Origin of the sequence: Vibrio sp. ABG19 (assembly GCF_029962385.1) — a bacterium.
Lineage (GTDB): Bacteria > Pseudomonadota > Gammaproteobacteria > Enterobacterales > Vibrionaceae > Vibrio > Vibrio ostreae.
The window spans coordinates 2,994,184-3,051,854 of the sequence record NZ_CP071708.1 but is presented as its reverse complement, the minus strand read 5'-3'; the positions used below and the strand labels follow the sequence as shown (position 1 = coordinate 3,051,854).

Here is a 57,671-nt window from a genome sequence, read left to right as displayed (position 1 = left end):
TTTTGAACAAAAAGTCTACGCTCGTTAACGAATTTAAGTAAAAACTGGTTACAAAACAATCTTTGGGTAGATTTGAGATCAATGGTGTGTAAACTGTAAGTCAAGTGTTGTATCGGACAATAGTTATGACCACGAAATATATTTGATGTGTTTAATAGCAAATTGTGTCGTTGTTATGGTTATAGAGTTCAACAAGGATCTGTAGAAGAGAGGACAAATGACGAAGGGTATTGATAAATATAGTATCGACAGTACCGACTATACCGTGGGGCAGGATAACGTCCAGAAATGGGGTTTTGATGTTCACAATCCGGTATTCGGTATTAGTGCGGGTCTGATAGGTCTGTTTTTGTTGGCGACACTTTTAGTGGACGCAGACACGGCAAAAACAGCGTTAGACGGAATTAAGTGGCAGATTATCGGTTCCTTTGACTGGCTATTTATATGGTCTGGTAACATTTTTGTGATTTTCTGTCTGGTTTTGGTGGTATCTCCATACGGTAAGATTCGTCTGGGCGGAGAAGACGCTGTTGCCGATCACTCAATGATTTCGTGGCTGTCTATGTTGTTTGCTGCGGGTATGGGTATCGGTCTGATGTTCTGGAGTGTGGCTGAGCCGGTGGCGTATTTCACCGGTTGGTACGAGACTCCATTAGGTGTTGCTCCTAATTCTCCGGAGGCGGCGACGCTGGCTCTGGGCGCGACCATGTTCCACTGGGGGCTGCATCCTTGGGCTATTTACGGCGTTGTTGCGCTGTCACTGGCTTTCTTCTGTTACAACAAAGGTCTTCCGCTTTCTATCCGTTCTATTTTCTACCCGATTCTGGGCGATCGCGCCTGGGGCTGGGCAGGTCATATCGTCGATATCCTCGCGGTATTAGCAACGTTGTTTGGTCTGGCAACCTCGTTGGGACTCGGTGCTCAACAAGCGGCAAGCGGCATCCACCATGTATTTGGGGTTGAAGCGGGTATCGGTCTGCAGATTGTGGTGATTATTGGTGTGACTCTCTTGGCAACGGTGTCGGTTATGCGTGGCATTGATGGCGGTGTGAAAGTCATTTCAAACATCAACATGGTCGTCGCATTCCTGCTGCTTATTCTGGTTGCTCTGATTGGCTATGCGGTGACGTTCGGCTCGATTCCGACCACGTTTATGGCTTACGTTGAGAACATTATTCCGCTGAGTAATCCGGTAGGTCGTGAAGACGTTGCCTGGTTCCAGGGCTGGACTGTGTTCTACTGGGCATGGTGGATCTCATGGTCGCCATTCGTCGGTATGTTTATCGCACGTGTTTCCCGTGGCCGTACTATCCGTGAATTTATTGTCGCAGTGCTGCTGGTTCCGACTGCTGTAACCCTGGTCTGGATGTCAGTATTTGGTGGCCTGGCGATTGAACAAGTGGCTGACAAAATTGGTGAGTTGGGTGCTAACGGTCTGACCGACGTATCACTGGCGATGTTCCAGATGTTTGATGTACTGCCGTTTGGTACGCTACTGTCAATTATTGCTGTTGTGCTGGTTCTGGTGTTCTTCATTACCTCATCAGACTCAGGCTCTCTGGTTATCGACAGCATTACGGCGGGCGGTAAGATGGATGCTCCGGTACTGCAACGTATCTTCTGGGCGTTGATGGAAGGCGCGATTGCGATTGCTCTACTGTGGATTGGCGGCACGCAAGCGGTGCAGGCTCTGCAAGCAGGTGCGATCTCTACCGCGTTGCCGTTTACCTTTGTGCTGTTGTTGATGTGTGTCAGTTTGGTAATGGGCATGCGGACAGAACCGTTTAAACGTTAAATTCGTTTTGTGATAAAGCCGGCATTTCGCCGGCTTTTTTAGATCGTAAAAAGATGACGCATGTCACATTATTGGCGACCTGTTGGTCACCCCCTTAACTGGTCAAATAATATGCAATTATCTTTACATAACACGTGCAACCTTGTCATATTCCCGTTACTATCTGCGCCGTACTATTCAAACCCAACCTCTTATAAAGTAATCAGATGAAACTGACTCTTAAGCAAAAACTCATTGGAGCAAGCTTGTCAGCTGTGGTGGTCATGGCCGCCGTACTGACCTGGCTGTCTGCTGACAAATTAAGTCAACAAACTCACCGTGGCGTTCTTGATCGGGCTGAAGCGATTTCAATTGCCGCTTCAAAAGGTATTTCCGACTGGATCTCCATTCGTAAAGATATCACTTCGGCGTTCAACGATTATACCGAACAACAGGACATGGTTCCGTACCTGCAACAAGCACGTAATGCAGGTAGTTTCGACGACATCTTCTTTGGTACACCGAAAGGAGAAATGTTTCGTTCTCATCCAGAGCGTAACCGCGCCGACTATGATCCTCGTACCCGTCCTTGGTATAAAGATGCCTCAGCGGCTGGTAAACAGCTGATCACAACAGCGTATCAGGACGCGATTACTAATGCTTTACTTGTGACCATCGCTGAACCTGTGCGTCACAACGGCCAGTTTGCCGGTGTGGTTGGTTCTGATGTACTGATCGACCAACTAGTGAATGATGTTCTGGCTATTGACGCCGGTGAAAATGCTTTTGCTATGTTGATCGATACCCAAGATGGTACGTTCCTGGCTCACCCGGATAAAAAGCTGCTGCTAAAACCAGTCAACAGCGTTTCGAAAACATTCAACATGAATATGATCGAAAAAGCATCAGGCGAAAGCCGTCTGGTTGAACTTGAGCAGAATGGACGTGACTCACTGTTTTACTTCAGCAAAGTACCCAATACGCCATGGATTTTTGCGATTCAGATGGATCGTGATACTGAATTCGCGGCCGAAGATGAATTGCTGACCGGTCTGCTGATATCTGCCGTGATCGTGACCATCATTGTGGTACTGATTGTGTCATGGCTGGTGAGCTTCCTGTTCCAGGATCTGGGCCGCGTATCGCGTGCTCTGGCTGAAATTGCTTCTGGTGAAGGCGACCTGACTCAGCGTCTGGAACCGCGCAGTGACGATGAAGTGGGCCTGTTGGCCACTAACTTCAACGTGTTTGTCGGCAACATGCACACTATGATTCTCAAGTTAAGCCATGTATCACAATCTCTGTCTGAGCAGTCGAAAATGACCGCACAGCATGCAGAAGAGCGTAGTGCTCGTATCCGCATGCAGCAGGATGAAATCAACATGGTGGCGACGGCGATTAATGAGATGGCGGCGGCCACTCATGAGATTGCCCACAACTCAGAAAATACCGCTCGTCACTCAGAAGAGTCTGTAACGGCGTGCCGTGATGGTTCAAACCAGGTATCTCAGGCGCAGAACTCACTGAACTCTTTGGCGGATGAAGTTCGTCTCGCAACCAATGTTGTGACTGAACTGGAAGAGCACGGTAATCAGATCAGCACTATTTTGTCGACCATTCAGAACATTGCTGAGCAAACTAACCTGTTGGCTCTGAATGCCGCGATTGAAGCGGCACGTGCCGGTGAACAAGGTCGTGGTTTTGCGGTGGTTGCTGATGAAGTGCGTATTCTGAGTCAGCGTACCCACGCATCGACAGAAGAGATCCAAACCATGATCGAAACGCTGCAGTCTACGACTAAGAAAGCGGTGGGTATCATGAATGACAGCCGTATGCTGGCTGACACCAGTGTCGATGACTCGCATGCCGCGGCAGCCAGTCTGACACAGATCCAGCATGCTGTTGAAAGCATCAGTGATATGGCCACTCAGATTGCCTCAGCGGCGGAAGAGCAGGCATCAGTGACCTCGGAAATCACCCGAAATACTGAAGGCATCCGTGATGTGTCAAATGAACTGGCAGAAGAAGCACATGATGCTGCTGCTCAGGCAGCTGCGCTGTCTGACCTGTCAGGTGAGCTGGAGCAGGAAATTCGTCGCTTTAAGCTGTAATCACACCACAGAGATGTGACCCAAAAAAGGAGCCTGATGGCTCCTTTTTTATCGGTCCTGTTCTATTTATACCGCCGCCTGCGATACATTGACCTAATGATGCGGACGGTATGGCCTTTGCCAGAACGGGGAGCACAAGGCAGCTAAAACAGCTAAGTCATGCTAATTTGCGTTTAGAGCCAGAACTGACGCAGCGGTTGATCACCGGAAAAGTGGTGGGCAATTTGTGCCTGCAGCAGCTCAGCTGTAGCGATGGCATCGGTCAGCGCGTGGTGCGGCGTGTAGGCGGGCAGGTTGTAGCGCATACGCGATTGCCCTAATCGCACCGAGTCAGGCCGTTTACCCATGATTTTATTGACAATACCAGCGGTCTGCCGTTTCTGAATCTGGCTCTCAAGCTCCATAGTATCAATCACCGGAAACTCGATGCCTTCACCAATCCGGCGTTTCAGGGCGCGGTCAAGAAACTCGCGCTCAATCTTGTGGTAATGCACCACCAGGACGTGTCCGGCCAGCTCATTAAGCACTTCCTCAACAATTTCATTCAGATCCGGAGCATCCATGATATCGTTATGGGTGATGCCATGAATGACAATCGAGTTCTCATCGAGTTTTTGTCGCGGTCTGACCGTCCAGTGTTTAGCCCGGTTGAGATAGACCCGGTTGAGAGTAAACGGCACCAGCCCGATAGTAATGATTTCGTCTTTGTCGGCGTTAAGGCCGGTCGTCTCAAAATCCATTGCCACAAAGGTCATCTCACTCATCGGTGTGTCCGGGTTGGGTAACTCGGTCTGGTAGAACTGCTGTAACAGCGGATCTTTCACCACATTCTGTTTGGCTTTGTACTTATACTGCCAGTCGATACTGGGCGGCTGAAAAAGTTTTATCATGCTGCGACCTTACTTAATGCTGCTGCTGGCTTGGTAACGGTACTTGAGGAAGTTCTGGGCGTTACTCAGGATCTGGAAAGCATCTTTGAGGTTACGGCGTTCAAAATCAGACAGATGTTCCGGTTCGATATTGTTATCGGCGGCAATGTCATTCTCAACATCAATGGCCTGGTGACGGATACGTACCATGGAGATAAATTCCAGTGCATCACGCAGGTCCATACCGCGGCCTTTAGGCAGGATGCCAGCGTTAATAATATCATCCAGACGTTCAAACGAGTTCTTCGCTCGTGAGCCGACGGCCAGCGCATGCACGCGGATTAAATCGGCCAGCGGCGCAGTACCACGGCGTTTAAGGTTAATGGAGTTATTATGACGGCCATCTTTTTCCATCACGAAGCTCTTAAAGAAGCCGAGTGGCGGGGTACGGTTCAGCGCGTTGCGTGCCAAGCAGGCCAGAAAACGGTTGTTACGACGCGCACGGCGCACGATAAACCCGGTCAGCTGTTCTGCCCATTTCAGGCGACCATAAACGCCGTCCAGATCGAAGAAGATTGAGGCATTCAGCAGCGCTTTAGGATTCGGATTGTCGATCCAGTCAGCAAAGCAGTCTTCCCACTCACGACGGGTCATACGCCACATCGGGTTGGTGGCCATAATGTCGCCGGTGCAGTAGCTGTAGCCACATTCGGCCAGACCATCACAGACGAACTTGGAGAACTGGGCAAAATATTCACCGTGTTCAGCTTCGTTATAACTGTCATCCAGAATGATGGCGTTGTCCTGATCAGTGACGACTAACTGTTCATCACGACCCATTGACCCAAGGGCCAGGAAGCAATAGGGAATTGGGGCGGGGCCGAGATTTTCTTCAGCCAGTTCAATAATGCGCTGTTTGAAGCTGCGGCCGATCACCGACATTGCGGTACCGACCATGTGCGAGTTGGCATCTTCATTAACCAGACGCACAAAACTGTTCTTCACCTGTTTGGAAATCTGTGCCAGGTCCTCAATGCTGTTTTGCTGGAAGATGCTGCTGACCAGTAACAGTGAGTTTTGTGATTCATGACGAACGATGTCCGTGATATCCAGAATCCCGATGGGTTTACGACCTTTCAGGATCGGCAGATGGTGCACGTTGTATCGCAACATCATCAGCATGGCTTCATAGACGTAGGCGTTGTGATCAAGCGAGATGACATCTGATGTCATGACACTTTCTACCGGTTCAACGTATTTCACGCCCTCAGCCACAACTCTGCGACACAGGTCGCGGTCCGTCAGAATACCAATCAGGGGACGGCTGTCTTCCTCATCATCTTCAAGAATGTCCGGGTCGATGATCAGCATGGACGAGACGTTCTCTTCCGCCATTTTGACCGCGACGTCCTGGATGCTGGCGCCTTTATTCACATATGGGGCTTCGCGGGTAATGAGACGTTTGACTTTCACTGTGGTCAAGTCGTTCTGTTCCGCAGTACTGGAAACGGCCTGGCGTAAACGGGCATTATCCTGTACTTCGACAAAATCAGCGAACGTATCGTAGGATTCATACAGAGACTGAAATACGGCTTCAGGAATACAGTACACCAGAGTATCTTCAATCGCGGTAACCGGGAAACGCACTTTGTTGTTGGTCAGTAAGCCCATCTGACCAAACAGGCCGCCTTCTGTCAGACGGTTATACAGTTCCCCTTTACGACGGTACACTTCCACCACGCCACTACGGATCATATACAGTTCTTCGGTATGGTCGCCAAAGCGAATGATCGGAGTATCTTGTCGGTAATAAGTGATCTCGACGTTGTGTGCAATGTCTTCCAGCGTTTCTTCAGGTAAATCGCTGAACGGCGGATGTTGGCTGAGGAAGTTTTTTATTTCTAATAGTTCCGCTTCCATCTATGGCTCCTTGCGTGGTGACGTGTACGCTGGTTAAGGATATACAGCTCAGTGCTGTTGGAAAGTATTCATACTACACGAATTTTTCCGATAACACAGAAATGCACGCCAAAATAGCGGTCGGGTGATGGCTATCTGTGCGTTGCTGGTTACCTGCCTGATAAATCATGTCTTGAGCTGATGGTTATCATCCGGCTGTGTGACCTATCAATGCAATAAGCAAAAGGCGCTGATGTGATTTCAGTCTAGCTTAAGTGGCTGGGTATTCAGAACTATTTTCAATTTTCGAACGACTTGCCAGCTTCTCAACCATTCCTGGAGAGGTTCTTAACAATCTTCCCGGTTTAAACCAGTGACGTGCACAAAATGCGGGGGGAGGGAAAACAACAAAGCCGACATGGGGCCGGCTTTGTAAGACAGAGAAACGGATAACAGCGCGAGTTACAGAACCGCTTTGATGCCGTCACACAGAGGCTGCATGTTGGATTTGGTCATGCCGGCAACGCTGATACGGCCAGAACCTACGATGTAGATACCGAACTCGTCTTTCAGACGGGTCACTTGCTCTTTGCTCAGGCCAGAGAAAGAGAACATGCCGTTTTGACGCTCAATAAAGCTGAAGTCTGCAGTAACGCCTTTCTCTTTCAGTGTTGCAACGAAGAGTTCGCGCATTTCCTGAATACGTTCACGCATTTCTGCCACTTCTGCTTCCCATTCCTGACGCAGTTCTGCATTGTTCAGAATGTGAGTCACTACCGCTGCACCGTGAGCTGGTGGGTTTGAGTAGATAGAGCGGATGATCGCTTTAACCTGAGAAAATGCAGTGGTCGCCACTTCTTCTGATTCTGCCACCAGAGTGAAGGCACCGACACGCTCGTTGTACAGGCCGAAGTTTTTAGAGAATGAGCTCGCAACCAGGATCTCTTTATTGTACTTAGCAAAGGTACGCAGGCCGGCAGCATCGTCTTCCACACCTTTTGCAAAGCCTTGGTATGCAAAGTCAAACATTGGCAGCAGACCTTTGTCTGCAACCAGTTTAGCCAGGGTTTCCCACTCTTCAGCCGTTGGATCGATACCGGTTGGGTTGTGGCAACATCCGTGCAGCAGCACGACATCGCCGGCAGAAGCTTGCTCAAGGTCTGCGACCATGGCCGCAAAGTCTTTATCTTTCGCTTCTGCGTTGTAGTATGAATAAGCAGCAGTTTCCAGACCAGCAGCGTTAAACACACCGTGGTGGTTTGCCCATGTCGGGTTGCTGATCCACACCTTAACATCGCCAATTTGACGTTTGATGAACTCACCCGCGATACGCAATGCGCCAGTACCACCCGGGGCTTGAGCAGTTTTCGCCAGCTTCTGAGCAACGATATCAGAATCTGCACCGAACAGCAGTTTTTGTACAGCCAGGCTGTACTCTGCCATACCTTCAATCGTCAGGTAAGATTTGGTTTTTTCTGATTCCAGCAGCGCGGCTTCTGCTTTTTTCACTGTCGCAAGAACGGGAGTTTCGCCAGCTTCATTCTTGTAAATACCAACACCCAGGTTGATTTTGTCTGTACGAGGATCATTTTTAAACTCTTCAGTCAGACCAAGAATCGGGTCAGCCGGAGCTGCGACAATTTTTTCAAACATAATGCTCATCCATGTTAGTTAAGGTGGGAAGAAAAATTTCGATGAAATTTATCGTATTTATACCTTTCTGCCCTTGTTGTGACAACAGCACTTCACAGAAAAATTTAAAAAATTTTAATGAGTTGATGAAGTCACACTAAACCTGGGATTTTGGCTGATTAATTTGGCTCTGTTTTGTCAAATTAATCAGGGTTTAATGAGAAATCGATGCATGTATCGTCGGGATAAAAAGCCGTTTATCGGCTCTGCGATAAGGCTTGGCTGAATATTGAGTGACGGCAAAATGTCAGGTAATCGTTAACTTTTACGTAACAAAGCGAAGGTGCGCTATTCTCACAGTTTGTCGGGGATTATCCGGTTCGGGTTGAACCGGATAACGGTTGGAGTGGCGATAAAACAACCACTAAGATGATTGCTCATCATTGAGATGTTTAATGATGGCTTTCTTGGCGTCTTCTTCAGTGGCCTGTTCACCATCTTGGACATCCAGTGGTTGTTTCGGATACAGCCCAGTTGCATCTTCGGCAATATGCAACCAGTCCGGGTGCCAGTAATAGGGGTTTGAAGCGTTAGGATGGTCCCAGCTATGAACCCCGTCTTTGACCCCGTTGTAATAGAGGTCCTCGATTTTAAACACTTTCATCATCTGCTCCCTAAGTTCTTCACTTGGTCACTATCAACAGAGCTGAATAGCAATATCCTAAGTATGAACAAGCCCCGTCACTTGATCGAATTAAATTCGCTGCAAATTGAGTTTACATTTGGCATGACGCCGAAGTAACGGAAGCGGGAGAGGCAATAAAAAAGCCTCCGTAAACGGAGGCCTATGCGATGTTTGCTGCGCTGGCTTATGACGTTAGCGCCGCTAGCGCAGGCTTAGAAGTTTGCGCTGCGTGGTGTACGTGGGAATGGGATCACGTCACGAACGTTACCCATACCGGTTACGTAAGAAACCAGACGCTCGAAGCCCAGGCCGAAACCTGCGTGTGGTACTGTGCCGTAGCGGCGCAGATCACGGTACCAGTTCATGTGCTCAGGATCGATACCCATTTCCACCATACGTGCATCCAGTACGTCCAGGCGCTCTTCACGCTGTGAACCACCGATGATTTCACCGATTCCCGGTGCCAGAACGTCCATTGCTGCCACAGTTTTGCCATCGTCGTTCATACGCATGTAGAACGCTTTGATGTCTTTCGGATAGTTCTTCACGATAACCGGAGCTTCGAAGTGCTCTTCGGCCAGGAAACGCTCGTGTTCTGAAGCCAGGTCGATACCCCATTCAACCGGGAATTCGAACTCTTTACCTGATTTCAGCAGGATCTCGATGGCGTCAGTGTAGTCAACCTGAGCGAAGTCAGAAGAAACGAATTTCTCCAGACGAGTCACGGCATCTTTGTCGATACGCTGCGCGAAGAATTCCAGGTCATCACGGCGCTCTTCCAGTACCGCTTTAAACACGTATTTCAGCATGTCTTCGGCCAGTTTTGCGACGTCGTTCAGATCAGCAAACGCGACTTCAGGTTCAACCATCCAGAACTCCGCCAGGTGACGGCTGGTGTTTGAGTTTTCAGCGCGGAACGTCGGGCCAAAGGTGTACACTTTGCTCAGCGCACAAGCGTATGCTTCGGCGTTCAACTGGCCAGATACGGTCAGGAAGGTTTCTTTACCGAAGAAATCTTCGTTGTAATCCACAGCACCTTTGTCGGTACGTGGCAGGTTTTCCATATCCAGAGTGGAGACTCTGAACATCTCACCGGCACCTTCGGCATCGGATGCGGTGATCAGTGGTGCAGATACCCAGTAGTAGCCTTGCTCGTGGTAGAAACGGTGAATCGCTTGTGACAGACAGTTACGCACACGGGCAACCGCACCGATAACGTTAGTGCGCGGACGCAGGTGCGCCACTTCACGTAAGTACTCAATTGAGTGACGGGTTTTTGCCATCGGGTAGGTATCAGCGTCTTCAACCCAGCCAACCACTTTTACGCCCGTTGCTGCCAGTTCAAAATCCTGACCGCTCGCCGGAGACTCAACCACTTTACCTGTTACTTCGACAGAGCAGCCGGTTGTCAGCTTCAGTACTTCGTCGTTGTAATTATTCAGATTATTAGGGACCACGGCCTGAATCGGGTCGAAACAAGAGCCGTCATAGATGGCAAGGAAAGAAATTCCAGCTTTGGAATCGCGACGTGTACGGATCCAGCCGCGAACAGTTACTTCACTGTCAACCGCCAGCTTACCGCTTAGTACGTCTTTTACAGGCGCGTAAGTCATGTTTGATATAATCTCCATTGAGGTAAAAATTCCACCCGAATTTCAAACGGTCGCCACTGTTTCAGCGCGGTTGTTGATGCGCTTGTGTGGTTAACAAATAAGCGAACTTTCGGATGGATTGAATTTTACAGATTCAACGGAACATATTACCTGTCAATTCGTCAGCATCAACCATTAATGTTGCCTAACTGCTCATTTCTTATGCGAAATCGTGAATTGATTGAGCAGAGCTTCCAGCTGCTGGGACAATTGTTCGAGATTCAGGCTAATTTGCCGGGTTTGGGTGGCAGACTGGGAGGTCTCATCAGCATGTTTGGTGATGATATCAATCTTAACTTCCACCTCCTGGCTCACGGTTGCTGTTTGTCGGGTTTGCTCCTGAATACCACTGGCATGGTCAAGTACCTGTTGCATTTCAGCAACCACTCGGGTCATCACGGATGACAACGCCTCAATTTCGGTAGAGCGCTGGTGCGCCTGGGCAGAGACGCTATCGACCGATGTGAGAGACGTTTCACTATCACGCTGGAACTGGGCAATGATATTTTCAATATTACCAGTTGCTTCAGCAGTCCGTGAGGCGAGTTGACGTACTTCATCGGCCACTACTGCAAATCCGCGTCCTTGTTCGCCGGCACGGGCCGCTTCAATCGCCGCATTGAGTGCAAGTAAATTGGTCTGATCGGCGATGCCTTTAATCACTTCAAGAATTGAAGTGACTTCATTGGTCTGGTCGTTCAATTGGGCAATCTTGTTTTTTACGCCATCAATATCGTCGACCAGAAGCTTGATGTCCTGGCTGGCGATGTGAGCCTGTTGTGCACTCTGTTGTGCGGCGTTGGTGGTGTGATTGATCAACGCTGCAGCGTCGATAGTGGCTTGTTCAACCTGACGCTGTTTGGTTTGCATTTCTTCAATGTTCATCTGCACCACGGCCGTTTCACTCTGTTGGTGGTTGGCAGCCTGATCGGTAACTTGTGCCACATCGGTCAGTTGGTTGGCAGAGTGACTCAGGCTGCGCGAGGTATCTTGTACCTGGCTGAGGCTGTGTGACACGGTATCAATCAACGAATTGATTGAGGAGGCCAGTTGGCCTAATTCATCCTGGTTGCCTGGTCTGAGCCGTTGCGACAGATCCTTACTGTCACTGACATGCTGCATAAACAGTGAGGTGTGTTGGATAGGGCGCACGATCAGTTTACGAATCAGCCACATGGTGAGCAGGAAACCGAGCAGGGCAATGGCAGCCATGATACCGATCCCAATCAGCGTGCGATGAGCAACCCGTTGTGTCAACTGGCTGAGATTATATTCAAGGCGAATGACGCCGAGTACTTCACCTTCGGCGGCCATATGGCACGCAACACAATTTGTACCGCGATAGTTTTCACTTGACCTCATTGGCAGCGCCACGACCAGTCCTTTGCCCCAGTCGGCCTGATAAGGCTCCAGTACCAGTTCGCCGCCCAACGCGCGGCGGTCAATCTCATCTTGCGGCTGCTGGTAATCCTCACCGGGTCCGTAAAGCTTGGTGACGGCGTCGCTTCTCAAAACCCGAACCTGTTCTATGCCTTGTTGGGACAGTGCTTTTTGGCGCAGTGTTTCTTTTTGCGCCATGGTACCGGTCAGCATCATCATGTTGAGGCTGTCGAAATAGTTGCTGGCTTTATCGTGCAGTTGTTCACTGAGTACGGAATGGATAAGGTCACGTTGCTGCCAGTATTGATAGGCAGTCGAGCCGGCTAAGACCATGAAAAACACAGTCACAAGTGTGAACAGCAGTTTGGCAGTGATGGTTAAGCGCATGATTATTTATCTTATTATCGTTGTAGGGAACAGACCTAATGACTTTAGCGGTAAAGAGCCAGCGCTACAAAAATGAAACTTAAGTTATTGTGACCTTAGACAAAATGTGGATTTTGGATTTGTGACCCAGGGAGAATGTTGGGTGATCTTTTTTCATTGGGTACGTCATTCTTTATCTGCTGCGTCGCTTTTCGCTGCTAAACGCTTAATTAGTGTTAGAGTGACTTGTCTCACACTGTGAGATTCCGTAGTATTGCGTCTCTTTTGAAAGCCTGAGAACCGAGATGAAAACTGAGATTTACAAAGAGTTCATGTTTGAAGCAGCTCACCATCTGCCACATGTGCCTGAAGGTCACAAGTGCGGTCGTCTGCATGGACACTCTTTTTTAGTTCGCCTGTATGTAGCAGGTGACGTGGATCCTCATACAGGTTGGCTGGTGGACTTTGCGGAAATCAAAGCCGCGTTTAAACCGATTTACGATCGTCTGGACCACTACTACCTGAATGACATTGAAGGTTTGGAAAACCCAACCAGCGAAGTGCTGGCCAAATGGATTTGGCAACAGCTGAAGCCTGATCTGCCGATGCTGAGCAAAGTCGAAATTAAAGAAACCTGTACCGCAGGTTGTATTTATACCGGCTGATTAGGTCACAGATGAAAAGAAGCCCGGCATAGTTCCGGGCTTCTTTTATTTTGTTTTTCAGGTGAATGTTCAGCTTAAATGACACGGTTTTTTAAATCACAATGTCCTTTAAAAAAACAGCACTTGAAAACAACACCGCAGGTTTACTCGAAAGAGTAGACGTCCGTCCACACTTCACCTTCGTCGGTTTCCTCGATGCCTTGCCATTCTGTTGAGCGTGACATCACTTTCAGTGAGAAGTTAACCCCGTCAGTGTCGACAATATGCATGTTGTCAACATAAATGGTCGTTCCCGCGGTCAGGGTTACTGTCAGCTCACCACTTGCATCATCAACTGTCCAGGTGAATGCGTAGCTGTCGGTACCGTCAGTGAAGCTGCCGACTCCATCCGAATTGAAGATGTAGGCTTCGCTATCTTCCGGATTCGTGCTCGACATTGTGCGTGGCAATTGCGCCATAAATGCGTTGCTGAATGCGGCTTGAGACTCACTTTGCAGTAAGCAGTCGTTCACCGCCTGGAGATAGGTGCTGTAATCGACGTAGGATAGTGGCACATCATCCACATCGTCCCAATCCGTATTACCCTGGGTGCACTCGCTGATTTCAGGATTGCCATCGATGCTGGTGTATTGGGTCAGCCAAATCTCTGCATCTTCCGGGCTAAAGACGGCAAACTCCAGAACATCATCTCCCTGCGGTTCAGCCAGCAAGGCGAGGTATTCCGCTGTGCTGTCGTCGCTGTAACGCAGTTCAATAAAGCCATCGTCATTAATCAACCACTTGCGTGTGCGTACCATGCCATCGCGATAATATTCGGCGCTGCCGTCCGTGGCGAAGGTGTACAAACGAGTCTCGCCATTGGAACGTATCCGCAGCAGTTCAGCACCGTACAAATCGCTCGCGCTGACGGTTGGCAGGACGCCACTACAGCTTTGATAGGTGTCCAGTGTAGCGGTAAAGTCAGTGTAACTTTTGCCAAGACCTTGTTCGACTGAACAGGCGCCCAACTCTATGAGCGCGACGGTGTCTGACCAGATTTCTGTGACAACGTCACCGTTTCCGTCGCTGTAGGTTTCAAAGAACTTGAGTGACCATTGCGTGTCTGACGAGTCGACTAATGCCCAGTACCAGCTTTCGTCTGGCAGACTACTATCGGTGATCTTTATATAACCGTTTTCAATGGCCCAGGTCGTGGTATCGCCTTCCTGACCGTCACGGTATATGGTCATGGTGTAATCGGCATTAAAGCTGTAATCACGAGTAGAACCGTCACCGCGTACCCGGTGGAAATTATTACCGGCGACCATATCCTCGCTGATCGCGGCTGACCCATAACAGCTTTCGATAGCAGCTTCGAAGTCGCTCATGGTCACGCTGGTTAACCCGTCATTGTCACCTTCACTGCATTGATTTAGCGGGATATCGGCAGCAGCGAGCAGCGCGTTTTTAGCACTGTCACTAAACAACGTGATATCTTCGTCATCCAGCATAATGCCGGCCATTTCCATGTTACCTATGTACACCGCTCCCTGATAAACACTGGCCAGCATATGTGGCGTTGGCTCATCAAATGCGTCACCAAACGCAGTCAGTGCATCCTGAGGAAGAGTGAACAACAGCAGTGACTCATTATTGATGGTCTGCTGTTCCCAGGTTGAAGATGCGACCAGAGTTGCGATGCCTGCTTGCCAGTCGGCCTGATAGTACTGCGCTACGCCGCCTTCGACAAACTTAACCAGGATACTGTCGCCAATACTCATTCCCTGCAGTTCTGATGTCGCGAGACTCGAACTGCCAGCCTCAGCAAAAATTAGTTCTGACAGGCTGGTGGCACCTTCATGGCTGTTGTCCGGTCCATCGTGAATGTACGGCGTCCAGTCCCACATGTAGTAGTTATTCTGAGCCGGAGTCAATCCGAGAGAAATCAGATAAGCATCTTGCGGATAGGTCGCGGTTTGGTCGTTGAAGTTATCCCAGTCGATATCGGTGTCAGCCACCAGACTGCCTGCCAGGGAACGTAAACTACCACTCAGGGTATAACGCAGATTGGTGTGATCGCTTGGATAAGCCACCAAAGCGTTATCAGAGAAATCGATAGTGTAAAGCCCGGTTTGGGTACTCCAGCCCGATTCCGTCAGCACCAGATCTGAATTTTCGCTGCTGACACTAACCTCGGTTTTATCGGCTTTGACCAGTGTAGTACTGTCCATCATTGCCATTGTACCGTTGATGGTCAGCATTTCACTGTATACCCGAACCTGGTCGTTGTCGTCATCATCGGCGTACAGAGCGTAGACGGCCGTTTGTTGCTGCAAATACTGGATTATCTGACCGGTGTCGCCTGCACCGACTGAATCATCGAGCGGATCATCGTCAATCGCATCTGGAACCCCGTCATCATCGTCATCGGTATCTGCGTTGTTACCGGTGCCGTCACCGTCTGTATCGACACTCTCATCTTCATCGAGCGGGAAGGCGTCATCGCCGTCTGCGACGCCATCGTTATCATCGTCTGGGTCAGCGTTGTTACCGGTGCCGTCGCCGTCAGTATCGAGGCTCTCGTCTTCATCAAGCGGGAAGTCATCCTCACCGTCTGCCACACCATCGTTGTCATCGTCGGTATCGGCATTATCACCGATACCGTCACCATCGGTATCGACACTTTCGGCCGGATCAAACGGGAAAGCATCGTCTTCATCTGCGACGTTATCGCCGTCATCATCGGTGTCGGCATTGTCGCCGATGTCATCATTATCACTGTTCGCCCATTCAGTGGCATCATCGGGAAACGCATCGTCGCTATCAGCAACGCCATCACCGTCAGAATCAGTATCCACTGCACCGTCACTATTGATATAGGTTGAATCGAGTTGTTCCGGGGATTTGCTTTCTACCTCAGCTTTGATCACAACGGCAACGATAACCGCGTTGTCGAGTAATTCATTGCTACCATCATTATCCGTCGCTGCTGCATTGAGATCTTGCGGAGTCTGAGGCATTGAACCCGACGATACCAGACTGCGTGCAGCAAAGGCGGCACCGCTGCTGCCACTGGCTTTATAGTCAGAAAGCGTATCTTGTTCACTGATGCCGAGTTGATTGGCTATTTTTGTTTGCGCGCTGGCCACATCGGCTGAGCTGCCTGACGTCACTTCAATATGGACTAAGGTGGAAAGGGGCGTGACCTGCGCAGTGCCCGGTGGAGCGGAGAGGGTAAAGTCGTTTGAAACTGTATTTCCGGTATCTTCATCGACCGTTTCTCCGCGGATGGCCTGCACCACAACCGGGTAGTCTTCCGGATTGGTGATGCCACTGACATCAAGCTCCGCCACGCCACCGCTTTGTGAGGTTGCCGAAGGCTCGTTGTCATCCAACTGGAAATCCTGATCCAGATCGAGCCACACCAAAGCCCCGCGTAAGTAGCCATCAATCGCTTTGACACTGTAAGTGGAACTGGCAGCTGCGGGTGAATCGTTATCACTGCCGCAGCCGTACAGCGCCAGGCTGCTGAATAATCCCAGCGCCATCACTGACGTTTTCATTCGCATAGACAAATCCTTATTTCTGATGTGTATTGTTCTTTATTTTTGGTATTGATTGAATGAATATCACAAAAGAAGCTAATTGAGGCTGATGATTTATTCAAGTTAAGGAATTTTGACGAAATAGCGATTCAGGAAATGGATTTAGACCAATATTAACGGCCTATATTTTATGTAAATATCAATAAGGCAGCAGGTAGATAGAGGACAATCAGGAAATACGCTTAAGAAACAAAACGATGCTCAAGATGAGGTGGTTTTTACAGAAGTGTCGGTAACGAGAGGTGAAAGCTGTGACTGATGTCAAAATAAACCTGAGTAAATGCAACGAAGTCTCAGCATGAAATCAAAATATCCACCCAAGTTGTAAGTGGATATTTAAACGCCATACTGAAACTTCTTCATAACTTATTGGAGAACATCTTCCCCGCCGAGGCTCTGATATATGGTTGCCAGGTTGACTAAGCGGTTATAGCGGTTTTCCAGTAAAGATGCTTTGGCACTGCGCTCATTTTCCTGAGCGTCGAGCAGGGTGGTGATATCGATGGCACCATATTGGTACTGGCTTTTGTAGATACCTGCGGCCTCTCTGGCGCTGTCGTATTGTTGCTGTAATTTTTCTGCCTGATAACGGTAGTTGTCACGGGCGGAAAGCGCGTTGTCGACATCCTGAAAGGCACTGTACAAGGTCTGGCGATAGTTAATGATCGCTGACTGATAACGTACATCGGCAATATCGCGATTGAGCTGCATCTCATTCCAGTTAAGGAATGGTAAAGCCAGATCTGCGCCGAGGCTGCCAATCGGGTCGCTGAGCAGATGACGTAGCTGAGTCGAAGAGCCCCCCAAAGCGCCGGTCAGGGTCAGAGACGGGAAGTAACTGTTATCTGTATTGTCTTTGTCAGCCAGCGCCGATTTAAGCTCAAACAACGCCTGTTTTACGTCCGGACGGCGGCTGAGAACGTCGGCAGGAATACCTGCTTCGATCTCTGGCAGAGCCGTGTCGGGCAGGGTACTGATACCTGGTTTGCTCTCTTGTGGCGGTTGGTTGAATAACAGCGCAAACGCATTTTTGGCTTCGGTGTACTGCTGAAGATAATCACGATGGGTGGCTTCAATCCCCGCCAGTGAACGCTGCGCTTCCAATACATTGATGCGCGAGACTGAGCCATAACGATACTGGCTTTCCGTTAAAGCCAGGGTTTGGCGCGCTTCATCAATATCGGCGTTACTGAGCGCGATACGCTGGCTGAGGTAGCCGATTTGCCAGTACAGCTGAGCTGTAGTCGCTACCAGAGATTGCGCGGTTGCTTCACGCTCTTCCTGGCTGGCCATAGCCGTCCACATCGCGGCGTCTTTCGCGGCCGCCAGTTTACCCCATAGATCCAGCTCATAGCTCACACCCAATGATGCCTGATAGCTGGCAGAGCTGTCACCGCCGTCCAGCGGTTTGCTGCGCTGCGCTGAAGCGTTGGCAGACAAGTCAGGGTATGTGTCACTCACTGCAAGGCCAGCCTGTAAGCGGGCTTCACGCAGGGTCAGTGTCGCTAAAGCCAAATCGTTGTTGGTTGCCAGAACCTGATCGATCAGAGTGTTTAGTTGAGGATCATTAAAGCTCTTCCACCACTGTTCGATAGCTGCCGAGGAAGATTCACTTTGGCTGCTTTGCCAGTTGTCCGGCACCTGCACATCCTGTGGCTCCAGCTCAGAGCGGGTAACACAACCTGTGGCCAGCATGACACACAGAGCCAGGGTTGAGATCTGATAACTACGCATTCTTATTCCCTCGCCAAGGCATCAATCGGATTCAGTCGCGCTGCATTACGCGCGGGCAGATAGCCGAACAGCACACCGATTAGGGTAGAACAAAGGAAAGCCGATACGATCGACGTGGTGGAATAAATCATATTAAAACTACTACCCAAGGTGGCAAACAGCACACCAATTAAATAAGCAAGACCAATACCTATCGTACCGCCGCATAAACAAACCAGCACCGCTTCAATCAAGAACTGACGCAAAATATCATTTTGTCGTGCACCCACGGCCATACGGACACCAATCTCGCGGGTACGCTCTGTCACTGACACCAACATGATGTTCATCACGCCGATGCCGCCGACAATCAGTGAAATCACCGCAATCGCCGAGATCAGTAACGTCATGGTGGCGGTGGTCTTCTGAATATTCTGCTGAATGGTATCGGTGTTGATGGTGAAGAAATCCTGAGTACCGTGGCGCATTTTCAGCAAAGTAATGATCGCCTGTTCCGCCGCATCACTGGGTGTGTTGTCATTGACCCGCACCGAGATACGATTAAGGTAATTCTGGCCCATCATTCGTGCGCTGACTGTGGTGTAGGGAGCCCAGATGTTGAGTGAATCACTATTACCAAAAGCGCTCTCTTTCGGCGCAGTGACTCCGATAATTCGCAGTGGCAGATTGCCGGCAAAAATGACTTTACCAATCGGATTCTCATTTGGAAACAGCGACTTAAGGGTATTGCTGTCAATCACCACATCTTGGGCAATGCGCTCGACGCTGCTTTGATCCCAGAACTGGCCGTAATCCAGGGTGTAACCTTTAACCCGGAAATAGTCCGGTCCGACACCTTGTACTGACGCGGATACCGCCTGATTACCGAATTTCACTGTTGCGGATGTACTCAGGGTCGGAGTGACACTGTCAACAAAGCCCAGGTTGGTTAAAGCATCGGCATCGGCAGCGGTTAGCGTGCGTACCTGCCCGGAGCGCCGGTCGCCAAAGCCGCTGCCCGGCATGATGTCAATGGTGTTGGTACCCATGGACGAGATGCTGTCGAGGATCGACTTTTGCGAGCCGTTACCCAATGCCACCACAGAGACCACGGAAGCAATACCGATAATAATCCCCAGCATAGTCAGGAAGGTGCGCAGGCGGTGATTGGACATCGCCAGCAAGGCCATCTTGAGCGCTTCCCAAAACGAATCCCACAGTCTGCGGCTGCTGGCAAGGGCATTATTATTGCTGGCCGCTGCGACAAAATCCTGATTACTGACTTTCTGACCGGTTTTATTGACGGTATCACTGAGTATTTCACCATCTTTGATCTCGATGATACGGTTGGCATATTCAGCCACCTTCATGTCGTGGGTGACGATGATAATGGTGTGACCCAACTGATGCAGCTCCTGCAACAGGGTCATCATTTCCGAGCCGCTTTTACTGTCCAGTGCGCCGGTCGGTTCGTCCGCCAGAATGACATCCCCACCATTGACCAGGGCGCGGGCAACGGAAACACGTTGCTGCTGACCACCACTGAGCTGGTTAGGTTTGTGATCGAGGCGGTCGGACAGTCCAAGGCGGCCCAGCAGGCTCTGCGCTCGTTCCTGACGCTCTTTTTTGTCATAGCCGGCATAAATCGCCGGGATTTCCACGTTGCCCAGTGCAGTCAGGTCGCCCAGCAGATGATAACGCTGGAAGATAAAACCGAAATATTCGCGGCGCAGACGTGCCAGCTCATCAGACTCGAGTTGTGACGTGTTCTGACCATTAATCCAGTATTCACCGGAGGTTGGCTGATCGAGACAACCGAGAATATTCATCAGGGTCGATTTACCGGACCCGGACGTACCGACAATCGCCACCATCTCACCACGATCGATGCTCAGGTTGACGTTATTCAGCACCGTCAGGGTTTCATCACCGGCGGAAAAACAGCGGGTGACGTTGCTGATATTAAGTAGTGGCTGGGTCATTAAAAACGCATCCCCCGTGGGCCCATACGACGGCTGGCGGTGTCACCATTTTGTCCTTGTGTGCCTAAGATGATCTGGTCACCTTCTTGCAAACCGGATGTGATTTGCGCGTTGATTTTGTTATTGATGCCGACGGTCACGTCACGCATCTCTTCCTGACCATTGACCAGCACAGGTACCTGGTATTGCTCCTTGCGGCCCGGCTTGCGGATCAGCACCTGGGCCGGAACCAGCAGTGCTTGTTCAGCTTTGTCGAGTACAACCGACACTTGCGCCGTCATACCTATACGGAGCGTGCGATCCGGGTTATCAACTTCAAACAGACCATGGTAGTAGATCGCTTCATCGTTGCTGACCGCGAGATCTTTGTCATCACCGTCCATCAGAGTAGGGCCGGGTTCGATCGCACGCAGGGTACCGTGGTAACGCTTATTTGGCTTACCCAGGATGGTGAAGTAAACAGGCAGGCCGGGCTGAACGTTCACCACATCCGCTTCAGAAATCTGCGCTTTGATGGTCATTTTATTCAGCTGAGCCAGTTCAATAATGGTGGGCGTGGTCTGGTTGGCGTTCACCGTCTGACCTTCTTCCACTGCGCTGTAAACCACAGTACCGTCAAACGGCGCACTGATGGTGGTATAGCCGAGGTCGACTTGTGCGCTGTCGACATTGATATCAGCTTGTTCGAGTTCGGCGTTCAGTTGCTCAAGTTCTGCTTTATAAACGGTGAGTGTCGCTTGCGCGCTTTCATAGTCAGCACGTGAACTGGCGTTATCGGCCAGCATGCCTTTCTGGCGAGTGAACTCGGCCTGTGCCTGAGCAATTTGCGCGCGTTTGGCACGAATCTGGGCTTTCAGGCTGTTGAGTGAAGCATTGGCTTCTTTGAGATTGTTTTGTTGGGTCAGGCTGTCAATCTGGGCGACCAGATCGCCTTGTTTAACCTCATCGCCCAACTGTACCGCCAGCTTTTCGATCTGACCTGAAACCTGAGCACCGACAGCGACCAGCTTAGAGGCCTGCAACATGCCGGTCGCGAGTACGGTATTTTCAATATTACCTTTCTGTACCGGCTGAGTAGCAAAAGTGAGCGGGGCTTCTTTGGGGTAAAAATAATAACTGGCACCGCCAATGACGAGCAAAAGGCCCCCGATGACGAGAAGTTTTTTCTTTATAGTAGTTTTTGGCATGAGAATGAACATCGTTACTTGAAATAGAAATTATTATCATATTTATAAACTGATGCTGATTTGAAACAAGCGTTTAGTGCGTAAAACTAGGTAAAGAAGCGTAAATCGGGCGATAACTCTTTGTTGGGAAGGGAAAATAATAAAAAGCCCGCGGTCGGGGACCGCGGGCTTGAGATAATTTAATGCTCAATAAATCAGCAAATTACTTTAACTGCCAAGCCACCTTGAGACGTTTCGCGGTATTTCGCGTTCATGTCTTTCCCGGTTTCCAGCATGGTCTCAATCACTTTGTCCAATGACACACGTGGCGCAGAAGAGCGGCGTAGTGCCATGCGGGTCGAGTTAATCGATTTGACGGCTGCAATACCGTTGCGTTCGATACAAGGAACCTGTACCTGACCAGCAACCGGGTCACACGTTAGGCCCAGGTTGTGCTCCATCGCGATTTCCGCCGCCATACACACCTGCTCCGGGCTACCACCCAACAGCTCAGCAAGGCCCGCTGCCGCCATAGAACAGGCAACACCCACTTCACCCTGACAACCCACTTCCGCACCTGAAATAGAAGCGTTCTGCTTGTAAAGACCACCGATTGCGCCTGAAGCGGCGAAGTAGCGGATGTAGTCTTTCTCGGTCACGGTCTGGATAAATTTGTCGTAGTATGCCAATACCGCCGGAATGATACCGCAAGCACCATTGGTCGGCGCGGTAACCACACGGCCCCCGGCTGCGTTCTCTTCATTCACCGCGAATGCGTACATGTTGACCCAGTCGACCACAGCCATCGGATCGTTGGTGATCTTTTCTGAAGTCAGCAGTTGCTGGCGCAGCGCTGCAGCACGGCGCGGTACGCGTAGCGGGCCAGGCAGGATGCCTTCAGTGCTCATGCCGCGTTCCATACATTCTGTCATGGTACGCCAGATGTTCGCAAAGTAGTCGCGTACTTCTTCATCCGAGTGCAGGGCTTTTTCGTTTTTCATCACCAGCGTGCTGATCGACAGTCCACTTTCACGGCACTGCTCAACCAGTTGTTCTGCGGTGTTGAACGGGTAAGGCACCTGAACCGGAGATTCAACCGCTTTACCGAAATTCTCTTCATCGACGATAAATCCGCCACCGATAGAGTAGTAAGTTTTCGAATACACTACTTCATCGTTTACCCAAGCATGGATCTGCATACCATTTTCATGCAGCGACAAGTTGGTTTTGTGGAAATTCATTCCGCCGTCGCGCGGGAAAGCAACCGAATGATCGTGCGTACCGACAGTCAGGCGTTCGGTCTGTTCAACATTGGCGATGAACCCCGGGATCGCATCAATATCCACAGACTGTGGCGAATTACCCGCCAGGCCCATGATGATGGCGATATCTGTATGGTGACCTTTCCCTGTCAGTGATAGTGAACCATAAACATCGACGGTAATTTTAGTGACGCTGAGCAGTTTTCCGTCTGCAACCAGATCATCAATAAATTGTTTACCTGCTTTCATAGGTCCAACGGTATGCGAACTCGAAGGACCGACGCCGATTTTATAGATATCAAATACACTAATCATATTGATTACCTCAAAATTAAGCCCCCCTTATGATAAGGGAGGCCTTTATTATCGTTATATTCTGTGTTCTAAGCTGGTAACTGAGATTACAAAGCGCCGTAGATTACAGAACTAATAGCAGCAAGACCACAAAAAACTGTAAACAGTTGAACAGCTGCTGAAGTCTTGTACTTCGCCATTGCTGGCACCTTGTGCATGGCAAAAACTGGCAGCAAAAACAGGATCGCTGCAATCATTGGAGCGCCCATAGTTTCGATCATGCCAAGGATACTTGGGTTGATGATCGCGACGACCCATGTTGTCACAATGATAAAGAATAGTGAAATTTTCTCGATAGATTTAACCGGCATTTTACTGCGTGATTTCACCAGACCAACCAGACCTTCATGTGCGCCCAGGAAGTGGCCGAAGTAGCTTGAGGTAATTGCCGCAAATGCCACAATTGGCCCCAGGTAAGAGATCAGTGGTGACTCGTGCACGTTAGCCAGGTAAGACAGTACGCTGATGTTCTGTTCTTTTGCCATCGACAGCTGCTCCGGTGACAGAGACAGCACAACCGAGAACACGAAGAACATCACAAAGCCCATCAGCATCATCGCTGCACCGCCAGTGATCATGTCGGTTTTATTGACGGCATTGTCGCCATACTGTTGGCGCTGCTCTTTTGCAAACTGACTGATAATCGGGCTGTGGTTAAACGAGAACACAATGATAGGAATCGCCAGCCAGATGACGGTCGGCATTGACGACCAATCAGGAGACACTTCGATCATCGAAGTATTCCACTCCGGGATCAGGAAGACAGACAGAGCCAGCAGGATAAATACCAGCGGGTAAACCATAGCCGAGGTCGCTTTCAGCATCAGGTCTTTACCAAACACTACGCCAGCGGTCATCGCAGCAATCAGCGCACCAGATAATAACCAGCGAGGAATGGATGCCATACCTACCTGGTTGACCAGGAAAGAATCGACCGTATTGGTAATACCAACGCCGTAAATCAGAACAATCGGGTAAATGGCAAAAAAGTAAGCGAAAGTAATAAGATTAGCGCCAGTTTTACCAAAGTGTTCTTCAACAGTGTCTGTAATGTCTGAATCTGCTTGTTTTGCTGAAAGAACAAAGCGTGCCAGACTCTTGTGGGCAAACCAGGTCATCGGGGCAGCAATAAGGGCTAGAATTACTAATGGCCAAAAGCCGCCTGCACCTGCCTTGATTGGCAAAAACAGTACGCCGGCACCGACCGCAGTGCCAAATAATGACAGTGACCAGACAAAATCTTTATAGGTCCACTTGCCAGCAGAAAGTGTGGCAGCAGAAGCCTTTGTGGTTGTATTCATAGTGGATTACTCATTTTTTGGGAACAGGAAATAAGTCGGGAGCAATTTTGCAGAATTTTTCTCTGAAAAAATAGACTTAAATCATTAAATGTTCCCAACAGAGCAATGAGATAACAAAAACCTATGGAGAGTCACAAAAATCACGTGCCACTTGTGAAAGTTATTAACATAAGCAATTAAAAAAACTAATCCAAAAACAGGTAATGATGAGGAAAAGTTATCCTAATGATCTAGAGTTAATGCTCGATAAAAAATAATCGTTTTCAAACCAGTTAATCCCCTCTATATAAGGGCTAGCGAATATAAGAGATGTGTTTTTGTAGCGATTGTATGATTTGAGCTGTCACACCCCATATAAAATGATGTTTATAAGGGATGGCGAATACACGGTGCGCGGCATTTTTAATTTGAAAGGTATCACTGAACAAACGGCGCTGGTCGAGTAAAAAATCCGCTGGTACTTCAAACACCTCCTCAACTTCGTTGCAGTCAATTCTGGTTTGGTAGTCTGAGTCGATAAACGCGACCACTGGCGTGACGGCGAACTGACTGACGGTAACAAGCTCAGGCAACTGACCCAAAATATCGATCTGGTGCTGCTCGATACCAATTTCTTCCTGCGCCTCACGCATGGCTGTCTGGTAAAGGGTGCCGTCGCCATCTTCATATTTACCACCGGGAAAACTAATTTGCCCGGGATGATGTTTCAGGTGCTCGGCACGTTTGGTGAGCACGACGCTAAGCCCTTGCGGGCGTTCGACAAAGCCAATCAGAACCGATGCCTTGCGCAGCGAACGCTCGCGCAAATGAGCGACTCGATGTATGGATTCAGCGTGATACCCGACGGGCGTTCTCAACTGGAAGCCCTGAATAAGTTCAGTTTTGCTGATGCGGCGCACAACGACGTCTCCTATATTCATATATATGTCTATACTTTAATAATCATGCTTTTATGAGCCTAGTTTAAGGATAGTTCAATAAGATGAAAGGCATTATTTTTGCCGAGTTTCTCGAGTTGGTGGAAGACAAATTCGGCCTCGATGTACTTGACAAAATGTTGCAGCAATCTGCAGATTCTGGCGTCTATACCTCAGTCGGCAGTTACGATCATAAGGCGCTGGTGCGGTTGATTGTTGAACTGAGTCAGATTACCGGCATTGATGTTAATGAGTTGCAGCGTGTATACGGTGTCAGCGTATTTCGTTCTTTGTACCAAACCGTGCCTCCGTCAGACAACTTGAGTGCGGTACAGGGCTGTTTTGCATTTTTGCGTCACGTGGAAGATTACATTCATGTTGAAGTGAAAAAACTCTATCCGGATGCAAACCCGCCCCAGTTTGAGTTCATCAGCCAATCGAGCGGAGTCATGACGTTTGATTACCTGAGCGCCCGTTGCTTTGGTCAGGTTTGTCTTGGTTTGATTGAGGGATGCGCTGCTTATTTCAATGAGCAGGTCGATATTTGTATGCAGCCCCAAAACGAAGATAACAGCAGGGTACGCTTTACGATCACAATGGTGGATGACTGAGACAAAACTCGCTCATTGGGTGTCTAAACCGGTGATCAAGATTAACAACAATAAGCCGCGTCATTAAAAGCAGCATGAGCTGTATCTCGTTAAAGAAAGTCATTGGGTAGGTGGAAAATGGATTTTAACTCGCCACTGGAACGCAAACTAGTCCGGGAGAAGGCTGCCCGCAAAGAAGCTGAAAAGCTGCTGGAAGAAAAAAGCTATGAGCTGTATCACGTCAACCAGCAGCTCAGTCTGGCGCTGAAGCAATTGCAGAAACAATCGTTGCAGGATTTGCAAAAGTTTGAGTTTGAAGAGCAGATAGATGCCACCTTAATCTATTTTGGCCGCGCTTTCCTGTCACGTCCTTTGGATAGCGGACTGCTGGCAACCTTTATTGAACGTCTGGCGCAAAGTTCAGCCATACGCTCAGCCTTAGTCCACATAGACGCAGGTCAGTTGGATGGTATCGAAAGCACACAGCTCGGCAATCCCGCGCTTGCTGAGGTAAAGCCTTTTGTCGATGTGCCGCACTGGCAGCAAGATTACCTGTGTCTGCCGCTGGTGGTTGACCGTCTTAAGTCAGGTTATTTAGTGTTTGAGATGGAAGATGAGCGGGTTGAGCGCGAGTTTGTCGTCAAGCAGTTGTCGCTGGTGGCAGAACTGCTTTGTAGTGCGTTACATCGTCAGTCGATCATGCAGCGCCAGCAGTCGTCACGTAAACGCGCGGAAGTGTCGGAGAAGGCCACCACGCAATTTGTGGCCATGATCGAACAAACGCTGCACGGCTCGCTCAATGAATTAATGCAACATTCGGATAAACTGATGGCCAGTAAACTCAATAAAGAGCAGCTGGAGCATTTGACGGCATTGCAACGGTGCGGTGACCGGATGCAGGCCATCATGAAAGATTTGTACGAGTTCAACCAGCTGCAGTCGGGGAGCATTCAGTTGTCACTGACTCCATTTAGCTGGCAGGAGGTTGAATCCTACCTTGTAGCAGAGTTCGGGCAACGGGCTAAGGATAAAGGACTGACTTTCACTATCGACAGTTGTGACGAATTGCCCAAACGTTGGGTCGGGTCAAAAGAGCAGATTGAGCAGATACTGCATCATTTGGTGGACAATGCGATTAAGTTTACGGATCAGGGTGAGGTGATGGTTTCCGCCCGCTGGCGTCACGATCAATTATTGCTGCGGGTCAGAGACAGCGGTATTGGTATCCCGCTTTCAGCGTATGCAGCATTATTTGATCCCTACAGCGCGGTCAATCACAACACAGCGCAAAACAGGCAAGGAGCCGGACTCGCTTTGCCGGTGTGCAAGCAACTTGCGCAATTGCTGGGCGGAGAGCTGGATATGTCCAGTGAGGAAGGGGTAGGGAGTGAATTCTTTCTCACCTTACCAATTCAGGTTGCCAATGTCTGAGCACACAGTGGCGTTAAAGTAAAAAAACGCGCTTGTGGCGCGTCTTTTTACGGTGCGACTCAGTCGGCAAGGACCGGTAAAATACGGCTTAGCTTATCGAGTGTTTCCTGATATTCGGCGCTCCATTCGCTGTCTGCAACCAGGCCGCCACCGGCCCAGGCATACAACTGCTGGTTTTGCGCGATCAATGTACGGATGGTGATACTGGTATCCATACGACCGTGGCGGCTGATGTAACCGATGGAACCACAATATGCGCTGCGGCGATGCGGTTCCAGCTCTTCAATGATCTCCATCGCACGCACTTTAGGTGCGCCGGTAATCGACCCGCCCGGGAAACTGGCGCGCAGCAGGTCCGCACATTCATATTGGTCATCGAGTTGAGCGCGAATCGTGCTCACCAGGTGGTGAACGGCGGGGAAACTTTCAATCTCGAATAATTTCGGAACGTGTACTGTGCCCGGCTTCGCCACCCGGCCAATATCGTTACGCAGCAGATCAACAATCATCAGGTTTTCGGCCTGATCTTTTTCGGCATTGGCCAGCTCATCGGCAAAGGCAGCGTCTTGTTGCGGATCTTCACTGCGAGGGCGGGTACCTTTAATCGGCTTGGTTTCGATTTCCCGCTCTTTGACCTGCAGGAAACGCTCCGGAGAAACACTCAGGATGGCACACTCTTCGGTGCGGATAAACGCAGAGAAGGGGGCCAGGTTAAAGCGTTCCAGCTTGAGATAAGCGAGCCATTCGCTGCCTTGATAACCGGCCTGAAAACGCTGGGTCAGGTTAATCTGGTAACAGTCACCTGAGCGCAGGTATTCCTGCACCTGGTTAAATTTAGTGCGGTAGCTTTCCCGCGTCATGTTCGACTGCCATGGGGTCGTCAGAGCAAACGGTGCCTGGCTCTCTGCGGCATGCTGCGCGAGAAGGGGGTCAGCCTGTTCAATATTCTGGCCAACCACACAAGCGGTTTGGGTTTGATGATCCACCACCACTGCCCATTGGTAAAGGCCGACCGCCATGTCCGGTGCGGTCAGATCTTTTTCGGCAATGCTCGGTAAACGCTCGACCCGACGGCCAAGGTCATAGGCAAAATAGCCGACCGCGCCACCGACAAACGGTAAATCGTGCGGGTATTGCAGCTGCGGCAGGTAGCGACTTTGTAATTGTGCCAGCAAATGGAACGGATCTTCCTGTGACATGGTCTCGCCACTTGGCTCACTAATGCGTGTCTGCTCATCGGCTGTGGTCAGCGTCACGACAGGGTTCATCACTACGATATCGAAACGGCTGTCGATATGCTGCTCGGAAGCAGAGCGAAGCATCATCGCCCAGGGTTGGTGCTCAACCTTGGCAAACAGCTGATTGGCGAGTTCCGGGTAATAAGTAAGCGGCTTGGACTGAATGTGAGTAAGTTCGTTGTTATTCATTTGTGTAAATTGTGACAAAGGGACTGATCACTGCATAGCGTGTTGAGGAAAGCGAGAGTATCATATTCGCCACGATAAAACTTCAATAATAAGCAGCGACTTGACGGTTGCAGGCGGCGAACGTTCAGTCGAATTTCGCTATCTGGCTTTACTGCGTTCCTCTGTGTGCCGATCAAGTCTCTGTTTTGGAAGTAACATAACGATAACGAGGCATGCAATGACGGTTATACGCAAGCAGGACGTCATCAGCAGTGTGGCTGATGCACTCCAGTACATTTCTTACTACCACCCTTTAGATTTTGTTCAAGCCCTGGAACAAGCTTACCATCGTGAAGAGAGCCAAGCGGCGAAAGACGCGATTGCTCAGATTCTGATTAACTCAAGAATGTCGGCAGAAGGCCACCGTCCAATCTGTCAGGACACGGGTATCGTGACCTGTTTCGTCAATATCGGTATGGCGGTGCAGTGGGATTCGCACGATATGACGGTTCAGCAGATGGTTGATGAGGGTGTGCGTCAGGCCTACACCAACCCGGATAACCCGCTGCGCGCCTCTGTGCTGATGGATCCTGCCGGCAAACGTATCAACACCAAAGACAACACCCCGGCTGTTGTGCACATCAACATGGTGCCGGGCAATACGGTTGAAATCCAGATCGCCGCGAAGGGCGGCGGCAGTGAAAACAAAACCAAGATGGTCATGCTCAACCCATCCGATGACATTGCTGAGTGGGTAGAGAAAACTTTGCCGACCATGGGTGCCGGCTGGTGTCCACCGGGTATGCTGGGTATTGGGATCGGCGGTACGGCAGAGAAAGCAGCGGTACTGGCAAAAGAATCGTTGATGGAACACATTGATATTCAGGAGCTGATCGAGCGCGGTCCGCAAAACGCGGAAGAAGAGCTGCGTCTGGATATCTTTAATCGCGTTAACAAACTGGGTATCGGTGCCCAGGGCCTGGGCGGCCTGACCACTGTGGTTGATGTCAAAATCAAAACGGCGCCAACCCACGCTGCTTCTAAGCCAGTGTGCCTGATCCCGAACTGTGCGGCGACGCGCCACGTGCACTTCACGTTGGATGGTTCTGGTCCGGCGGATCTGCAGCCACCAAAACTGGAAGACTGGCCGCAAATCACCTGGGAAGCGGGGGCCAACACACGCCGTGTTAACCTGGACACCGTTACTAAAGAAGAAGTGCAAGAGTGGAAAACCGGTGAAACGGTTCTGCTGTCAGGCAAAATCCTGACCGGACGTGATGCTGCACACAAACGTATTCAAACGATGCTCGATAACGGCGAAGGCCTGCCAGAAGGCGTGGATCTGAATGGTAAGTTTATCTACTACGTCGGCCCGGTTGATGCGGTCGGTGACGAAGTGGTTGGCCCTGCAGGCCCGACCACGTCAACCCGTATGGACAAGTTTACCGACATGATGCTGGAGAAGACCGGCATTATGGGCATGATTGGTAAAGCGGAACGTGGTCCGGCAACCGTTGAGTCGATTAAGAATCACAAAGCGGTTTATCTGATGGCTGTCGGCGGCGCTGCTTACCTGGTTTCAAAAGCGATCAAGAAAGCTCGCGTCGTCGCGTTTGAAGACTTGGGCATGGAAGCGATCTACGAATTTGAAGTCGAAGATATGCCGGTGACGGTTGCGGTTGACTCGCAGGGTGTCAACGCGCACCAGGTGGGTCCGGATACCTGGAAAGTGAAAATTGCCGAAGCGGCGAAGTAATTTTTTTCACAAATGTTCCAGGCGCGACATTGTTCGCGCAAAAATGACGAAGGTGCAGCGTAAGCTGCGCCTTTTTGTGTTTATAATAATCCTCTAAATAGTTGAAACGTCAGGAGTGCAGAATGCCTCGCTTTATTCAAATCCTGCAAATCGTTATTGCGGTTGTTGTCGGTGCCCTTATTGGCTATGACCTGATTTTGCACGGTATCAGTATTTTCGATAATAAATATGTCACCACAACATGTGTGCTGTTTGTATTGTTAGAAATTGCCCTGTTTGTGGTTTACAAGCTGATCGAAGACGATTAAACGCCGCCTGTGCTCTGGTGTGGTTGTCCGCCGACAAGCTGCAATATTTAAATCCTAAGCCTCTGATTTTATTCAGGGGCTTTTTTATTCATCTCGTATTAAGATTAGGTAAGGTAGGCTTGGGGGCGTTAAGCAACGTAGGGCATTGCCTGACATGGCATCCAAATGATAACGGAGCGTTTAAATAATTACGGAGACGATGAATGAAGCGTATTAGCCAAGAAATGACTGATTTAATCCATCGCGGCCTGGACTCTCATGTTCGTCTGGCGGTGACCGGGTTGTCGCGCGCCGGGAAAACCGCCTTTATCAGTTCTCTGGTTAATCAACTGGTGCATACCTCAACGCATGACAATCTGCCACTGCTCGCGGCGGCGCGTGATAAACGTATCATTGGCGCAAAGCGGGTTCCGCAAAGTAATCTGATGGTGCCAAGCTTTGGCTACGATGAAGCCATGAGTCAGTTACATGCCAACCCGCCACACTGGCCGGTTCCGACCCGGGATGTGAGTGAAATTCGCCTGGCAATTAAATATAAAACTCACAGCCGCACCCGCAAGCTGATCAGTAAAACCTCGACCCTGTACCTCGACGTGATTGATTATCCGGGCGAGTGGTTGCTGGATTTACCGTTGCTGCAACTCGACTTTGAAACCTGGTCTGCGCAGCAGTTTAATGCTCTGCATGGCAAGCGGGCTGAGCTGGCACAAGAGTGGTTAACACAACTGGATCAGCTGGATTTGCAGCAAGAGGCCAATGAAAAAAACTTGGCTGAAATTGCGGCGCTGTACACTGATTATCTGCACCGTTGTAAAGAAGCGGGACTGCACTGGGTGCAGCCGGGGCGTTTTGTTCTGCCTGGAGAGCTGGCCGGTGCGCCGGTGTTGCAGTTTTTCCCGTGTCGCCCGGATACGTTACAGCACAAAAACGGCAAACATTCGATGCTGGCGCTGCTGAAGCAGCGTTACGAAGAGTATCAGAACAAGGTGGTTAAGGCGTTTTACAAACATCACTTCGCAACGTTTGACCGCCAGATTGTGCTGGTCGACTGTTTATCACCGCTCAATGAAGGGCATGAATCTTTTATGGATATGCGCGATGCGCTTGAGCAGATCATGCAGAGCTTCCGTTATGGCCGCAGCGGCATGCTCAGTCGTCTGTTTGCACCCAAAATTGATAAGGTGTTGTTTGCGGCGACCAAAGCCGATCACGTCACGCCCGATCAGCATCCGAATATGGTGGCCTTGTTGCAACAGATGATTCATCCGGCCTGGCAGCATACCGCGTATGAAAATATAGAGATGAGCTGTCTGAGTATGGCATCGGTGAGAGCGACCCAGTCGGGCCATATTGAAACCGGTCAGGGCAGAGTGTCTGCCATCCAGGGCACGACTCTGCAAGGCGACAACATGACAGTTTATCCCGGTGAGGTGCCAAAACGTCTGCCTAACGCCGACTTCTGGCACAATCGGTCGTTCGATTTTACCGCGTTCCGCCCGATGTCAGGTCATCAGGATGAGCCGCTGAAACATATTCGTCTGGATAAAGCGCTGGATACACTGATTGGAGACAAACTGAAATGAGCGAATACAAAACTCGTCAGGTTTTTGAGCAGCCACTGAGCAGTGAAGAAACGCACATTGAACTCAATACCCAGCAGCAGTTTGCTGAGCAGGATAAATTCGTTCCCAGTGTCGCGGAGCCGCAAGAGACACCAGCGGAAGCCGAACTTGAGCAGGTTATTCGCCCTAAGCGCGGGCGTAAATGGTTTACTGTCACTATGCTGGGTGCGTTTTCCGGCCTGGTCGGCTGGCAGGCCATCGATAGCGTGGTCACCTCTGTGCAAACGGCCGATTGGCTCAGCCTGGGCTGGAGCGGCTTTGTTTCGGTTCTGGCCGGTTTGGGTATCGGTGCGATTGGGAAAGAGCTGTGGAAGCTGCGTCAGCTCCGTCACCACTTTTCAGTTCAGGAGCAGGCCGAGAGTCTGATTGCCAATAATGCGGTGGGCCAGGGCGAAGCATTTTGCCGCGATCTAGCGCAACAGGGTGGTATTCAGCCGCAGAGTGCGCCATTTCAGCGCTGGCAGAATTCGCTGGATAATAGCCACAGCGACGCCGAAGTGCTGGATATGTACGATGCCATGGTAGTCAGTGAACAAGATAAAAAGGCGACTAAGCTGGTGTCGCAATACGCCACAGAGTCCGCGGCGCTGGTAGCTATTAGCCCGTTAGCCGTTGCGGACATGTTGTTGGTCGCCTGGCGCAATTTTAAAATGATCGATCAACTGGCCGAATTGTACGGTGTTGAGCTGGGTTACTGGTCACGCCTTAAGCTGTTTAAAGCGGTGCTGGTTAATATGGCAGCAGCCGGTGCCAGTGAGCTGGCGGTGGATGCCAGTATGGATCTGCTCACCATGGATCTGGCCGGTAAAGTGTCGGCCCGCGCTGGACAAGGGCTGGGTATCGGTATCCTCACCGCACGCCTGGGGCTGAAGGCGATGTCTTTACTGCGCCCGTTACCGTGGCATAAAGATCGCGCGGTCAAATTAGGTGCAATCCGTAAACAAATCGTGGCGAAAGTCACGGCGCTTACGGTCAAATAGCGGAAAGTAGCCGTTGAAACAAGAGATTGCTTGACGCCATTCGGGCCTTGATAGAAACTACTGTCAACTTTTCGTGACACTTTCTGATTAGGAATAAATTCAGTGCGTCTTGAAGTCTCTTGTGAAGACAGACTCGGGTTGACCCGGGAACTGCTCGATATTCTCGCATCCAAAAATATTGATTTGCGCGGCATTGAAATCGATGTGATTGGTATTATTTACCTCAACTGCCCGGACATCGATTTTGAAACCTTCAGTGAATTGATGGCCGAAATTCGTCGGATTCCCGGTGTCAGGGACGTGCGAAAAATTCAGTTTATGCCGATTGAGCGTCACAATACGGAATTGATTTCCCTGCTCAACAACCTGCCTGACGCGGTACTGGCGATTGATCTGAAAGGCTCAGTCGATATGGCGAACCACTCTGCCCAGTCACTGTTCCATAAAGATGAACAAGAGATGATCGGTGCGCATGTCTCGACACTGCTGCCGGCGTTTAATTTTTCACGTTGGGTGGAAGGTAGCAAGTCACGGGTACGTGAAGAAGTGGTACTGGATGGTCTCGATTATGTGATGGATCTGATGCCGGTTTACATTACCGGTGAGTCGAAAGAGTCCACCCTGGCGAGCTCCATGATGATCATTCGTTCAGCCAACGCCAACGTGGTCGCTGACGATAAGCTGCCGCTGCACAATAACCTCGGATTTGAACACTTTGTTGGTGTGTCTAACCGCCATAAGACGCTGATCAATCAGGCGAAAAAACTCGCGATGCTCGATCAGCCACTGCTGATTGAAGGCGAAACCGGTACCGGTAAAGAGATGCTGGCCCGTGCCTGTCACAATCGTTCTAATCGTTCGGATGCGCCTTTTCTGGTGTTGAGCTGTGCATCCATGCCGGATGATGTGGCCGAAACCGAACTATTCGGACACGCTCCGGGGTCGTTTAACCATCAGCAGGGTCATAAAGGTATTTTCGAACAGGCAAACGGCGGCACGGTATTCCTGGACGAAATTGGCGAAATGAGCCCACACCTACAGATCAAACTATTGCGTTTTTTGCAGGACGGCACTTTCCGCCGGGTCGGTGAAGAGCATGAAGTGCATGTCGATGTGCGTGTGCTGGCCTCGACCCGCCACAATCTGGCTGAGCTGGCCGAATCGGGTAAGTTTCGTGAAGATCTGTTTTACCGCCTCAACGTGCTGACTCTGCGTATTCCGCCGCTGCGAGAACGTCCGAGCGATGTACAACCGCTGCTGGAGCTTTTCGTTGCTAAGCATTGCCACAAAATGGGCATGCTGAAACCGAAACTGGAAGAGGGATTGCTCGATCAACTGGCCCAATATCAGTGGCCGGGTAACATGCGTCAGCTGGACAACATGGTGCTGCGTGCCCTGACCGAAATGCCGGATGACAAACTGGGTGTCGAATATTTCCATCTGCCACAGTTGGAAACCGTCTCCTCGGGTATAGCGAATGTCAACCTGGACGGTGCGCTGGATGACATCATGAAAGAGTACGAAGCTCAGGTACTGGATCGTCTGTATCAGTCGTTCCCGTCGAGTCGTAAACTGGCTAAACGACTCAACGTTTCACATACGTCGATCGCAAACAAGCTGCGCGATTACGGCATCAGGAAGCGCTAATGGAAAGTTACAGTACCGCCAGCCATGTCTATGAAACGGATGGTGAGATCCTGCTTCGCACGGCAGAACCTGACGATGCGAAATTAATCTCGGACTATTTCATCGCCAACCGGGCGTTCCTGAAGCCTTGGGAACCATTGCGCGAGAGTGAGTTTTTCACTGAATTTGGCTGGCAGCAGCGCTTGATCAAACTGCATGAACTGCACAAAATGGCGCTCGGCTACTATCTGCTGATCATTGATGTGAAAACTCACGCCATGTTAGGGACCATCTCGTTCAGCAACATTTCGCGTTTTCCGTTTTATGCCTGTAATGTCGGTTATTCTCTGGCCGAGCAGGCTCAGGGACGCTATATCATGTCACGAGCACTCAAAATGGCCTGTGATTACATGTTTCGCGTACAAAATATGCACCGCATTATGGCGGCGTATATGCCGCGGAATAAGCGCAGTGAAGCGGTACTGCTCGGTCTGGGTTTCGAACCGGAAGGGCATGCGAAAGATTACCTGTTGATTGACGGTAAGTGGGAAGATCATAATCTGACTTCGCTGCGCCACCCGCACTGGAAGATGTAGCCGGGCGTTGAACTGGGGTTGAGGCGCCGGTTGAACGGCCTTGCAAACAGTAATTGAGATGAGAAATGACAATGCCCATAGAGCCCGATACCACTCCGAATCAGCCTGAAACGGCCCACTCTGCAACCGATAAGCAGACAAGAATGCAGCAGCAACTGGCGTTGGTGCTGGAGCTGGATCGCCTGAAAAGCGTGTTACGCCGTACTCGGGTCAAAAGTGCGCAGGGGCGGGCCGAGAACAGTGCTGAACACAGCTGGCATGTGGCGATGATGGCTTTGCTGATGGAAGAGCATGCCAACCAGCCGGTCGATATCGGCCGGGTACTCAAAATGCTGCTGATGCATGACATGGTCGAAATTGATGCCGGTGACACCTTTGTCTATGACAGTGTCGCCAGCGCGCAGCAAGAAGAAAAAGAGCTGGCCGCGGCTGAGCGTCTGTTCGGTATACTGCCGCAAGAGCAGGGTGAAGAACTGTTTGCCCTGTGGCGTGAATTCGAAGCGGCGCAAAGCGCTGATGCACAGTTTGCCAAAGCATTGGATCGTCTGATCCCGATGTTGCTGAATTATCATAACCAGGGTCAAAGCTGGTTAGAACATGGCGTTACCCGCCAACAAGCCCTGACCGTGAACCGCCGCATTGATGACGGTTCACATGCGCTGTGGGATTACGCACAGCAAATGATTGAACACGCCACCCAACAAGGTTGGCTTAAAGCCTGAAGGACATTGCATGTCGTATTTGCCTTTGGAACAGTACCAAAGAAAATGGATTTTCACGCACCAGTCTATGCCGGTTCCGGCAGAGGATCTGGAACAGATCAAACCTATGTCTCAAATGCGCGCGGCTCAGTTCTGGAAAGAGAACCTCAGTGCGCAAAGCCCTGATGCCGAGCGTTTCAGCTCGCAGGACTGGCCGAGCAAAACCAACAGCTGGCTGCATGAAGTGGAGTGGATGGCAGAGTGGGAGAGTGATGATGAAGCTCTGCCTGAGGCGATCCTGGAGCATATCGACTGGCAGGATGATGTGACGGTCTACTTCTGCTATGAGAAATACAACGTCATCGAGACCAAGTGGTCGGTATTCAAACGCCACTGGAAAAACTTCCTGTTTTACGATGACGGCCCGATTCTGCTCGGGCGTCGCCGTCAGCAAGCGTTGTGGTTCAATACCAATGGTACAGTCAAACTGGGTCAGCACGAATAATCGCGCAACTTAGTGCTATTACTTTTCTTAAACAACAAGAGTAAATAATAAACCGGCGTCATGGCCGGTTTTTTTGTATTCGGAGCGTCGCAGGCCGCTGTCGGATCAATCCTGTATGACTACCACCCGGCTGCGGCTGGCGGCCAGTGTACTGCCAATAGAGGCACTGATGATAAGCAGTATGGCTCCCCATTGCGACAGGTCGAGCGTTTCACCCAGAATAGCCAGTCCCGCCATGGCGGCAATCGCCGGCTCCAGGCTCATCATGACACTGAAATGTTGAGTCGACAGACGGCTCAACGCCATCATTTCCAGGCTGTATGGTAGTGCACTGGACAAAATGGCAATGGTCAGTGCCATTGGCACAATCGACCAGGTAAACAGCGGACCTTCCGCTAAATTAGCCCCAAGCGGGAAATAGATCACAGTGGCGATACACAGGCCAAGCGCCACGGTGGCACCGCCGCTGCCAACCGAGCCGGCCCGCTGTCCAAACCAGATATAGGCTGCCCAGCAACCGCCTGCCGCCAGTGCCAGCGCAACTCCTATTGGGTCAAGCGCATCGACACCGGACATGTCCGGTAACAATAAGGCCAGCCCAGCAACCGCCAGCGCGACCCAGACAAAATCCCGTTTACGCCGCGAAGAGAGTAACGCCAGCATCAGGGGGCCGGTAAACTCCAGTGCAACACCAATGCCGAGCGGAATGCGTTCCAGCGCGAAATAGAAGGTCATCTGCATGCCGCCAAGCGCAAAGCCATACACCGCCATAGCCCGCCATTGGCTGCGGCTCAGCCGCAGTCGCCACGGACGGAAAATCAACACCAGCAGCAGGGCGGACAAGCCGATGCGCAGCGCGACGGTACCGCCGACACCAACCACAGGAAAAAATTGTTTGGCGATGGATGCACCGGACTGGATTGTGATCATGGCACAAAGCAGGCAGCCGACAGCAAGCACAACCGGAGATTTATTCAGTAACATAGGCACCGTTATTATTGTAAAAGCCAACCCAATGATTATTAAAGCTAACGCGAGGATTATGCCGCAATTGTTGCGCAGCGAATACCCGATCCAGAGCGATTTATCTGCTGGCGACAACGCCAATTTGTTGAATAAACAGTAAGAAAGCGCCAGGTATTGGCTCGTTTGACAACGTTACTCGCTGATTTATGAGTGGAATTTGATTGTAACTTGCACAGTAATGGTGCGCCATGTTCGTCATGCAACGCTGTGCACAGCGTCGCATTCAGACTGCCTCACTATTTCAGACTGCCTCACTATCATCGCGTATCAGCGATGATTCACATGGCGAGGCTGGAGCGTTGTGACATGATGTCTTTCACCTGGCGCATACGTTGTTCGCATTTGCTTTGCAAGAACTGATGCAGCGCACGGGTGGAGTGATTGAGTAAACGTTTGTCGGCACACACCAGATAGACCGGGCAGGGTTCCGATTGCCATTCGGATAACAGCGGTAGCAGACGGCCGTCAATAATGTCCTGACTAATATCGAGCAGCGATTTGTAGGCCACGCCTCGTCCGTTGACGGCCCAGCGATGCACTACATCACCATCGTTAGCACTGAGTCTGCTTTTTACCACCACGGTTTCCGGATTGCCGTCTCTCCAGAAGGTCCAGCGGTTGTGGTAAGTATCTGACAGCATAAAACAGAGGCACTGGTGAGCGAGCAGATCACTTGGCTTGACGATGGCCGGTTTGTTTTGAACATACTCAGGACTGGCGCAGATCACTCGGGTATTATGGCGGCAGATAGGTAAGGCAACGAAGTTGGAATCCGGTGGTGTGCCGTAGCGAATCGCCAGATCGATCGGGCGGTGATACAGATTGGTGATGCCATCCGATAAATCGAGGTTGATCGACAGGTTAGGATGCAACTCCATAAATTCATCCAGCCAACTCAGCAACTGATTACGGCCGAAATCCGACGGCGCGGACAGATTGAGCGTACCGGAAATTTCGCCCTGGCTTTGCGCAATCTGATCCAACCCTTCCTGAATGGTACTCAGTGCAGACTGAGTCTTTTGCAACAGAATATCGCCCTCGTTGGTCAGACGCAGGCTGCGGGTCGAGCGGACAAACAGTGCAAACCCGAGCTGGGATTCTAGGCGTTTGATGGCAGCGCTGACCGCAGCCGGAGTCAAATCCAGGCTATGCGCTGCTTGTGAGAAGCTGCTTTGACGAGCGGTTTCGACAAAGATATTAAGATCGTTTAATGCTTTCATGAGGTTCTGTAACCAATAAGGACAGTTTATCTCACCATACTTCGTGAATATTGGAAAGCATTTCGCAGCTATAGAAAAGCGCCGTCTCCCTCACAGAGAAACGGCGCCTGGTTTTTTCAGCAGGTCGACAGGCATCAAGCCGTGTACTTAACGCAGGCGTTGTCAGGCCAGAGCGGTCAGAAAGCGCAGGTTAAGCGATTCCAGTAACCCGTCTTGCTGGGTTTGATGTACAAACGCCTGGAAGTGTTCGGTCTGCTCATGCAGTTGCAACGCTTCACGGCTGGCCCAGATTTCGTCCATCACGAATAACCCGCTTTGCGCGTCATCCTGATAGAGGTTGTACTGCACACAGCCTTCGTCCTGGCGAGAAGGCTCAACCAGAGCCTGCAACGCCTGAGCCAATTCCGCTTCTTTGCCGGCTTTGGCGGTAATTTCCGCCAACAGTTTGACCTGGCTCATATCAGTACTCGCGGATGATGTCGGCTTCTGGCCAGCGTGCTTTCGGCAGTTTGGCGTTAAAGTCATCTTCACTGCGGTAACCAAGCGGAATGATCACCAGACTGGTGTAACCTTGCTCACGCAGACCAAATTCTGCATCCAGAACTTTAGGATCAAAGCCTTCGATAGGCACGGCATCGATACCCATAGAAGAGACACCCAGCAGTACAGTACCGGCATTCAGATAAACCTGTTTTTCCATCCAGTGCTGCGCATCTTTCAGATCAAAACGGTGCATGTTAACGAAGAAGGTACGGCCTTTGTGTCCGCCTTGTTTAGCTTCTTCGGTCGGGAAACGGCCTGCCTCATCTTCCAGTTCCATCAACTGCTCAAGGTATTGCTCGTCAATGCTGGTTTTGGCACACATCACCAGAACATGTGATGCATTCAGAACTTTACCTTCGTTGAACGCATAAAGGCCCTGAGTCGCTTTAGCGATACGTTGCTTGCCTTCGTCAGTACTGGCCAGGATGAAGTGCCATGGCTGTGAGTTAACACTGGACGGGCTGAAGCGGATCAGCTCTTTGATCGCTTCTACGTGTTCATCACTGATACGACGGGTCGCATCAAAGGCTTTGGTTGAATAGCGTTGCTTAGCGTGAGTTGCAATGTTCATGTTTATTTTCCTGGTGAACAACGAATTTAGCGCTACGATAACGGTTTGATGTAAGGAGAGAAAGAGGGCGCGACTTAAAGCACTTTCAAAAAATATTTGAAAGTGACGCCCTTGAATCACAGGCAACCTGCCTCAAAGTGCTCTATTGTGGCTTAAAAGTACTTTATTGTGGCTTAAAAGTACTATCTTATGGCTTAAAAACGCTATGTTGTAGCTTAAAAGCGCTACGTAGCGGCTTATTCATGCCATCCTGGCTGATGAGAGTGCGCTGCCGAGTGAACAATTTTCAAACAAAAGGGTGGTAAAACAATAAGCCCGGAGTTGCGTCCGGGCTTGGAATACTCGCTGAGACGGTTATTGTTCGACTTTATTGCTCTGGCTGTCTGCCACGTTAGGACCACGCAGTTTATTCAGCGCGGCGACGATGATCGGGCTGGTCAGGATCAGTACCGACAGAACGGTAAAGACCAGAGTAATCGGGCGTTCCCACAGGAAGGTCAGTTCGCCATCAGAAATCATCAGCGCACGGCGCAGGTTCTCTTCCATCAGACCGCCGAGAATAAAGCCCAGCAGCAGCGGAGCCAGCGGGAAGTTTGCCAGGCGCAGCGCGATCGCGCCCATTGCCACCAGTAGCATGATGAAGACATCCATGGTGTTAAATGACACCAGATACACACCGGTGATAGAGAAGAACAGAATCATCGGCAGCAGCACGGTTCTTGGCACCGCGAGCAGTTTCGAAATATACGGGATCAGCGGCAGGTTGAGGATCAGCAGCACGATATTGCCCACGTACATTGAGATGATCACAGACCAGAACACATCCGGATGGTCAACAAACAGGCGCGGGCCCGGCTGAATACCATAAGCCAGCAGCGCACCGAGCATGATAGCCGTCGTACCTGAGCCAGGGATACCCAGCGTCAGCAGTGGTACAAAAGAGCCGCTTGAGGCTGCGTTGTTAGCAGACTCAGGAGCCACCAGACCGCGCAGTGAGCCGTGACCAAACTCTTCACGTTTCGCTTTCGGAGCCAGGTTACGCTCCATACCGTAACTCAGGAACGCGGCGATCGTCGCTCCGGCACCTGGCAGAACGCCGGTAAAGAAACCAAGGATAGAGGAGCGAATGGTGACCGGAGCGGCCTCGCGCACTTCTTCTCTGGTCAGTTTCATACTGCCGATATTGCTCAGCTTGCTGTTTTCCTCATCACGGGTATCTGCATCAGGCTTAAGAATGCCCATCAGGGTTTCACCCAGTGCGAACGTCGCCATCGCCAGCAGCAGGAAGCTGAAGCCGTCCATCAGGTCGGTCAGGCCAAAGGTAAAACGCTCGACGCCTACACCTTTATCAATGCCGACTGTTGACAGCATCAGGCCAAGAATCGTCATCATCCAGGCTTTAATTACCTGACCTTTACCGGCAAATGCGGCCACGGCAGACAGGCCAAGCAGCATCAGCGCGAAATAGTCCGCCGACTGGAAGCTGAGTGATACCTGGGCCAGCGCCGGAGCGGCAACCAGCAGCATGACAGCGGAAATCGTCCCGCCGGTAAATGATGCGTAGGCCGCCAGTGCAAGGGCTTTGCCCGCCTGGCCTTTCTGCGCCATCGGATAGCCATCAAAAGCGGTGACAACCGTGGATGAACAACCAGGGGCATTGATCAAAATGGAGGAGGTTGATCCACCGAAAATGGCGCCGTAGTAAACTCCGGCCATCAAAATCAGGCCGGAAGAAGGTTCCAGGCCGTAAGTGATGGGGATCATCAGCGCAATGGCTGAAATCGGGCCCAGACCAGGCAGCATGCCGATGAAGGTACCGACAAAACAGCCGACAATCACCATCAGCAGGTTAAATGGCATGACCGCTGTGGTCAGGCCCTGAAAAATTCCGTCTAACATAATCCGTTCCTACCAAAGTGTGAAAATCAGACCCGGTTCCAGATACACATCCAGTCCCTTGGTCAGCAGTAAATAGAAAGCGATGACAAACGGGAACGAAGCGCCAAGCAGCACCGCTTTGCGGCGTTCACCCAGAATGTAAAAGCCCGCCAGCAGGAAAAAACCGGTTGCCAGTACGAAGCCAAGGTAGGTCAGGCCGACACCGTACAGCGCCATCAGCACCAGAAAGCCAATCAGCAGTTTCCAGTTGAAGCTCAGCACAGCGCCGCTCTTTTTATCCGGTTGACCCATGACAAGCAGCAGCAAAGAGAGCGCGACTCCGGCATAAGTCAGCAGGATAGGTAAAGTCCGGGCGGTGAACGGTTCGTATTCATCGCCGGGAAACATAGGAATGTTTGTGGTTTGATAGCCGTAACACAGGCTAAGCACCAGAAAAATCATCGCGCCGACGCGATCACGGCACAACAAGTTTTCCTTGCTGAAAATTTTGGTTGGCAGGTCCGACATATCCAACTCCATGGCAACAGGATTGCGGTAAAGAAAAGGCCGCAGACAAGCAAGAGTTAACAACAAGATAAACTCAAATCAGGAATGATCTGCTGCTAGTCAAATCAAACCCATAAACAAAGGAGTCATAGTAGGCTTGTCTGCGGCGAAAGTGTGGGACGGGAGATTGGTATCAGCCCATCCCTGTTTCTGGAAACGTTAATCAGTCAGGTTATTTAAGAAAGCCCAGCTCACGCATCAAATCGCCCATCTGCTTTTCCTGATCTTCCAGGAAGGCGTAAAACTCTTTGTCTGCCTTGTAGCTGTCGATCCAGCCGTTGCGGTCACGCACCACTTTCCATTCGTCTGTTTCAAACATTTTCTTCAGCGCAACGTTCCACTCGTCGATCTTTTCCTGACTCACGCCAGGAGCGGCAAAGAAACCACGCCAGTTAGCAAATACGGTCGGGTTGTCATATTCAGTCAGGGTCGGAATATCCGGTGCGACATCGAGACGTTTCGGCGCTGTAATGGCGAGGATCTTCACCTGACCGGTTTTAGACATCTCCAGTACTTCGCCCAGGCCAGTAGACAGCACCTGAGTTTCGCCGGACAGCAGGGCTGCCATCGCTTTACCGCCTGCATCGTAAGCGATGTAACGAACTTCTTTCGGATCCAAGCCCTGACCTTTAAATGCGGCCGCAGCGACCAGGTGGTCCATACTGCCGCGCGCAGAACCGCCGGCGATTTTCACTTTGCGCGGATTCTGCTTGAATTCATCAACCACTTGTTGCCAGTTGTCGTATTTTGAATCACCGGCCACCACCAGTGCGCCGTAGTCAGACACGGTGGCTGCGACAGGGGTCAGATCGCGGAACGATTGCGGGAAAATGCCCGACAGTGAGCGCACAACGATTGGGGTTGAATTCACCATCAGGGTATCTTCCTGACGATCGGCCGTCTCAATAAGGTGTGCAATGGCTTTACCACCGCCACCGCCGGAAAGGTTTTGATAAGAGACATTGTCGATCAGTTGCGTTTTCATCAGTACGTCACCGGTTCCGCGCGCGGTCATATCCCAGCCACCACCAGCACCACCCGGGATCAGGAAGTGGATTTTTTCCAGATCAGCAGCAAAAGCAGAGTAAGAGCAAGCGGCAGCCAGCAGAGAAGCTGCCAGGGTCGGTTTGAAATGCTTAAACATGTTCACGTTCCTTATGTGGGCGCATCATTCGGGTCAAATGACACTTATCGTTATGTTTATTTATCTGTGCCAGCCGATAATGCACAGCTGGCAATTGGTTTAGCAGGACAGAGGGTTAGCAGATCAGGTGTTTGCTACCGTGTGAACAGAGGTTACAAAAGTGTTAATACCTTGTCTTTAAAACGGTGATAAAAATATTATTGGCCATAAAAACGGTTTTGTTCATAAAGTTCACGGCGGGGAGTCTTTTGGCCTGATCCTCCGCCATGCGCACTTTTGTTCAATAATCGCGAGTCACAGAAGGTTAATCTGAATCCTAAGTGATTCGTTTAAGGCAAATATTTATGTATTCTGTTCTCGGCGCCATGGCGCTGTTCGCATTCGTTGGTTCCATTTCACCGGGCCCGGTGAATGTGATGGCCACCTATGCCGGTGCCCGTTATGGCTGGCGCAAAGCCAGTATCCAGGTTCTCGGGGCATCGCTGGCCTTTGTATTGGTGGTCATGATTTGTGGAATGACGCTCAGTGGAATGAGTGCGCAGGTGCCGGTGGTCGTGCCTGTGATGCGCTGGATTGGCAGTGCGTACCTGCTGTATCTTGCGGTGCGGATTCTGTTACTTCCCGGGCTGGATCTGCAGCAATCGGTTGAAGTGTCATCCGCAGGCCTGTTAAGTCAGGGAGCGCTGGTACAATTGTTCAATCCTAAGGCTTGGATATTTGCCAGTTCAGGGGTTAGTTTATATGTACTTAATCAGACCAATCTGACCCATGCGCTTGGCTGGTTTTGTCTGATTGCTCTGGTGGTCTGCTTTACCGGTGTCGGAATATGGGCTCTATTGGGACAGTCGCTGGTTCACTGGCTCAACTCACGGCAGCGTCAACGCCTGTTTCAGGTGACGCTGGCAGCAATGCTCGCCGTGTCGGTTTTCATGATTTGGATGGTAAACTAAATGGTCAAGAGCACTCACTTAAATATCATGCGTCCGACGCAGTTGCCGCAGATTGAAGCGCGCATCGCAACCCGCTCTGAAGTCTGTTATCACAAGCATTCCCACGATGAATTCTCCTTTGGGATTATTGATGCGGGCAGTGCTCGTTATGACAATCGCACGCGTCATCATCCGATAGGTCGTGGTGATCTGGTGACCATCAATCCGGCCGATATCCATGCCTGTAATCCTCATCAGGGACAGTGGTCGTATCGGATGCTGTTTGTCGATACCTTGTGGTTAGGAAAGATGCAGCATGAAGTGCTCGGGCGCGATACTCTGGATTACTACGCGTTTGTGGCTGATTTTGAACGCGGCCAGCGCTTTCGTACTCAATTTGAGGCGCTGTTTGACGCCTTACTCAACGATTCGTCTTCACTGTCAGCTGAGACCCTGCTTTATGAACTGCTTGAGCAACTCTACGGTCACGCGCAACGCCACACAACGCCTCGTGCCAGCAAAACTGTTCCGCACTATTTGCTGCGCGCCAGAGAGAAATTGTTTGATGAAATTGACAGATCGGTTGGTCTGGAAGTGCTGGCTCAGGAAGTGGGCGTAAGCCGCTACCATCTGATTCGCAGTTTTAAGCAATGGTTTGGCTTGTCTCCACATGCTTATCTGATGGATGAACGTATCAAGCGTGCCAAGCAGATGTTGAAGCAGGGGACGCCAATTGTCGACACCTCGCTGGCATTGGGCTTTGCTGATCAAGCCCATTTTCAGCGTAGCTTTAAAAGCAGAATTGCATTAACACCCAAGAAATATCAATCCTTCTTTACACTTTAGTGTGTCATTGCCTACGCTGTATCTCACTGCGTAATACCTTAGTCTAAATTGTCGGTAATTTGCTTGATTGTCGACAATCTGATCGTCTATCTTAATCTCATACCTTTGGTGTGGGTTTGTCTAACCACGCCCCGTAAAGAAGATGAGATGATGAGCAGCGAATTAAGCAAACGCGTAAACGGTGAAAAAGAACACACCAAATCAGAGAGTCTGACCGAGTTTCTGATTGAGGCAATCGTAGAAGGCAAGATGGCACCGGGCAGTAAGATTTCTGAGCCTGAACTGGCCAAGCGCTTTCAGGTCAGCCGCGGCCCGCTGCGTGAAGCGCTGATGCGTGTGGAAGGGCTCGGACTGATCGAACGCATTCCGCACGTTGGAGCTCGCGTGATTCAGTTTTCGACTGACAAACTGCTCGAGCTGTACGCAGTGCGTGAAGCGCTAGAAGGCATGGCGGCGCGTCTGGCGGCCCGTAATATCACCGAAATCGAACTGGCCGGGCTGGAAACGGTGTTGTCGACACATTCCGAACATATCGATCAGGTCGACGGTGCATCTTACTTTCACCAGCAGGGCGATTTCGACTTCCATTACCGCATTATCAAAGCCAGCCGTAACTCCCAGTTGATCGCGCTGCTGTGTGATGAGTTGTATCACTTGCTGCGCATGTACCGTTACCAGTCTCCTCGTTCCCATTCCCGTCCGGTGGAAGCACTGGAAGAACACAAATTTATTCTGCAGGCGATTCGCAACCGCGATGAGGAGCTGGCAGAAATGCTGATGCGCCGCCACATTTCCGGTAGCCGGCGCCTGATTGAAAAACAGATTCAAAACGAAGCCCAAAATTAAGGAGAATCCCATGAGCTTAAGTCCGGGTGCGAAGTTCAGGCTCGCCATTCAAACCAACCATCCGCTACAGATTGTCGGCACGATTAACCCATACTGCGCCATGATGGCAAAAAAACTGGGTCATCAGGCGATTTACCTGTCCGGTGGCGGTATTGCCAATGCGTCATACGGTCTGCCTGATCTCGGGATCACGACGCTTAACGATGTGCTGGTGGATGTTGAGCGCATCACCAATGCCTGTGATTTACCGCTGTTAGTCGACATCGATACCGGTTTTGGCGGCGCGTTCAATATCGCCCGCACCATCAAAGCAATGGAAAAAGCCGGCGCTGCTGCGGTGCATATGGAAGATCAGGTGGCGCAGAAGCGCTGCGGCCATCGTCCTAACAAAGCGATTGTCAGTCAGCAGGAGATGGTTGATCGAATTAAAGCAGCAGTCGATGCGCGTGATAATCCCGAGTTTGTCATTATGGCCCGTACCGATGCGCTGGCCGTGGAAGGTATGGATAGCGCGATAGAACGCGCGATTGCCTATGTGCAGGCAGGCGCAGATATGATTTTCCCCGAGGCGATGACCGAGCTGAAGCAGTACGAACAGTTTTCAACCGCGCTGCACGCAGCAACCGGTAAAAAAGTGCCGATTCTGGCCAATATTACCGAGTTCGGCCAAACCCCGCTTTACAGTTGTGAGCAACTGGACGCGTCTAATGTCGACATGGTGCTCTATCCGCTCAGTGCGTTCCGTGCCATGAACAAGGCGGCTGAAATGGTGTACAGCCATCTGCTCGAACACGGCAATCAGGAATCATTGCTCGATAAGATGCAGACCCGTAAAGAGCTGTATGGCTATCTGAATTACCATGATTACGAAGACAAGCTGGATCAGCTGTTTTCCGATCAATCTTCGCAGGGCTAAACATCTCAAGCGGTCACTGCGGGGAAGCCCGGAGAAATAAAGTTAAATAGAAATCCACAACGGCTCAATACAGGCCTGACTAATAACGTGAAACCGCTGCGCTGACGAGCTTAAGCTGACCCGAAAGAGGTCGCTCCATACAGGAGCCGAAGCGCAGCCAGAAAAGGAGTTCAACATGTCTCAATCCTTAGCGAAAAAAGGAGAGCTGGGTGGCGCTGGTCTGCGTGGGCAGAGTGCCGGGAGCACCGCTTTATGTACGGTCGGAAAAACCGGCACTGGTTTAACCTATCGTGGCTATGATATTACCGATCTGGCTAACAACGCTCAGTTCGAAGAGGTGGCTCATCTGCTGCTGGTCGGCCATCTGCCGACCCAGGCTGAGCTCGATCAGTACAAAACCCGCCTGATTGGTCTGCGCGGGCTGCCTCAAGCGCTCAAAGAAGTGCTGGAACGGATTCCGGCTGACGCGCATCCGATGGATGTCATGCGTACCGGTTGCTCGATGCTGGGTAACCTGGAAACCGAAGCGGACTTCTCGCAGCAGCAAGCGGCAACCGAACGCATGCTGGCACTGTTTCCGGCCATCATCTGTTACTGGTATCGCTTCAGCCATGACGGCGTGCGCATCGATACCGAAGACACCAGCGAATCCTGCATTGGTGGCTACTTCCTCAAAATGCTGACCGGAGAAGCGCCCAGCGAACTGTTCAGGCAGGTGATGCATTGCTCGCTGATCCTTTATGCCGAACATGAATTTAATGCTTCAACCTTTACCGCGCGCGTGTGTGCGTCGACGCTGTCCGATCTTCACTCCTGTGTGACCGGTGCGATTGGTACCTTGCGCGGGCCGCTGCACGGCGGCGCGAATGAAGCGGCCATGGAGATGATTCAGAACTGGAAAACCCCGGAAGAAGCCGAGCAGAATATTCTGCGTATGCTCGACAACAAAGAGAAGATCATGGGCTTTGGCCATGCGATTTACCGCGAGAGCGATCCGCGTAATGCGCTGATCAAACGCTGGTCAAAAGCTTTGTCCGAGCAGGTTGGTGATACGCATCTTTATGCGGTGTCTGAGCGGGTTGAAGCGGTGATGAAGCGTGAGAAAGGCCTGTTTTGTAATGCCGATTTCTTCCACGCTTCGGCCTACCATTTTATGGGCATTCCGACCAAGTTATTTACGCCGATTTTTGTGATGAGCCGCTTAACCGGCTGGGCCGCGCATGTGTATGAACAACGCGCCAACAACCGCATCATCCGCCCGAGTGCCGATTACACCGGCCCGGAGCATCAGGATTGGTTGCCGATCGAAAAACGCGGCTAACAGTGACGTTGTCACCTTACTCTGCCAACGGCTTTCTTTGTAAACAAAGAGCTCTGTAAACAGAGAGCTTTGCAAACAGGTAACTCTGCAAACCGACAGTACAGCCAGCAGGGGTGACAACGCCTAATTTTCTGCATGGCGTTGCTTGTGACTGACTGCCCGTACTCGGAGTCAGTTAGTCGCGCCGCTGTGCAGGCCCAAGCAGTCAGGCCAGAGCCTGACGATATTTGGATGGATTCTATGAACAGCGAGTACAGAAAAACGCTGCCCGGTAGTAATAACAGCTACGCGAGTCAAATCAGCTACTATGATGCCCGGCAAGCAGTCAACGACCTCTCTCCCGGTGCTTACGACACTTTACCTTACACCTCACGCGTGCTGGCAGAAAACCTGGTGCGCCGCTGCGACCCTGGTTTACTGCCCGATGCGCTCAAACAGCTGATTGAGCGTAAACGCGACCTCGATTTCCCCTGGTATCCGGCCCGGGTCGTGTGTCATGACATCCTTGGTCAGACGGCACTGGTTGATTTAGCCGGCCTGCGCGATGCGATTGCGGATCAGGGCGGTGACCCGGCCAAAGTCAACCCGGTGGTGGAAACCCAACTGATCGTCGACCATTCGCTGGCGGTGGAGCATGCCGGTTTTGAAGCTGATGCGTTTGAGAAAAACCGCGCGATTGAAGATCGCCGCAATGAAGATCGTTTTCACTTTATCGAATGGTGTAAAACCGCGTTTAAAAACGTCAGCGTGATCCCGGCCGGTAACGGTATTATGCATCAGATTAACCTGGAGAAAATGTCGCCGGTGGTGCAACTCCAAGACGGCGTAGCGTTTCCCGATACCTGCGTCGGCACCGACAGCCATACGCCGCATGTTGATGCGCTGGGCGTGATCGCCATCGGCGTCGGTGGTCTGGAAGCGGAAACCGTGATGCTGGGCCGTCCGTCGATGATGCGACTGCCGGATATTGTCGGCGTCAAGCTGACCGGTAAACGCAAACCGGGCATCACCGCGACCGATATCGTGCTGGCCATCACCGAGTTTTTGCGCGCGCAGCGCGTGGTGTCTGCCTATCTGGAATTCTTTGGCGAAGGGGCGAAAGATCTTACCATCGGTGACCGAGCGACCATTTCTAACATGACACCGGAATACGGCGCCAGCGCCGGGATGTTCTATATCGATGAGCAGACCATCAACTACCTCAAACTGACCGGGCGTGACGCCGAGCAGGTCGAACTGGTTGAGCAGTATGCCAAACAGACCGGCTTGTGGGCCGATGATTTGGTCGGTGCTGAGTATGAGCGGGTACTGGAATTCGATCTCTCCTCGGTCGAGCGTAACCTGGCCGGTCCGTCTAACCCGCATCGCCGCCTGCCGACTTCTCAGCTGGCGGAGCGCGGCATTGCCGGACAATGGCAACAGAAAGAGGGTGAACTGCCCGATGGCGCTGTCATCATTGCGGCCATCACTTCGTGCACCAACACCAGTAACCCGCGTAACGTGGTGGCGGCCGGTTTGCTAGCCAAAAAAGCCAACGCATTAGGCCTGGAACGTAAACCCTGGGTGAAAAGCTCATTTGCGCCGGGTTCGAAAGTGGCCAAGCTTTACCTAGAGGAAGCCAACCTGCTGCCGGAACTGGAAAAACTTGGATTTGGCATTGTGGGGTACGCCTGTACCACCTGTAACGGGATGAGCGGCGCACTGGATCCTAAGATCCAGCAGGAGATCATCGAACGTGATCTCTACGCCACCGCCGTTTTGTCCGGCAACCGTAACTTTGACGGCCGCATCCATCCCTATGCGAAACAGGCGTTTCTTGCCTCGCCGCCGCTGGTGGTGGCTTATGCGCTGGCCGGTACCATCCGGTTTGACATTGAACGCGACGCGCTCGGCAGCGATGCAAACGGCAAACCGATTTACCTCAATGACATCTGGCCGAGCGATGAAGAGATCGACGCGGTGGTGGGTGAATTTGTTAAACCGGAGCAGTTTAACCAGGTTTATATTCAGATGTTCAAACTCGACGACCAGCAGCACAGCAGTGCGCCGTTGTATGACTGGCGTCCGATGAGTACTTATATTCGCCGCCCGCCATACTGGGAAGGCGCTTTGGCCGGAGAACGTACTCTTAAGGGCATGCGTCCGCTGGCCGTGGTCGGTGACAACATCACCACTGACCATCTGTCACCGTCCAATGCCATTATGGCCAGCAGCGCTGCCGGGGAATACCTGACCAAAATGGGTGTGCCGGAGCAAGACTTTAACTCTTACGCCACCCACCGGGGCGATCACCTCACCGCGCAACGCGCGACGTTCGCCAACCCGAAACTGTTTAACGAAATGGTGAAAGAGAACGGCGAAGTGGTGCAGGGCTCACTGGCACGTATTGAGCCGGAAGGCAAAGTGACCCGGATGTGGGAAGCCATCGAAACCTACATGCAGCGTAAACAGCCGCTGATCATTGTCGCGGGTGCTGATTACGGTCAGGGCTCTTCCCGTGACTGGGCCGCCAAAGGGGTACGTCTTGCCGGGGTAGAAGCGATTGTCGCAGAAGGATTTGAGCGTATTCACCGTACCAATCTGGTCGGCATGGGCGTGCTGCCGCTGCAGTTTAAACCGGGTGTCACCCGCCTGACGTTACAACTAGATGGTTCTGAGCTGTATGACGTGGTCGGTAACATTAAGCCCGGCGCTGAGCTGGTACTGGTGATCACCCGCAAAACCGGCGAAAAACTCGATGTGCCGGTCATCTGTCGTCTGGATACCGCTGATGAAGTGCACGTGTATAACGCCGGTGGCGTGTTGCAGCGTTTCGCGCAAGATTTTCTGGCGGGTTAAGGGAGTAAAATCATGAGCAATGTCAGCACTCCTTCACAAATCAAAGTGCCAGCGACCTATATGCGTGGCGGAACCAGTAAAGGGGTTTTCTTCCGTTTAGAAGACTTGCCTGAGGCGGCGCAAAGCCCGGGCCCGGCGCGCGATGACTTGCTGCTGCGCGTCATCGGCAGCCCGGATCCGTACGGCAAACAAATTGACGGCATGGGCGGGGCAACATCCAGCACCAGTAAAAGCGTCATTGTCAGCCTCAGCACTCAACCGGATCACGATGTGGATTACCTGTTTGGTCAGGTTTCAATTGACCAGCCGTTTGTCGACTGGAGCGGCAACTGCGGTAATTTGTCGGCCGCGATCGGCCCGTTTGCGATTCACGCCGGTTATATTGATCCGGCGCGGATCCCGTACAATGGCGTGGTCGCGGTGCGGGTGTGGCAGGTCAACATCCGCAAAACCATCGTAGTGCATGTGCCTGTCGTCAACGGCATGGTGCAGGAAACCGGCGAGTTTGAGCTCGACGGAGTCACGTTCCCGGCGGCAGAAATTCAGGTCGATTTTGTTGACCCGGCCGACAGCGACGGCGCGATGTTCCCGACCGGCAACCTGGTGGACGTTCTTGATGTACCCGGAGTAGGCACCTTAAACGCGACCCTGATCAACGCTGGTATCCCGACCATTTTTGTCGATGCCGCATCAATTGGCTACCGCGGTACTGAGCTGCAGGATGACATCAATAGTGATGAAAAAGCACTGGCGATGTTTGAAACCATCCGCGCGTATGGCGCGCTCAAGATGGGGCTTATCAGCGATCTGGAACAGGCAAAAGCCCGCCAGCACACGCCGAAAGTAGCCTTTGTCGCAGCGCCGCAAACCTATCACGCTTCCAGTGGTAAAACCGTACAGGCCGAAGAAATTGATGTGCTGGTGCGCGCTTTGTCGATGGGCAAATTACATCACGCCATGATGGGCACCGCAGCGGTCGCGATAGCGGCAGCAGCCTGTGTACCGGGAACTCTGGTCAATTTAGCGGCCGGAGGCGGTGAAAAACAGTCAGTGACCTTTGGTCATCCGTCCGGAACGCTCAAAGTCGGTGCCAGTGCTGTTCAGACCGAACAGGGCTGGGTGGTCGAGAAAGCCGTGATGAGTCGCAGTGCACGTATTTTGATGGAAGGCTGGGTTCGCGTCCCGGCGCAAACCATCACGTTTGTCTAAGCCAGAATTTGAAGGAGAAGCACCATGTCTGCATATTTAAAGGAATATCAATGGGCACAGCAACAACCGGAAGAATTCTGGAAGGTTCAGGCCCGGCACATCGACTGGTTTGAGTTCCCGCAAACCATTTTAAAAAAAGACAATCACGGCATTGAGCGCTGGTTCCCGGACGGCCTGCTCAATACATCCTGGCTGGCGCTGGATTATCACTGTGAGCAGGGGCGCGGCGATCAAATCGCGCTGATTTACGACTCACCGGTGACCGGCAAAAAGCAGCGCTACAGCTATTTTGCTCTGCGTGACAGTGTCGCCCGGGTGGCGGGCATGCTGGCCGAGCAGGGCGTAACCAAAGGGGACCGGGTGATCATCTATATGCCGATGATCCCGGAAGCCGCCATGGCGATGCTGGCTTGCGCGCGTCTGGGTGCGATTCATTCGGTGGTGTTTGGCGGCTTTGCCCCGAACGAGCTGGCGGTGCGGATTGAAGATGCCGAGCCGAAAGTGATCATGACCGCATCGTGCGGCGTGGAAGTGAATAAGGTGATTCCATACAAGCCAATGGTCGATCAGGCGATTATGGACAGCCGCTGGAAGCCGGAGAAAGTACTGATGTATCAGCGCAGCGAATGCCGGGCCGAGATGACCAGCGAGCGCGATCTGGAATGGAACAGCCTGATTCAGGATGCACTGCCGCACGCCTGTGTGCCGGTTCTGGCGACCGATCCTCTGTATATTCTGTACACCTCAGGCACGACCGGTAAACCAAAAGGCGTGGTACGCGATAATGGCGGTCACGCGGTGGCGATGAAGTATTCGATGAGCTGCATCTACAACATGCCGCAGGATGGCGTGTTCTGGGCAGCGTCGGATGTGGGCTGGGTGGTGGGGCATTCTTATATTGTCTATGCGCCGTTAATTCACGGTTGCACCACCATTCTGTACGAAGGTAAACCGGTACGCACGCCGGATCCGGGCGCGTTCTGGCGCGTGTGTCAGGAGTACAAGGTGAATGCGCTGTTCTCGGCTCCAACGGCTTTCCGGGCGATCAAAAAAGAAGACCCGAACGGCGAGTATCTGAAAGATTACGACTTATCCTGTCTGACGACGATTTTTATGGCCGGTGAACGTCTCGACCCGCCGACGCTGGAATGGGTTCAGGCACAGACCGATAAGCCGGTAATTGACCACTGGTGGCAGACCGAAACCGGCTGGGCCATCGCCGGTAACCCGACCGGACTGGAGCTGATGCCGGTCAAAGCCGGTTCTGCCACCAAGCCGATTCCGGGTTATCAGGTCGAGATCTTAAACGAACTGGGCGAAGTGGCGGCACCAAACGAGCAGGGTTTTGTGGCGCTGAAGCGTCCGCTGCCACCAAGCTGCCTGCCGACGGTATGGCGTAACCACGACCGGTTTGAATCCGGTTATCTGGCTCAGTTCCCCGGTTACTACGTCTCCGGTGACGGCGGTTACCTGGATGAAGAGGGCTACCTGTTCATCATGGGCCGGATTGACGATGTGATAAACGTCGCCGGGCACCGCCTCTCGACCGGTGAAATGGAAGAGATTGTCGGCGCGCACCCGGCGGTCGCCGAATGTGCGGTAGTCGGTGTGCATGATGAGCTCAAAGGGCAACTGCCACTGGGCCTGGTGGTGCTGAAAGACGGGGTGAAAGTCGACAGCCAGGCACTGGAATCCGAACTGGTGTCGAGTGTGCGCAGCCAGATTGGTGCGGTGGCCTGTTTCAAACATGCCCTGGTGGTCGAGCGCCTGCCGAAAACCCGCTCCGGTAAAATTTTACGGCGGATTATTCGTCAAATCGCGGACGGAGAAAGCTACAGTGTACCGTCGACGATTGATGACCCGGTCAGTCTGACTGAACTTGAGAAAGTTCTGCATTCATAACTGGAATAAGCGCCCGCTCTGACACCGGGCGCTTTTTATTGTGGCACTGTAACGCTGTTACCTTTGAGGACGGTTAACTTGGCTTGACCTGTTGAACCCAATAATGAATTATGTGTTTAATTTTATATGCCGGTTCGATGTTGTTGGTATCAATCAACCCCATTGCAGCGGCTTAACCGGAAATTAAACACAGGCAGAATATATGGGATTGATAATCGGACCAATAATGATTCTTTGGCTGGGCGCGCTGTTATTTACGTTACGTATGGGCTACCTCTTTCTCATCGATAAGCCTTTCTTTCCCTATGTGTGCGTGGTGATGATAGCGGCTATCCTTGGCTCGCTGCTTTACGTCGCCGGTGGTTTGTCGACATTCCGGGGGCACAATGAACTTTGGGTGTTTGAAATATCATGGTTTTTCCTTGCCAATAAGTACGCGATTGCGTTGTTTATTTTAGCGGCCATGGCGTATCTCTTTGGCAGCAATCTGTTTAGCGGCGATATATCAAGAGCGGTTATTTTTATTCTCGCTTTTTCTATTACGTCCGGAAGTCTCATCGGTAGCCTGAGCGCCAGCTCATTTATGCAAAAGTACGGTATATCCGCAACCTACTGATAATTATTCATTTACAACATCGAACAAGGAGAGTGGGTGTGGTCAGCATTCGTCTAATGGAGATTGCCGATTATGATCAGGTGATTGCCCTGTGGGCACAAACTGAGGGGATGAGTATCCGCGATGCGGACTCACGCGACAGTATCGCAAGCTACCTGGCGCGTAATCCGGGATTAAGTTTTGTCGCACAAAGCGGTGCGGACATTGTTGGCGCGGTATTGGTTGGTAGTGATGGCCGGCGCGGTTATTTGCAGCACTTAGCGGTGGCATCCCATTGTCGCGGACAAAATCTGGGGCGTGATTTGGTTGCACATTCCACCCAGGCGCTGGCGGACATCGGTATTGCTAAAACGCACCTGTTTGTGTTGAACGACAACCTCAATGCCCAGCAGTTTTATCAAAAGTTAGGCTGGTTCCCGAGAGATGAAGTGCGCATGTATTCGTTCAACAGCTCAAGCAACAGTAACGTTTAGTGCTGTGCCGTTCATTGCCATATTCACAGCCGCAAGTACGGCTTACTGCTCAAATGACGGCATTCATTAGCGTGGATAGTGTTCTGGTAACAGGCCGTGCCCCTGAATCTCCGCCAGATAGATAAGCCCGTCAATGACCCGAATCGGCGTCAGCAGGTTATCTTGGTCGCAATGGTCGAGTTCAAAAGCCAGGTACAGGCGCTCATTTTCAATCTTGATAAACAGGTTGCCTTGCGGCGCTCGTTCCTGAGTTAACGCAAAGGTGCCGATAGCGAGAAAGTGCGAGCTTTTCAGGCTGTTGGTGGCGTAGATGTCACTGTGCATTTTGTGGGCGAGGGTTAAGAAATCGAGCAGCAGGTTAATCTGGTCGTCAGAAACCGTATCCAGTGCTTTGATATGCGGCTGTTTACAGAATCGTTCTAAGTAGCTCAGCATTTGGTCGATATCGTTGTCAAATAGCATTTGGGTTTCTCTTGGGGGAAGGCGAGGGGATTTTAGCGGTATCGCTTTGATATAACAAACTTGGCGTGGTGTTTTTATTTTGGCTTCTGGCTTCTGGCTATTGGTTGTTTGTATGTCCCGCTTTTACTGTGGTGGTTATCTTGAGCTTGGTGCAAGCGGGCCAGTCACTCTTTGCTTGCGCCAAAGAGTAACCAGAAAGGCGCTTGTTTTCTTTGGCGTGGTTCAGGCCGGTTTTAGGCGTTCCCGACGCCGAAAACCTAAAAAATCGTCCTGATTTTTTGCCTTCGGGTTAGGGCTTCCCAAGCTGTTTGCTCACTTTTGTTTTATATTCTTCCATTTGTCTTTATAAATCAGTTTCTTAGTTTGTGTATTATCCATAAATTGATAGTGAAATATGTGTCTGGTTTGGTATGGTGTTTAAGGCCTATTGAGTTGTATTGAGGGATAAGATGGAGTTTGAGTTAGATCTGGCACCGACCGATGAAAGCATTACGGAAATATGTAATGGTTTAATTGAGCATAATTCACCGTTTTTAAACGGTATCACCCGTAAGAAGGTGGCATTATACGCGCAGTCGGAAGGTCAAAAGGTCGGCGGTGTGACGGCTGATATTTTTGGTCACTGGTTGCAAATCAACTATCTGTGGGTTGATCAATCGGTACGCAGTTCAGGCGTTGGCAGTCAGTTACTGAAACAACTCGAAAGCTATGCCCAGTCGAAAGGTTGTCACTCCTCAATGGTAGATACGTTCAGTTTTCAGGCTAAACCGTTTTATGAGAAAAATGGCTATGTGTGTCAGATGACACTGGATAACTGTCCTGTTGAACACTCGCGGTACTTTTTTACTAAGGTATTGGGGTAGAGTTGAGAACGGTTTCGTGTATTGCATGTCACGCTCTGATTTTTCCCTGTGCCTTGATAACTAAACTCTCTGGAGTTGAAGTTTGTCAGAATATGCTGACTAGTTTTCTTTAGAAGTAAAAATGATGAAGTCATTTTCAATAATTACACTGCTACTCCAATTGGTACTCATCGCCTGGGCGAAGTACTACGGGTACATGATGGATATGGCCTTAACAAAGCTGTCTTCAGTTTCAGAATCTGAAGTTTTAAAAGATCTGGTAATGATCAAACATTATCAGGATTTAGACAGTTATTTAGGTTTGGCGACGGGTGTGGTTTGGATCCTGTTTATCCTTGTCGCCATTTTCAAGAAAGCTCTCAATACTAAAGAGGCTCAATTGACTATTTATGTACCGATGATCGCGAGTTTGGTCGCGGGTATGTTTTAGTTTGGGGAGAGATAAAAATGAAGCCTGAGGATATCGCCAAGGCATACAATCAAATTACTCATATCTGGACGGATGGTAAGTTTGATATGAGTAACGGTATTGCACAGCACAAAAAAGCGATCAGTTTTGTTAGTGAGCGCGGACGGGCTCTGGATGTGGGTTGTGGTTGTACTTGTCGTTTCATTGAGTTGCTGGCGGGGGAAGGTTTTACTCCTTCCGGGTTGGATATTTCGCCCAA

The 57,671-nt window shown here is 51.1% G+C and carries 48 protein-coding genes (1 of these 48 running past the window's edge); 26 read left to right on the top strand and 22 right to left on the bottom strand.

The genetic code is table 11. From position 1 onward, the window contains the following. The first annotated feature begins 217 nt into the window (after positions 1-217). Together J0X00_RS20075 and J0X00_RS20070 are read left to right on the top strand one after the other, a co-directional pair. Complete coding sequence (locus J0X00_RS20075; RefSeq protein WP_136484877.1) at positions 218-1,795, top strand: BCCT family transporter; 1,578 nt, start codon at positions 218-220, stop codon at positions 1,793-1,795. A gap of 206 nt (positions 1,796-2,001) precedes the next feature. Next, on the top strand, positions 2,002-3,885 hold the full coding sequence (locus tag J0X00_RS20070) for a methyl-accepting chemotaxis protein (RefSeq protein WP_282477581.1): 1,884 nt from the start codon (positions 2,002-2,004) through the stop codon (positions 3,883-3,885). A gap of 173 nt (positions 3,886-4,058) precedes the next feature. On the opposite strand, the gene J0X00_RS20065 is transcribed toward J0X00_RS20070, so the two are convergent. From J0X00_RS20065 to J0X00_RS20040, 6 genes are all read right to left on the bottom strand, one after another. Next, a complete protein-coding gene (locus J0X00_RS20065) occupies positions 4,059-4,775 on the bottom strand; it encodes a 3'-5' exonuclease (protein ID WP_282477580.1) in 717 nt (238 codons plus the stop codon). A gap of 9 nt (positions 4,776-4,784) precedes the next feature. Beyond that, on the bottom strand, positions 4,785-6,674 hold the full coding sequence (locus J0X00_RS20060; protein ID WP_136484883.1) for a DUF294 nucleotidyltransferase-like domain-containing protein: 1,890 nt from the start codon (positions 6,672-6,674) through the stop codon (positions 4,785-4,787). Between the two features lie 441 nt (positions 6,675-7,115). Further along, entirely contained in the window at positions 7,116-8,315 is a 1,200-nt protein-coding gene (locus tag J0X00_RS20055; protein WP_168797010.1) for an amino acid aminotransferase, read from the bottom strand. 394 nt (positions 8,316-8,709) lie between these two features. Beyond that, entirely contained in the window at positions 8,710-8,949 is a 240-nt protein-coding gene (locus tag J0X00_RS20050) for a hypothetical protein (protein WP_136485003.1), read from the bottom strand. 233 nt (positions 8,950-9,182) lie between these two features. Beyond that, on the bottom strand, positions 9,183-10,583 hold the full coding sequence (gene asnS / locus J0X00_RS20045) for an asparagine--tRNA ligase (protein WP_136484887.1): 1,401 nt from the start codon (positions 10,581-10,583) through the stop codon (positions 9,183-9,185). Positions 10,584-10,775: 192 nt separating this feature from the next. Next, positions 10,776-12,389 (bottom strand): methyl-accepting chemotaxis protein, encoded by a 1,614-nt coding sequence (locus J0X00_RS20040; RefSeq protein ID WP_282477579.1) that lies wholly within the window; start codon positions 12,387-12,389, stop codon positions 10,776-10,778. A 284-nt stretch (positions 12,390-12,673) separates the two neighbouring features. Here J0X00_RS20040 and queD point away from each other — a divergent pair, with 284 nt between their 5' ends. Beyond that, positions 12,674-13,033 carry a 6-carboxytetrahydropterin synthase QueD gene (gene queD / locus J0X00_RS20035; RefSeq protein WP_136484889.1) on the top strand — a complete coding sequence of 120 codons (360 nt, stop codon included), beginning with the start codon at positions 12,674-12,676 and terminating at the stop codon, positions 13,031-13,033. A 143-nt stretch (positions 13,034-13,176) separates the two neighbouring features. Here the strand turns inward: queD and J0X00_RS20030 are convergent, their stop codons facing one another. The 7 genes from J0X00_RS20030 to J0X00_RS20000 all read right to left on the bottom strand — a co-directional run bounded on the left by J0X00_RS20030 (position 13,177) and on the right by J0X00_RS20000 (position 25,294). After that, complete coding sequence (locus tag J0X00_RS20030) at positions 13,177-16,581, bottom strand: hypothetical protein (RefSeq protein WP_282477578.1); 3,405 nt, start codon at positions 16,579-16,581, stop codon at positions 13,177-13,179. Between the two features lie 402 nt (positions 16,582-16,983). Further along, a complete protein-coding gene (locus J0X00_RS20025; protein ID WP_282477577.1) occupies positions 16,984-18,351 on the bottom strand; it encodes an efflux transporter outer membrane subunit in 1,368 nt (455 codons plus the stop codon). Between the two features lie 2 nt (positions 18,352-18,353). After that, positions 18,354-20,312 carry a MacB family efflux pump subunit gene (locus tag J0X00_RS20020; protein WP_136484895.1) on the bottom strand — a complete coding sequence of 653 codons (1,959 nt, stop codon included), beginning with the start codon at positions 20,310-20,312 and terminating at the stop codon, positions 18,354-18,356. Then, a complete protein-coding gene (locus tag J0X00_RS20015) occupies positions 20,312-21,499 on the bottom strand; it encodes an efflux RND transporter periplasmic adaptor subunit (protein WP_282477576.1) in 1,188 nt (395 codons plus the stop codon). Before J0X00_RS20015 ends, J0X00_RS20020 begins: the two co-directional genes overlap by 1 nt. 194 nt (positions 21,500-21,693) lie before the next feature. Continuing rightward, complete coding sequence (locus J0X00_RS20010; RefSeq protein ID WP_282477575.1) at positions 21,694-23,055, bottom strand: L-serine ammonia-lyase; 1,362 nt, start codon at positions 23,053-23,055, stop codon at positions 21,694-21,696. A gap of 86 nt (positions 23,056-23,141) precedes the next feature. After that, positions 23,142-24,395 (bottom strand): aromatic amino acid transport family protein, encoded by a 1,254-nt coding sequence (locus tag J0X00_RS20005; RefSeq protein ID WP_136484902.1) that lies wholly within the window; start codon positions 24,393-24,395, stop codon positions 23,142-23,144. Between the two features lie 293 nt (positions 24,396-24,688). Then, positions 24,689-25,294 (bottom strand): CoA pyrophosphatase, encoded by a 606-nt coding sequence (locus tag J0X00_RS20000; protein WP_218563044.1) that lies wholly within the window; start codon positions 25,292-25,294, stop codon positions 24,689-24,691. Positions 25,295-25,377: 83 nt separating this feature from the next. Between J0X00_RS20000 and J0X00_RS19995 the strand changes: the two genes are divergently transcribed. Both J0X00_RS19995 and J0X00_RS19990 read left to right on the top strand, forming a co-directional pair. Next, a complete protein-coding gene (locus J0X00_RS19995; protein WP_136484906.1) occupies positions 25,378-25,923 on the top strand; it encodes a heme NO-binding domain-containing protein in 546 nt (181 codons plus the stop codon). A 117-nt stretch (positions 25,924-26,040) separates the two neighbouring features. Continuing rightward, entirely contained in the window at positions 26,041-27,333 is a 1,293-nt protein-coding gene (locus tag J0X00_RS19990) for a sensor histidine kinase (protein ID WP_282477574.1), read from the top strand. A 59-nt stretch (positions 27,334-27,392) separates the two neighbouring features. On the opposite strand, the gene pabB is transcribed toward J0X00_RS19990, so the two are convergent. Continuing rightward, complete coding sequence (gene pabB, locus J0X00_RS19985) at positions 27,393-28,778, bottom strand: aminodeoxychorismate synthase component 1 (protein WP_136484910.1); 1,386 nt, start codon at positions 28,776-28,778, stop codon at positions 27,393-27,395. Between the two features lie 199 nt (positions 28,779-28,977). On the opposite strand from pabB, the gene J0X00_RS19980 reads away from it, so the two are divergent. The 8 genes from J0X00_RS19980 (at position 28,978) to J0X00_RS19945 (ending at position 36,833) form a co-directional block, all read left to right on the top strand. Continuing rightward, positions 28,978-30,495 (top strand): fumarate hydratase, encoded by a 1,518-nt coding sequence (locus J0X00_RS19980; RefSeq protein ID WP_136484912.1) that lies wholly within the window; start codon positions 28,978-28,980, stop codon positions 30,493-30,495. Between the two features lie 122 nt (positions 30,496-30,617). Beyond that, the gene (locus J0X00_RS19975; protein ID WP_136484914.1) at positions 30,618-30,803 is read left to right on the top strand and encodes a hypothetical protein; all 186 of its coding nucleotides are present in this window, start codon (positions 30,618-30,620) and stop codon (positions 30,801-30,803) included. Between the two features lie 203 nt (positions 30,804-31,006). Continuing rightward, positions 31,007-32,386, top strand: a complete 1,380-nt coding sequence (locus tag J0X00_RS19970; RefSeq protein ID WP_136484916.1) for a YcjX family protein — start codon at positions 31,007-31,009, stop codon at positions 32,384-32,386. Continuing rightward, entirely contained in the window at positions 32,383-33,405 is a 1,023-nt protein-coding gene (locus tag J0X00_RS19965) for a TIGR01620 family protein (RefSeq protein ID WP_282477573.1), read from the top strand. Before J0X00_RS19970 ends, J0X00_RS19965 begins: the two co-directional genes overlap by 4 nt. Positions 33,406-33,507: 102 nt before the next feature. Continuing rightward, entirely contained in the window at positions 33,508-35,052 is a 1,545-nt protein-coding gene (tyrR, locus tag J0X00_RS19960; RefSeq protein WP_282477572.1) for a transcriptional regulator TyrR, read from the top strand. Further along, positions 35,052-35,627 carry a ribosomal protein S5-alanine N-acetyltransferase gene (rimJ, locus tag J0X00_RS19955; protein WP_136484922.1) on the top strand — a complete coding sequence of 192 codons (576 nt, stop codon included), beginning with the start codon at positions 35,052-35,054 and terminating at the stop codon, positions 35,625-35,627. Before tyrR ends, rimJ begins: the two co-directional genes overlap by 1 nt. Before the next feature lie 143 nt (positions 35,628-35,770). Further along, positions 35,771-36,349: an HD domain-containing protein gene (locus J0X00_RS19950; RefSeq protein WP_282478331.1), complete on the top strand. Its 579-nt coding sequence runs from the start codon at positions 35,771-35,773 to the stop codon at positions 36,347-36,349. Positions 36,350-36,359: 10 nt separating this feature from the next. Beyond that, positions 36,360-36,833, top strand: coding sequence for a DUF2947 domain-containing protein (locus J0X00_RS19945; RefSeq protein WP_136484925.1), 474 nt, complete (start codon positions 36,360-36,362; stop codon positions 36,831-36,833). 105 nt (positions 36,834-36,938) lie between these two features. Here J0X00_RS19945 and J0X00_RS19940 read toward each other — a convergent pair whose 3' ends face one another. From J0X00_RS19940 to J0X00_RS19910, 7 genes are all read right to left on the bottom strand, one after another. Beyond that, the gene (locus tag J0X00_RS19940) at positions 36,939-37,817 is read right to left on the bottom strand and encodes a DMT family transporter (RefSeq protein WP_136484927.1); all 879 of its coding nucleotides are present in this window, start codon (positions 37,815-37,817) and stop codon (positions 36,939-36,941) included. Positions 37,818-38,137: 320 nt separating this feature from the next. Next, entirely contained in the window at positions 38,138-39,079 is a 942-nt protein-coding gene (locus tag J0X00_RS19935) for a LysR family transcriptional regulator (RefSeq protein WP_136484929.1), read from the bottom strand. Positions 39,080-39,241: 162 nt separating this feature from the next. Next, entirely contained in the window at positions 39,242-39,538 is a 297-nt protein-coding gene (locus J0X00_RS19930; RefSeq protein ID WP_218563053.1) for a putative quinol monooxygenase, read from the bottom strand. Between the two features lies 1 nt (position 39,539). Continuing rightward, positions 39,540-40,193: an oxygen-insensitive NAD(P)H nitroreductase gene (nfsB, locus tag J0X00_RS19925; protein WP_136484933.1), complete on the bottom strand. Its 654-nt coding sequence runs from the start codon at positions 40,191-40,193 to the stop codon at positions 39,540-39,542. Positions 40,194-40,547: 354 nt separating this feature from the next. Next, positions 40,548-42,092, bottom strand: a complete 1,545-nt coding sequence (locus J0X00_RS19920; RefSeq protein WP_282477571.1) for a tripartite tricarboxylate transporter permease — start codon at positions 42,090-42,092, stop codon at positions 40,548-40,550. A 9-nt stretch (positions 42,093-42,101) separates the two neighbouring features. Continuing rightward, positions 42,102-42,599 carry a tripartite tricarboxylate transporter TctB family protein gene (locus J0X00_RS19915; RefSeq protein WP_218563055.1) on the bottom strand — a complete coding sequence of 166 codons (498 nt, stop codon included), beginning with the start codon at positions 42,597-42,599 and terminating at the stop codon, positions 42,102-42,104. 211 nt (positions 42,600-42,810) lie between these two features. Next, positions 42,811-43,782 (bottom strand): tripartite tricarboxylate transporter substrate binding protein, encoded by a 972-nt coding sequence (locus J0X00_RS19910; protein ID WP_282477570.1) that lies wholly within the window; start codon positions 43,780-43,782, stop codon positions 42,811-42,813. A 344-nt stretch (positions 43,783-44,126) separates the two neighbouring features. Between J0X00_RS19910 and J0X00_RS19905 the strand changes: the two genes are divergently transcribed. From J0X00_RS19905 to J0X00_RS19860, 10 genes are all read left to right on the top strand, one after another. After that, positions 44,127-44,732 (top strand): LysE family translocator, encoded by a 606-nt coding sequence (locus J0X00_RS19905; protein WP_136484938.1) that lies wholly within the window; start codon positions 44,127-44,129, stop codon positions 44,730-44,732. Beyond that, positions 44,733-45,557, top strand: a complete 825-nt coding sequence (locus J0X00_RS19900; protein WP_282477569.1) for an AraC family transcriptional regulator — start codon at positions 44,733-44,735, stop codon at positions 45,555-45,557. A 147-nt stretch (positions 45,558-45,704) separates the two neighbouring features. Beyond that, positions 45,705-46,403 (top strand): GntR family transcriptional regulator, encoded by a 699-nt coding sequence (locus tag J0X00_RS19895; RefSeq protein ID WP_218563059.1) that lies wholly within the window; start codon positions 45,705-45,707, stop codon positions 46,401-46,403. Between the two features lie 10 nt (positions 46,404-46,413). Continuing rightward, on the top strand, positions 46,414-47,319 hold the full coding sequence (prpB, locus tag J0X00_RS19890; protein WP_282477568.1) for a methylisocitrate lyase: 906 nt from the start codon (positions 46,414-46,416) through the stop codon (positions 47,317-47,319). Between the two features lie 175 nt (positions 47,320-47,494). Then, on the top strand, positions 47,495-48,640 hold the full coding sequence (gene prpC, locus J0X00_RS19885) for a 2-methylcitrate synthase (RefSeq protein ID WP_282477567.1): 1,146 nt from the start codon (positions 47,495-47,497) through the stop codon (positions 48,638-48,640). 231 nt (positions 48,641-48,871) lie between these two features. Beyond that, the gene (acnD, locus tag J0X00_RS19880) at positions 48,872-51,478 is read left to right on the top strand and encodes a Fe/S-dependent 2-methylisocitrate dehydratase AcnD (RefSeq protein WP_282477566.1); all 2,607 of its coding nucleotides are present in this window, start codon (positions 48,872-48,874) and stop codon (positions 51,476-51,478) included. 12 nt (positions 51,479-51,490) lie between these two features. Next, complete coding sequence (gene prpF / locus J0X00_RS19875; protein ID WP_282477565.1) at positions 51,491-52,687, top strand: 2-methylaconitate cis-trans isomerase PrpF; 1,197 nt, start codon at positions 51,491-51,493, stop codon at positions 52,685-52,687. Between the two features lie 24 nt (positions 52,688-52,711). Next, positions 52,712-54,589, top strand: coding sequence for a propionyl-CoA synthetase (locus J0X00_RS19870; RefSeq protein ID WP_282477564.1), 1,878 nt, complete (start codon positions 52,712-52,714; stop codon positions 54,587-54,589). A 226-nt stretch (positions 54,590-54,815) separates the two neighbouring features. Beyond that, positions 54,816-55,205, top strand: coding sequence for a hypothetical protein (locus J0X00_RS19865; protein WP_282477563.1), 390 nt, complete (start codon positions 54,816-54,818; stop codon positions 55,203-55,205). Positions 55,206-55,243: 38 nt separating this feature from the next. Continuing rightward, positions 55,244-55,678 carry a GNAT family N-acetyltransferase gene (locus J0X00_RS19860; RefSeq protein ID WP_136484956.1) on the top strand — a complete coding sequence of 145 codons (435 nt, stop codon included), beginning with the start codon at positions 55,244-55,246 and terminating at the stop codon, positions 55,676-55,678. A 66-nt stretch (positions 55,679-55,744) separates the two neighbouring features. On the opposite strand, the gene J0X00_RS19855 is transcribed toward J0X00_RS19860, so the two are convergent. Continuing rightward, complete coding sequence (locus J0X00_RS19855) at positions 55,745-56,140, bottom strand: hypothetical protein (RefSeq protein ID WP_136484958.1); 396 nt, start codon at positions 56,138-56,140, stop codon at positions 55,745-55,747. Between the two features lie 449 nt (positions 56,141-56,589). Here J0X00_RS19855 and J0X00_RS19850 point away from each other — a divergent pair, with 449 nt between their 5' ends. The 3 genes from J0X00_RS19850 to J0X00_RS19840 form a co-directional block, all read left to right on the top strand. After that, positions 56,590-57,003, top strand: coding sequence for a GNAT family N-acetyltransferase (locus tag J0X00_RS19850; RefSeq protein WP_282477562.1), 414 nt, complete (start codon positions 56,590-56,592; stop codon positions 57,001-57,003). 121 nt (positions 57,004-57,124) lie between these two features. Then, entirely contained in the window at positions 57,125-57,433 is a 309-nt protein-coding gene (locus tag J0X00_RS19845; RefSeq protein ID WP_282477561.1) for a hypothetical protein, read from the top strand. Positions 57,434-57,450: 17 nt separating this feature from the next. Then, positions 57,451-57,671 carry the beginning of a class I SAM-dependent methyltransferase gene (locus tag J0X00_RS19840; protein ID WP_136484962.1) on the top strand. Its footprint extends 382 nt past the window's final position, so the window shows 221 of its 603 coding nt (coding positions 1-221); its start codon is at positions 57,451-57,453; the stop codon falls past the right edge of the window.

Bases quoted from the DNA above. Each gene is read 5' to 3' on its own strand.
- J0X00_RS19915 (WP_218563055.1), bottom strand. From the start codon at position 42,599: ATGTCGGACCTGCCAACCAAAATTTTCAGCAAGGAAAACTTGTTGTGC.
- rimJ (WP_136484922.1), top strand. From the start codon at position 35,052: ATGGAAAGTTACAGTACCGCCAGCCATGTCTATGAAACGGATGGTGAG.
- J0X00_RS19895 (WP_218563059.1), top strand. From the start codon at position 45,705: ATGATGAGCAGCGAATTAAGCAAACGCGTAAACGGTGAAAAAGAACAC.
- J0X00_RS19850 (WP_282477562.1), top strand. From the start codon at position 56,590: ATGGAGTTTGAGTTAGATCTGGCACCGACCGATGAAAGCATTACGGAA.
- J0X00_RS20070 (WP_282477581.1), top strand. From the start codon at position 2,002: ATGAAACTGACTCTTAAGCAAAAACTCATTGGAGCAAGCTTGTCAGCT.
- J0X00_RS20030 (WP_282477578.1), bottom strand. From the start codon at position 16,581: ATGCGAATGAAAACGTCAGTGATGGCGCTGGGATTATTCAGCAGCCTG.
- J0X00_RS19940 (WP_136484927.1), bottom strand. From the start codon at position 37,817: ATGTTACTGAATAAATCTCCGGTTGTGCTTGCTGTCGGCTGCCTGCTT.
- J0X00_RS19980 (WP_136484912.1), top strand. From the start codon at position 28,978: ATGACGGTTATACGCAAGCAGGACGTCATCAGCAGTGTGGCTGATGCA.
- J0X00_RS20065 (WP_282477580.1), bottom strand. From the start codon at position 4,775: ATGATAAAACTTTTTCAGCCGCCCAGTATCGACTGGCAGTATAAGTAC.
- J0X00_RS19865 (WP_282477563.1), top strand. From the start codon at position 54,816: ATGATTCTTTGGCTGGGCGCGCTGTTATTTACGTTACGTATGGGCTAC.
- J0X00_RS19975 (WP_136484914.1), top strand. From the start codon at position 30,618: ATGCCTCGCTTTATTCAAATCCTGCAAATCGTTATTGCGGTTGTTGTC.
- J0X00_RS20060 (WP_136484883.1), bottom strand. From the start codon at position 6,674: ATGGAAGCGGAACTATTAGAAATAAAAAACTTCCTCAGCCAACATCCG.
- J0X00_RS20015 (WP_282477576.1), bottom strand. From the start codon at position 21,499: ATGCCAAAAACTACTATAAAGAAAAAACTTCTCGTCATCGGGGGCCTT.
- queD (WP_136484889.1), top strand. From the start codon at position 12,674: ATGAAAACTGAGATTTACAAAGAGTTCATGTTTGAAGCAGCTCACCAT.
- J0X00_RS19910 (WP_282477570.1), bottom strand. From the start codon at position 43,782: ATGTTTAAGCATTTCAAACCGACCCTGGCAGCTTCTCTGCTGGCTGCC.
- J0X00_RS19945 (WP_136484925.1), top strand. From the start codon at position 36,360: ATGTCGTATTTGCCTTTGGAACAGTACCAAAGAAAATGGATTTTCACG.
- J0X00_RS19995 (WP_136484906.1), top strand. From the start codon at position 25,378: ATGAAAGGCATTATTTTTGCCGAGTTTCTCGAGTTGGTGGAAGACAAA.
- J0X00_RS19905 (WP_136484938.1), top strand. From the start codon at position 44,127: ATGTATTCTGTTCTCGGCGCCATGGCGCTGTTCGCATTCGTTGGTTCC.
- J0X00_RS20050 (WP_136485003.1), bottom strand. From the start codon at position 8,949: ATGAAAGTGTTTAAAATCGAGGACCTCTATTACAACGGGGTCAAAGAC.
- J0X00_RS20025 (WP_282477577.1), bottom strand. From the start codon at position 18,351: ATGCGTAGTTATCAGATCTCAACCCTGGCTCTGTGTGTCATGCTGGCC.
- prpC (WP_282477567.1), top strand. From the start codon at position 47,495: ATGTCTCAATCCTTAGCGAAAAAAGGAGAGCTGGGTGGCGCTGGTCTG.
- J0X00_RS19845 (WP_282477561.1), top strand. From the start codon at position 57,125: ATGATGAAGTCATTTTCAATAATTACACTGCTACTCCAATTGGTACTC.
- J0X00_RS20075 (WP_136484877.1), top strand. From the start codon at position 218: ATGACGAAGGGTATTGATAAATATAGTATCGACAGTACCGACTATACC.
- J0X00_RS20005 (WP_136484902.1), bottom strand. From the start codon at position 24,395: ATGAATACAACCACAAAGGCTTCTGCTGCCACACTTTCTGCTGGCAAG.
- J0X00_RS19950 (WP_282478331.1), top strand. From the start codon at position 35,771: ATGCAGCAGCAACTGGCGTTGGTGCTGGAGCTGGATCGCCTGAAAAGC.
- J0X00_RS20040 (WP_282477579.1), bottom strand. From the start codon at position 12,389: ATGCGCTTAACCATCACTGCCAAACTGCTGTTCACACTTGTGACTGTG.
- J0X00_RS19935 (WP_136484929.1), bottom strand. From the start codon at position 39,079: ATGAAAGCATTAAACGATCTTAATATCTTTGTCGAAACCGCTCGTCAA.
- acnD (WP_282477566.1), top strand. From the start codon at position 48,872: ATGGATTCTATGAACAGCGAGTACAGAAAAACGCTGCCCGGTAGTAAT.
- J0X00_RS20010 (WP_282477575.1), bottom strand. From the start codon at position 23,055: ATGATTAGTGTATTTGATATCTATAAAATCGGCGTCGGTCCTTCGAGT.
- J0X00_RS19870 (WP_282477564.1), top strand. From the start codon at position 52,712: ATGTCTGCATATTTAAAGGAATATCAATGGGCACAGCAACAACCGGAA.
- nfsB (WP_136484933.1), bottom strand. From the start codon at position 40,193: ATGAACATTGCAACTCACGCTAAGCAACGCTATTCAACCAAAGCCTTT.
- J0X00_RS19855 (WP_136484958.1), bottom strand. From the start codon at position 56,140: ATGCTATTTGACAACGATATCGACCAAATGCTGAGCTACTTAGAACGA.
- J0X00_RS19930 (WP_218563053.1), bottom strand. From the start codon at position 39,538: ATGAGCCAGGTCAAACTGTTGGCGGAAATTACCGCCAAAGCCGGCAAA.
- J0X00_RS20020 (WP_136484895.1), bottom strand. From the start codon at position 20,312: ATGACCCAGCCACTACTTAATATCAGCAACGTCACCCGCTGTTTTTCC.
- J0X00_RS19920 (WP_282477571.1), bottom strand. From the start codon at position 42,092: ATGTTAGACGGAATTTTTCAGGGCCTGACCACAGCGGTCATGCCATTT.
- J0X00_RS19970 (WP_136484916.1), top strand. From the start codon at position 31,007: ATGAAGCGTATTAGCCAAGAAATGACTGATTTAATCCATCGCGGCCTG.
- asnS (WP_136484887.1), bottom strand. From the start codon at position 10,583: ATGACTTACGCGCCTGTAAAAGACGTACTAAGCGGTAAGCTGGCGGTT.
- J0X00_RS19990 (WP_282477574.1), top strand. From the start codon at position 26,041: ATGGATTTTAACTCGCCACTGGAACGCAAACTAGTCCGGGAGAAGGCT.
- J0X00_RS19900 (WP_282477569.1), top strand. From the start codon at position 44,733: ATGGTCAAGAGCACTCACTTAAATATCATGCGTCCGACGCAGTTGCCG.
- prpF (WP_282477565.1), top strand. From the start codon at position 51,491: ATGAGCAATGTCAGCACTCCTTCACAAATCAAAGTGCCAGCGACCTAT.
- J0X00_RS20055 (WP_168797010.1), bottom strand. From the start codon at position 8,315: ATGAGCATTATGTTTGAAAAAATTGTCGCAGCTCCGGCTGACCCGATT.
- J0X00_RS19965 (WP_282477573.1), top strand. From the start codon at position 32,383: ATGAGCGAATACAAAACTCGTCAGGTTTTTGAGCAGCCACTGAGCAGT.
- prpB (WP_282477568.1), top strand. From the start codon at position 46,414: ATGAGCTTAAGTCCGGGTGCGAAGTTCAGGCTCGCCATTCAAACCAAC.